Here is a 57,249-nt window from a genome sequence, read left to right as displayed (position 1 = left end):
GCGGTGGCGGGGGGCGTGAATGCGCGGACAACGGTTGCGGGCGCGATGCGGCGCAAAGGGGCTACCGAGGTTTTGCAAAATCTCGGTATTTTTATCTGGTCCTGGCCTTCAGGACCTGAAACGTTGACACAACAGCTTAGCTTACTGCGGGAAGCCGGTTTGGGACGGGTGTCTGACTGGAGCAAACCGGTTGACAGTGCTGATGATGTTGCGGGCTGGCGTGAGCGTTGGTTCCGTCAGCCGCTGCCTTTTGTAACGGATGGCGTGGTGATCCACAGTATGCCCACAGCCGGGATTTACTGGCAATCCGGAAAGAATACCTGGTCAGCGGCCTGGAAGTATTCCCCACCGACGGTCAGCGCAGAGGTACGCTCCATCAATTTCCCGATAGGTCGAACGGGGAAGATCAGTGTGGTGCTGAATTTGGTTCCGGTGAAGTTGGATGACAAGCGTATTAGTCGGGTGAGCTTTGGGCCGTTAAAGCACTGGCAGGCGATGGATATTGTGCCTGGCGATCAGGTTACCATCAGTCTGGCTGGTCAGGGGATCCCCCGGCTGGATGAGGTGGTATGGCGGGTGGCTGATCGGCGGCACCCCAGAATACCCGATACAGCGAAATTCAATACGCTGAGTTGTCTGACCTATACGCCCGATTGCCGTGAACAGCTACTCTCCCGGCTGGTCTGGTTAAGCAGTCAGACAGTATTGTCTATGCCCGGTATCAGCCGGGCGCGCTGGCAGCAGTTGATGCAGGCTGGGCAGTTGAGTCATCTCTTTTCATGGTTGTCGTTGTCACGTGAGCAGATCAGTGGTGTTGAGGGGATGACAAATGTCCGGGCGGAACAGCTTTATCATCAGTTTTCGCTTAGTCAGCAGCAGCCGTTCAAACGCTGGGTGAAAGCGTTAGGTGTACCTGTTCCGGAAAACGCGCTTAATGCCATGAGCGATGATAACTGGCAAACGCTGCTGGCCAGGAATAGTGATGCCTGGCAGCAGTTGCCCGGTATTGGAAAAAAGCTGGCTGGGCAGATAATCGTTTTCCTGCGGCATCCTCAGGTTCAGGCATTGATCGTTGAGCTACAGCACCACCAACGGGAAAAATCAATGCTCAGCATGCGGGTAATTAAAGACCGGCAGACCCAGCTTAAAGCGCAACGCCAACAGTCGGGCAATAAAACCGAACAGTAGCGTAATAATGATAACCAACTCATGTGAAAGCGGCGTTTTCAGCAGCAAGATATAGAGCCAGCCAGAGGCGAAAGCAATTCCTGCGTACAGTTCCTTCTGGAACACCAGTGGGATGCGGTTGCAAAACATATCGCGTAGGACGCCGCCGAATACGCCGGTAATCACTGCACAGATAGCGGCGATGATTGAGGCATGACCCATATCCAGTGCCACTTCAGCGCCGATTAGTGAGAATACCGCCAGGCCCAGGGCATCCAGTACCAGGAAGGCCTTACGCAGGTGAGGCATGAGCGGAGCCAGTTGGGTCGTTAGCACTGCGGCTGCGGCGACAATGACGATGTAAAATGGATGCTGGACCCAACTGAGAGGGTAGTGACCTAACAGTATATCTCGCACTGAGCCGCCGCCAATAGCGGTGACGGAGGCAATAATAATCACCCCGAACATATCCATTTTACGGCGCCCGGCAGCCAGTGCGCCGGTCATGGCTTCCGCTGTAATTCCGATGATATAGAGAACAGTGAGTAACATAGCCCGCTCCATAGAAACCGGTTGCAAGCCTGAAGGATCGGCTGCAGGTGACGGTTGATATTTTTTCACAGGTCATAATGGGATTAATTTTTCTAACCTGACTTTGTCGATAGATTACGCGAATTACGTCCAGACAGCGATAAAGGTGATAAAAGAGGCAGTCAGCCAGTGTTTGCTTATTATTGAAGTTACGCCGACTGGTGGTATTTCTTCACGGTCTGAGGTGGCAACCCTAAGCAACGGAGAAATGCCCGACGCATGGTTTCCGGGTGTGGGAATCCCACCAGGTGAGCAACGCTGGCGATGCTGTGATGAGTGCTTTCCAATAATGTACGAGCGGCTTCGACACGAAGGCGCTCGACTGCTTTAGCGGGCGATTCACCAGTTTGATGCTTGAAAAGGCGGCTGAATTGACGCGGGCTTAAACAAGCCTGACTGGCCAGGTGTTCCACCGTCAGGGATTCGGTGAGATGCTGGTGAATATAGTCCAGCGCCAGTCTGATGCGATCGGAATCAGGCTCCATCTGCAACATTGGCGAAAACTGCGATTGACCGCCAGGACGACGTTGATAGACGACCAATTCCTGTGCAACGGCTCGCGAGCGTTCCATCCCGAGATCGGCCTCGATCATTGCCAGCGCCAGATCGATTCCGCAACTGATCCCCGCTGAAGTCCAGATGTGTCCGTCACGTAAGAAGATTTTATCGCTCTCAACCCGCACATCCGGATAGCTTTTCTGTAACGCCAGCCCGTGGCGCCAGTGGGTGGTTGCGCGTCGTCCGTTCAGCAGTCCCAGTTCTGCCAGCAGGCAGGCGCCTCTGCAGACACTACCGAGACGTCTAACGTTCTCTGCCTGGGTTTTAAGCGCATGGAGATCGACGGCGCTATCAGACAAGGTATGAATACCATAACCACCACAGATGATCAGTGTATCCAGTGAAACAGCGGACAGAGGAACGGTGGTGATAACGCACCCGGCAGAGCATTTCACCGGACCGCCCTGTAAGGACAGCACACTCAAACTGTAGGGAGAGGTGGTTTGATGAAATCCCGCAATCTGAAAGGCTGCTAGCGGCCCACTGAGATCCAGCAGTTGAAAATCCGGAAAAACGAAAAAACCAATATGCATCATGATGTCCTGAACAGTGGGAATTGTGTCATTTACGACCAGATTAATTGGGTCAGAATGGTAGCGTCTATTCCACAGGAGAACATTATGCCGCAGCCATTTATTATCCTTATCCCCATTTATCAGGGGTTGACTCAGTTGGACTTCACCGGACCGTACCAGTTTTTCTGTGACCTGCCTAATGTGGACATCAAGGTTGCTTCCATTGGTGGTCAGCCCGTGACTGTTGAAGGATTCAGTTTTGCCGATCTTTCTGTTCTGGAAGAGATAACTCACTGTGACCTGTTGTGTGTCCCCGGTGGTAATTGTACTAATGCGATTGAAAATAGTGATTTTATTGCGGCGATTAAGCGTCTGGGGCAGGGGGCAAGGTATATTACTTCAGTGTGTACTGGATCGTTGATCCTCGCAGCTGCGGGATTGTTGAAAGGAAAACGCGCGGCCTGTCATTGGGCATGGCGGGAGAAGCTGGCTCTGTTCGGCGCCACGCCTGATGCGGGCAGGGTGGTTAAGGATGGCAATATCATCACTGGGGGTGGCGTGACAGCAGGAATGGATTTCGCCCTGGTGGTGATTGCCGAAATGGTCGGTGAAGATTCGGCCAGAGCGATTCAACTGAGACTGGAATATTCGCCTGAGCCACCTTTTCATTCAGGTAACCCTGAAACTGCCCCGAAGGCTGTCCGTGACAAGGTGGCGCAAAAACTCAGTCAACAGGTGACAGAAAAGTCACCTGTCCTTGAGTGCGCCGCCCGCCATCTGTCAATTGATTGAAGGAACGGCACTGATCAGGACTAATTTTTCTTTACGAACTCAGATTTCAGTTTCATCGGGCCAAAACCATCGATTTTGCAGTCAATATTGTGATCGCCCTCGACCAGACGAATGCCTTTCACCTTCGTGCCGATTTTCAGCGGCGTTGAGCTGCCTTTCACTTTCAAATCTTTAATAACTGTCACGCTATCGCCATCGGCCAACAGATTGCCGTTGGCGTCCTTCACTATCAGAACGCCCTCATCTGCGGCTTCAGTGCCCTCAGACCAGACGTGCCCGCATTCAGGACAGTTAAAGAGCGCGTCATCCTGCCAGGTATATTCAGACTGGCATTTAGGACAAGGAGGGAGAGTTTGCATAATTAAGCCTCAGATTAATCCATAAAAACAGAGAGTATTTTAGCCTGGTAGCGCCTATAAACCTACCGTAAAGCCGTTTGAGGTTAGGGCCAGAAGTGAATTTTCTGTGAAACAATTGACAGTAACCAATATTGTTCATTATAAGGAACAGAGGTGAGCGATATATAGAACGCTTGCCAACTTCGGGAGAATGCGTTGTGGAAAATCCTATGGTACTGTCGAATGAGATACGTCAGTCCGTATCATTGAGTCTTGCCAGGGTACGAAAATCACGGGGACTTTCGCTGTCAGGATTGGCAGAAGCCAGTGGCATCGGGAAAGCGACTTTGTCTGGCATTGAGGCTGGACGCGGCAATCCAACCATTGAAACGGTCTGGCGGCTGGCGCATGCTCTTGGGGTTCCGTTTGGTGAACTAATTTCTCAGGAGCAGGACCAGTTAGTAGAATCCAGCTCCACAGGTGTCAGCGTTCGACTGATCAATAAACAGTCTTCTCCTTTCGTCATTGAAACCTATGTCATGGATATGGCCCCTCATACCAAACGTACGGCTGAAGCTCATATGCCGGGGGTGGAAGAGAATGTGGTTGTACTGAAGGGACGGGCCCTTACCGGGTCTCAGGCCGAACCCGTTTTCCTGACCGCAGGTAAAAGCTGCAGTTTTGCCGCTGATATTCCTCATCTTTATCAGAGTCTGGATGAACAGACCTCTATGATGGTCAGCGTAATCTATCCAACACTGGCCGAAGCGGCGCCCGGCGAACATGATATCCATCGTGAATGGCCCAGGAGCGAGGATGACTGGTCAGGTCTTCAGCAGCAGTTCCGACGTCTGGCGCTGGAAAGTCGCCAGGGAGTCAGCGCTGTGCGACTCAGTTTCACGGACTGTGAGGATCCTCTGGGGGCAGAGCAGCAGCTCCTGCAGAATCTGCAGCCGGAAGCCCCGGGGATGCAGACCTTTTATGTTAATGAACAAGGTCCGAAACTGATTTGTCTGTCACGTGAAGGAAGCCATGCATTGCTGGATGAAGAACCGCTGGATAATTCGCGATTGCAGCAAGCCCTGGAATTGAGCAACCTGGCCGTTTCCCCCTGGCGTCAGTTGGATGAGGCAGATCGTGCAGGGTTACAAACACTGGTCCAGTCGGACAGTATCTGTTTGTCCAGTCTCGCGGCAGAAGTTCTGACTCGCAATGGCTCGCCTTGTGTGCCGCTACGTGCCGCGCCGCGTTATGAAGTGACGCCGGTAGTCCAGCGCGAAAGCGATAATGTGCTGTTTGAGGACCGGATTGATGTGGATGGCTATGCTGCCTGGGAACTGGTACATCCGGCCTATGCGAAACAATCCGTTGCTATTGCTCAGCAGTTACACCACTACCTGGCGCCAGGCGCGACGCGGATTATTGATATCGGTACAGGCCCTGGACTGCCGTTGAAAATGCTACTGGAGCTGTTGCCTGAGCTACAGGTCACTACAGTGGATCCCAGCGAGACGGCTTTTAATCATTTGCAAAAGTTGTTCAGGCACTCACCAAATGTTCATTCCTGCAAGACCAGTATTACCGATCTTCCCGCGCCAGAGAGGCCGTTCGATGCGGCTATCTCCGTTGGGGCATCTCACCATCTGGATACGCTGGCGTTTTTGAGTGCAACCCGCAGGCAGCTTTCCCGCGATGGTATTTTTGTTGTCTCCGATGAAATGATTAGCCCCTTTTCAACCATCAGGCAACGCAAAATTGGCCTGATGCAGCATCATTTGCAATATATCGCCGATACTCTGGTGCCGATATCGTTGACGGACCTCCCACAGGAAGAACATCGGCTGGTGCATATGCTGCGCCAGGATGTACCCCAGGCTTTGTTTGAAGCGCTCTCTGGCGATGAAAGCCGATCCGAATATCGCTGCCGACGTCTGCTGGAGCGTCTTCATGCTCTGACTTTATCGGAGCAGCCTGCCGATCCGCTGCAAGTCTTCTATCGTTTTCATATTCTGGAGCTGGAAGCGTTGGTGGCCGGATTGGACTACGAGGTTGAGCAGAAAACGTCGCCAGATTGTTTCAGTGATTTGGCCCGTGCCGCCGGATTTTCCGTTCAGCACCATTGTCGTTTATATGCCACCTGTGGACGAACTGACAGGGATGCGGGTACGCATTTGTTTGTATTACAAGCGTTGTGAGTCAGATGGGAAAAACGGTTAAACAGGCGTTTCTGGCCTCCTTACCCATTGTTACGGGTTACCTGCCTATCGCCTTCGCGTTTGGCATGGCGGGTGTGGTGAATGGGTTGCCGGGATCTTTAGTGGTTGCGATGTCGGCTTTTATTTTTGCCGGAGGGAGCCAGTTTGTATTACTGGCTGCGATACATGCCGGGACGGCCTGGTATCTGGTGGTGGGGCTGTGCGCGCTAATGGATATTCGCCACCTACTATATGGTGCGGTGATGGTGCGTCAGTTACCGGCTGGTTTACGCAAGCAACTGCTGGCGGCTTTCACACTGACAGATGAGGTTTTTGCCACCGCGTTGATCAGAATGCCGGAGGTGATAATGGCCTCCCGCAGCAACTGGTTAGGTTGGTTGGGTATATTCAGCTATATCTCGTGGGTTGTCGGCACGATCTTAGGTGCTGTGGCTGGAATGCAGCTCAGTAAAGCCGTGCCTCTGCTGGCGGATGCTATGCCATTTGCTCTTCCTGCCTTGTTTGTGGTGTTGGTACAGGAGAGTTTCAGGCCGGAGCACCGTATGCCTGTCATCGTGTCGGTGGTGGTGGCTGGTGTGTTGTATGTGCAGGGATTAACGGCATTAGCACTGATCGTCGGAGCGTTTTGTGGTTGTTGCGCGGTATTCGTAAAGGGGAAGTTGAATGACTATGCCCTATGACCAGGCGTGGCTGGCGGTTATTGCTATGGGAGTCGTGACCTGGTTGTTACGCTCACTCCCTTTTATGTTTAATAAATGGACTCGGACAGAGGACAAGACGGAGCAGGGATCTCCGGTTTTCTCAGCGCTGGGGCCATCCTTGCTGTCTGCCATTATGATCGTCACGTTGATCCCAGGCATTCAGCAGGCTATGGCTGCCGGTCATGGCAGGGCGCTGTGTTACTGCACAGGGATTTTAATAACGTCGTGCGCGTTACGTATTACCCGAAATCCTGGCGTTGCCGTGATTGTCGGTGTGGTGAGTTATGCCGCTGGTTTGTGGTTCTTTGCCACATAACTGCGGTCGGTGAAGTTTGCTGATTAACGTAAACCTGGGGAGCGAACAGAATGAACCAAAGCCAACAGATGTCCCATAGTGAGCCTGGCGCAACTTGCTTCAGTGAGGCCAGTAGTATGTTGTGCAGAGGAGACTACAGCCGTATCCGGCTTGACTGGGAGGTGACCACCGATGAGTTTTTTAATCTGGTGTGGGGGTGCGGAGATGTTCAGACTAAGGTTGTCAGGGAACGAGATCGCTTTTATGTGGTAACCGGTCGCCGACAGTGACCCTACCTTACAGCGAAACAAGCCCGCATAGTGCGGGCTTCAGACTGTTGATAAAGCCCTGTCCGTAAGACCGGGACTTTGATCTGATCTTGGTTGCTGGATTAACTGATTTACCTTTTATGGCATTGACGGTCTGAAATCGCTTCCTCCCGGACGCGGACGTCGCTGGCCTGTTGAGCAAATCTGATTTTATCCATGACGGCTCAACAAGATGGACATGGACTGCTATCGAATTTCTGTATTACTCAAAGGAGCTCAACCATCAGTTGGCGTGTATTTCGAAGCGCCTTGATATCCTGTTGTTCCGTGGTTTTAACCGAAACAAAGTGAATACCAGGGCGGAATGCAGTTTCACAAATTGTCAGCGCATCATTGGCATCATTCTTCTGGCTGCGGACAAAAGCTTTCACGTGTTGTGCCGGATAAGTCTGACGGAATAACCCATAGCGGCGAAGGTTCGCCCCCAGAAATGAGAAGTAGCACAGGCCTCCATCGCAATAAGTGTATAGGGTTCGAACTGTCGGATGGTATCCAGCAATTTGGAACGTGAGATTTTTTTATTCCATGACGGATCCATCAACATTCCAGATGCATACCTGAAATACAGATTTGGCGATATCGATACCAACAACTCTGATCGTGTTCATGTGATGTTACTCCCGGATTAATGCAGTCAGTAAAAGTATGGCACTGACTACCTTAGGAGGGGCGTCCATCACATCACTACACGTCAATGGGGCGGAGTTTCACGTCCTCTACCTTCATGTGACCGATAGACGGATTTATGTCCTTGTCGATGCGGCGGCGCAGAATATCGAGATGCTTCCAGCGCCCTGAAATTTGGCGCTCAAAGTGTTCGGCGGCAAGTGCTGGTACTCGAAGCGCGTGCTTTTCCTGCTCCATGTTCTCCAGAGCTTCGGCTAACGATAACTCGGCATAGGAACCGATCATCATTACTCGTGACTTTCCAGCAAATTTATACCTGAAGCGTCAGACCGGCATCTGATAGTTTTTCCGGTAGGAGAGATAAAGTCCGTTGCCGTCTGAGCGCCCTTCAAATCGCTCTCCTGCCTTTATCCATGCCCGGATCTGCTTGGCATCGTGAAGTCCTGAGTATTGAATGTTGTGGTGTACCCAATCACCTTTGCCTTAATCGTAATGGGTACACCTTTGGGGACACGATAATCATGCGCTTTGTTGCTTCTTAATGAATGATAGTTGTTGAGCACAAAAAAAGCCCGACTAAATGCGGGCTGCGTAGGTTTTTGATAGTGGGTGAATCTTATTGATTATTCACTCGATTGAATCTGCTCATTGAGTAAATGCGTTAAATCCTTTTATTTACTGGTTTGTTGATAATGCGTTTTTCGTTTGGGTACACCCTTGGGTACAACGAAAAACGAAGTGCTCAAAAATTATACTGGCTGAATGGTAAGGAACCGGGTGGGGGATAATTCAATCATCGACGGTCTACGTTTTGCTATGTGTTTTATGCACCTCAACATTTCTCAACATTTTGATACGGCAAAACGCGATCACGAATGGGGGTTTACGGTTCTCTATTTGGATGCCTTATGCAGGTCTACACACCACTAAAACTAAAAACTCTATTATACATGTAGGCTCGAAAACGCTGTTTCAGTTGTTTCGCTGTCTCGGTACCCCTCTAAGCCTTGGTACGCCTGGTTCTCATCAAAACATATAGCTGAAACGCAATTTGATTAAGCTGTTTCACAGAGAAATATTCTATTTTTTTGACAGGGTAATAGGCGTGATATGTTGTAAAAAATCACATGTTTCATAAAAAAGCCTGCAAATCGTGAGAAGTGCAGGCGTTAAGGTTAAATTTTGTCCGTTTCTGGCTGGGTTTCTGCTTCCTCTTCATCTACAATCGGAACCAGCATTAGCGCATAAGTTCGGTACTGGTGGCCGTTAATTCGGGGCGTTAAGGATTGGAAAGAGCGCTTATCCTTTTTCCATAAAACACCTTCCTCATGCATTATTTTTACAGCGTTTAGCGGTTCTTTACCCGGTATTACCTCTGTTTTGAGTATGCTGGGCAGGACGTAATAGACGTTTCGACCATCCGGCGAACTATTTGGCACCAGCCATCCAGCACGTCTATTTTTGTCTGTCGTCCACGGATAAGCGTCCGATTCACAGGCCAAATCAAAACGGTTTTCGTTCACCAGCAGGAAGTTTTCTACCATCTCTACCAGTTGAACCCGTTCACGATTTGCGGTGCCGTAAATGCCTAACCAGTTTTTAAATGTATGCTCTACCGCTGCCTGGCAATCTGTAGCCGCCCACCCTGTCAACTGAAGGGATAGCATAAGCGCCGCTTCCAGAATGGCGAAACAATCCGCAACGCGCCCGGCCTGTTCGCTTGCCTGTGCAGGAATTAGCGCTTTCCACCGTTGTTTTGCCGCCGCTACAGCCTCCTGTACCATTTTTGGACTTTCAGCCAACATACTTACCCATTTACGACCTGCTGTCCCGTAGTGACTCTGGTAGGCTGTTTTCAGTGCGTCAGCGTGTGCCTTACCATCGGGCAGGGTGTGGTAGCTGGTGGCTCTTGTCAGCGGAATATTCAGCAGGCGTACCAGTTGCCCGGCGTTGACACTGCCACCGTCCTCACGGATAAAACTCTCTAAGTCCGTTTCGCCAGTGCTGAGGACTACAGTGGTGAAACGTAATATATCCCGGTTACCGCCATCCCTGCGCCCCTGTAACTTACCTACGCCGTTAAACAGCGCATACGCCGACTCTGCTACATCACGGCGGCGGGTACTCTGGCTGATTTCATCCAGTGACATAAACCCGTCATTGTGCGCCGCTGCCTCGTTGACCATGCCTAACGCTGTTCCGTACCAGGTGAGTTTTGTTTTATCCGGCGATCCGTAAAGACTGGCGGCGGCGTTGGCCGTAGTCGTCTTACCTGCGCTGGATTGCTCATAAAAGTGAATGCCGAAACCGTCAGCACCCACCAGCGTCAGCATGGGAGCGGCGAACGCTGCCGCGATTGCTGTTACCATTGATGGATTACCGGCTATCAGCCGTGCTACGTTATCGCGCCAGCTTTCCGGGGTGCCTTTCACTGTGTAGCCCTGTGCTGTTGCGGAGTGACCGCAAAAAATAACGGGCTGGGATGGTGCGCCGATGATCTCGCTATCGGGCATGATGTACGCGCCATACTGCCAGCCTGTGGTTTTTGCCACATTCCAGCGGGTCGAATTGCCGTGCAGTTGCAGATAATCCCCCAGCACTGCCCGGATACTGGTTTTTGTCGTCACGTTTAGCCCACCAGCTTTCATTCGCCGCCAGCCATCGCGTTCGCCAATGTCACAGAGCGGGAGCGCTTCTGTCACTTTGCGCCCGTTACACGTCCACGAAAGGATCAGGTATTCTTCGGATCTATCTGTACCACGTCCGATTACATCAAGGGGAGAACACATCCACACGGCGGGTTCTTCGATCTCTCCGGTCTGCTTGTTAACTTTTGGCGTGATATGGTAAAGGCCGTTGGTTCTGGCCTCTATCCGTGGTTGCAGACGGGCAGCAGCGCGTTTGGTCGCTTCATTCTCCCAGCCCATAGCCTGCGAATCTGCAAAAATACCTCTGTAGCTGGAACGATCAGCAGTGAAACTCTCCCATTTTTCTTCGGTGTAATCTTCCCTGTATGCCGGAGAACGGGCGCTATATTCCAGCCATAACGCTTTTGCATCGTCCTCGTATTCAGTGCTTTTCAGCGAGGCTAGGCGAATACCGTTAGCTACCCATGTTTCGTAATCGTCGCTTGGGTTCTGCCATTTGGGAAAACTGAGCGCACTACGCAAATCGCATACAGTGAACTCGTCCGGCATCGCCGGGAATGGATCGGAATCGACCGCTACGGCCTCCTGAGCGTTTTTCTTCCCTTTGTTGGTGCTGGTGGGCTTTTTAGCTTCCGGCGTTGTTACGGGCAGGAGGAGCGTGTCAACGTTGATTACCTCACCATCAAACGTGGATACTTCGGCCTTTATGTCAGGGCAATAGTGATAACTTTGTGCACTGTACACACTGCGATCAAAAACAATGTAATCGCCGCCGCGTACCCATCGGGATGTATCGCCGTCAATGCTGGCAACCGTAAAGCCAGCTTTCTGCATCAGTAACGTTTCTACAGCCTCGCCAGTTGTCCGGCGTTCTTCCGGTTCCACCAGTCGGGAAAACTCCGGCACGATGCGCAGGCGTGGCTTTTCTGCGGTATGGCTTGCTGTTTGGTACACCAGCATGGAATAGTGTTTTAACACAGATATCAGCATCTGGATTGCACCGGGGGTGCTGTCGTCAATATCAGCTCCGCCAAACGCACACGCCGCCATATTTGACACAATACGCCGCTGCCCGGCTTCTTTTGTCGGTGGCGAGAACCACCATAGTTTTTCTTTCTCTTTCCGGCGCTCTGCTTTTGTCATTTCTGGTGTGATGGAAATATCTACACGGTGCGCTAAGATGGCGTTGCAAAGGCCAGAAAAGACGTTAGCAGTAAACCGGGCAGGGGTGCGTTTTTGCCCCTGCTCCATCAGGTAATTAAATCCACTCATTTTTTGCCCCTCCAGATCGCGCAGTCTTTTTGCATCAATACCGTTTTTTTTCCGCAACATGCGCCGGGTACGTCTGTTAGCGGCATATTCGCCATCAGGCATGTTGACCATCGCCGGATGATTTTCATAAACCTGAGCTTCCTCAAGTGGTACGCCCAACTGCTTTTCGATTCGTCTGAGTCTGGAAGACGTTGAGCCGTTCCCTTTGTATTTGCTTGTGAAAAAACGTTAAATAAAGTCTCTGATAATTGATTATTACCAGCAGCCGGGCAGGGGGTAGACACGGTAGCGTTAAGCATGCTCTGCCCCCTCTTTGCGCTTTTCGTTCCACTGGCGCACGTCAGCAGCATCAAAGACTGTTACGCCGTCCGTAAGCTTTCGTGGTTTGGGGAAGTCTGGGTTAAGTTTGGCGTAGCGCCATAGTGTGCTGATATGCACAGCCAGGTAACGCGCAACGCTTTTAGGACGTGCGTTCCCGTTGGTGGGAAAGGTGAATTCTTGCGAGTTCATGCGATTACTTCCTATTGATTGCTATGGAGTAATCGCAGGTTATTGAATGGCGTTCTGGAATATTCTAATGCGTCGGAATATCAGGAATATTCCAGTAAGGGTGGTTACTCGTTATCAGATCCGCTTTCCACGTCTGTTTTCTCGATGGAGGGTAAAACCTCGATAAGAATATCTTTCAGGTGTCCGGCCAACGCTTTCCCGCCCGGCGCTTTTATCTCTTTATCGGCAAAATCTTTCCGTATCTCGCTGGTGGGATCCTCAAGGTATTTACGCAGGTTCTCGGCAACATCGGCCCCGTAATGGATATGAATAAAAGCCTTTAGTGCTGTCGCCAGATAGTTGATGGTTTTCGCTGATACCGGCTTATACTCTGCAGAAGGATCACCGCTGTTAGGCTGTGTCAGAAAGCGAAAAACTTTCTCCAGTTCCTTACCGGGAATAGAAAGACCGTCTAAACCATAGGTGAGAGAAAGTACCGCGCTCAATCGCTGGCCGTGGTCATCGTAAACGGAATAATCAGGAGATATCGAAACGTACAGTTTGCGCTCCGTATAGCTATCTGTGGAGCCATACTCTTTGACGTAAAGCATCGCATAATCATTTGGGGGAAAGTCGTAATCTACCGATTCCCAAAAAACATGAAAACTTGTCGGGGTTACCGAAAGCAAAACCTGTCTGCCCGTACCGGGTGCTGGTACGTTTTCGCAGGCGATATAATCAGGCAGATAAAAACACAGCTCAATATAGGCTTCTTTCCAGAGCGTCAGCAAATCCTCGCTGGTGCAACTTGCCCCGTGCGCGCATAACATCTGTGCTGCTCTGTCCAGAGAATAGCTGGGTAATGGGGATAAAAAATTACTCATCTGCTACATTCGCCTTTTACGCAATCGCCTTACCGAAAGGAAGGGGAGGCAGGTGGCAATACGTGGCCCCTTTTCTCCCCGTCGAAATAGCCTCTCTGGCATTTTGCTACGCCTGCATGGTTGGAGCAAGCAGGGAAAGGTGGAAGGTTTTGTTGCTGTCTCTACGCGAGGGAAGCAGACTTAGTAAAGTGTTTTGACGAGTAATGTCAGCTATCAATTTTTATCTTACCTGGTAATAGCGCAGTACTCAGGTAAAAAGCTGGGCATCTGTGAAATAGTGGCCGCATCGGGCTACGTCCCTTCCAGGCAGGTCGCATCCTGACGCTGTACTGACTGGCTCAACCTGAAACGGGTGATTTGGTTTAAACTGGTATTCCTGTATTATGCGCTGGTTTTATACCCATTTCATTCATGAGGGATTATGGCGAAGGGATTTTTTCTGTATCACCTGGACAAAACTACCTGTGGTGGACGCATTCTTGCTGGCGCATCCGATGATACCTACGAAATCGGCGGCATCGAGCGGCAAAAGGTCAGGGCAGGCGATCCGGTGACCTGCGGTAAGCATGAAGGGCGGTTCCGTGTCTGTGGTGGCATGGGTGACACTTACGAGGTCGGTGGAGAGCTGAAAGAGTGGGCGGGTTCGCTGGACAGCTACAGCTCCTGCCCGTGTCGCGCCCGGTTCATTCCCGTAGTCGAGACGGACACGTACGAAAGTACCTGTAATGCCGGCAGGGTGGCAGAGCGGGAGGAGACTGCCCGCAAGAAGAAACTGGCTGACGCGAAAGAGAAAGGGCTTGAACCCATGCCCATTCCAGCCCTGATTTATCAGACAAAGAACCGGATGGATGACTATCAGGCCAAGGACATGCATCACGGCGATCTGGATATCCTGACGCTCAGGAACCGTTTCCGTATCGATGTTGATAATGTCTCAACAAAGGTTAATCCGTACACCCTAACAGCAAAGGAGCCGCTTAACCCTTATCCATTTTTGTCCCCTTATGAGCGGGCCATGCTGCCGGATGAACCTGTCAGGAGGGTGAGTAAGCAGGAAAGCGCAGGGCTGATGTTTGATGAGTTCCGGGAGCTGGCGAAGCTGTACTCCTTCCTCGGCCCGTATAAAAACATCATCACCGAGATGATTGACCACATGCAGGAGAACACTGGTACGCCATACAGCAGCCCGCTTCTGGACAGGGCGCTGAAAGAGCAGATCCTGAATGACCGTTCAGAACAAAGCTCGTTGTTGCGGATTAAAACCGTTTTGGATAAGTCTATTAACTATGATTATGGCTTCATTCCTTTGAATAAAAAGAGTGAATTGTTCGACGAGAAGGGGAACTTTAAGGACTTAAACCGGACTGTTCTCCCCAAGTTTGACAGCCTGGTTGATCGTACTAACGGGCTGGTGATTACCGTCCATGATACCTGGTCGACGCATATCACGCTGGCGTCGCTGGAGGTGAACAGCGACAGCTACCGGGCGAAGGTGCATTACCGTATTCAGGATCACTTTGGCCTCGATGATGATGATGTACTTAACCCGCTATACCGGGAATTTCGTATCTTTCGGCTGTGGTTCACGCTTCAGCGCTGGGATGAATACGGCTACAGACCGTTTATCACCGAGATGAATGCCACTGTAGAAATCAGCGGGAGGCGGGGTGAGTAAGCGACTGATTGCGGGTGTTGTGGCGGCTGCGATCGGTGGTTATCTGCTCTGGCAGTACCTGACGCCGGTTGAGATTGTAGCCGTTCACGATGGAAATACGATTTTGGTTAAGCATTTCCCTTACCTGAAAAGCCGTCAGATAGCCTGGTGGGAAGCCAATAAGGACATGATCCAGGCTAAATATGGGATTCCTCATAAATACACTGATGGCAGTTATGGCGTTGTAATTATGGACTTTGGTGAGGGATATCGTATCGACAGAGGAACGGATGAAGATTCGGATCTGCTGTGCTTTGATAAAATGCCCGTAGAGGCTCAATGTATCGAAAAGCATCCCCGTCTATGGATCGACTGGAGCCCAAATACAGGGCTGCTTTATCGTTAATCGTATCCACTTCAAAAAGGATCTTCTTGAGATCCTTTTTCTCTGCGCGTAATCTCTTGCCCTGTAAACGAAAAAACCACCCTGGCAGGTGGCTTTTTCGAAGGTTAGTTAATCCTGGCAGATCATCTAACCGTGGTAACAGTCTTGTGCGAGACATGTCACCAAATCTGTCCTTTCAGTGTAGCCGCAGTTATGGCACCACTTCAAGAACTCTTGATACATCTCTCGCACATCCTGCTTACCAATGGCTACCGCCACTGGCGATTTGTCGTGTCTTTCCGGGGTGGACTCAAGTTGATAGTTACCGGAATAGGGGTTTGAGGTCCAACCGTACGAAAACGTACTATAAGGGCTTCCCCGGCGTGTCAACGTCGGTTTTTATGGTTTCTGTCAGCTCATCAGTAAAAATAAAGGGGAGAGACTGCGGTACTATAAACGGCCATGATGAATCGTCATCGATTCGGACCCTGATGAAAGACGCTCGTGAGATTCTTGTTCGCTAAGCGGATACGTATATCCTGTACGTTTTGCAGATAATCCTCACGGGGTCTAACCCTTTATCATCAACGAGTTGCAGGTCATATGGTTATACAGATTTGTGCTTCAGTCAGCTGAGTACAGGCTGAAATCATCACCATAGTGTAGCGATGCCCAGCACAGTCTTGCATTTTTGGCGGCGATAGCCACAACCGCACGCCAGTATCCTCTTCGCTCGACCAGCGAGCAGGCCCAGCGACTGAATGAGTCGCTCTTTTTCTCTGCACCAATCAGTGCTGAACGGGCTCCCTGTACCAGAAGCGTTCGCAGATACGAATCACCGGCTTTTGTGATCCTGCCGAGTTTCGACTTTCCACCGCTGCTGTATTGTGATGGCGTCAGTCCCAGCCAGGCAGCCAGTTGACGTCCATTCTTAAAATCATGTGCATTACCGATACTGGCGACCAGCGCACAGGCCGTTGTGGGGCCAACTCCTTTCAGCTCCATCAACCGCTGACTGCGGTGATCTGTTTTGGCCATGCGGGACAAAATTCGGTCATATTCAGCAATCTTAGCTTCAATGTGATCAACGTGTTCCAGCAAATCATCAACACATTGCTGAACCTGAAGCGGTAAAGAATCCTTTTGCGCTGAAACCATGTGGCGCAGGCCGTCAGTACTTTGTGGCGCGATGACGCCGAATTCAGATATCAACCCTCGCAGGCGATTATACGTTGTTGTTTTCTCTTCGATAAATCCCTGACGAGTGCGGTGCAGGCACTGCATCGCCTGCTGGCCTTCATCTTTTACTGGCACGAATCGCATATGCGGGCGACGAACTGCTTCGCAGATGGCCTGAGCATCAGCGGCATCATTTTTCCCTGATTTACCTGCCATGCGGTAAGGGGATACGAACTTTGCTGCCATCAGACGCGGCTCATGGCCATATTGCCGAAACATTCTTGCCCAGTAATGAGCGCCCGAACATGTCTCCATCCCGATAACACAGGGTGGCAAGCCAGCAATCAGCTCGGGTAGTGCTGCACGCGATACCCTGGGTTTTACCAGAACAGTTTTTCCATTCTGGTCAACGCAGTGAACAGCGAACACATTTTTAGCAAGATCGATATCGACAGTAGTGATGGTCATAACGAATCCCTCCGGGGCTGTGTTTACCCCATGATTGCACAAGAGTTAATCAGGCGCATGATCAGGGGAAGACCCTTCCATTCGGTAAGAGATAAACATCTGTCTGAAAAATCGATTTGTAGGCAATAGTGTCCGATAAATACTATTTTTCGATTAAAAATACGCCGTTTTGCGGGCTTTTATCTGTATCTATTATGTTATTACATATCATACATTTACTTCACTAACGTACGTTTTCGTTCCATTGGCCTTCAGACCCCAGGAAGTGAAAACACCCGTTACCCTCGATAGCCTTCTTCTGACTAAACAACGCTATGGTATATCAGTTGCGGCCAGCATAATGCGTCTGCATGCCTTAAATATCATTTCAGATGAAGAGAAACAGAATCTCTATAAACGCCGTTCGGCTCGCTGGGGGGTTAAATCTGAACCAGGTGATGATTATCGAGAACCGGAAAAGCCGCGCTTGCTTAAACGTACTGTCGAACTTCTCGCATCTTCCGGGATCATTGCAGTTGATGGTTTATCGAATTTTGCGGGGCTGTCCGCTATCGATGTTGAAATGTTAGTCGGTTTACCCGAAGGGTATCTTACCAGCAAAAAAGCTGCGGTGGTGCATTTGGTTCGTTTAAAATCGATGCTGTCTGAGCGTCGCGAAGAGCATAATAATGATCAGCAAAATGGAACCTTAGTCGAGTTTCGGCGCCCTCCTAAGCGATCAACTTCTTGATTATTGACAGCCACGTTGCTGCTGTGGCGTACGTAAACGCAATGAAAGGGCTTATGGCCCTTTTTAACCTCTGAATTACGCTATTCACCATAGCAACCCTCTAAGTATCCACGCTTATTAAACTGGCCTATCAATTCTGTTTCTGACAAGTGTTTAATGTCGTGCATTTGCAACCCCTCCGTAAAATAAACATTATTTAACAATAAAATAAATTGATTACGCTGATATTTGCAAATTAATTTACGGGCAGAGGGTGAAACAACCTCTTAAAAAGTTGTTTCAGTAGTTGTTTCAGTTAATTTTCTGATTTTTATATGAAATTAGTTACTGAAACAGTGAAACAACTGAAACAGGTAAAATAAAGCTCACGTATACACGCGAGTGGATTTTACTTCCTGTTTGCTATCGATACCACGTTGTAATCTTCTCCATGTTCCAGCGCTACCAGCAGTTCAGCCCACAACATCAACGCTGCCCGGCGTTCATCAAAATACTGGTGGCGGTTATAGATACCTTCCACGCCCTTGATACGGTGATTCAGGCAGCGCTCGGCAACAATGGGATCCACCCCCAACGCCGCTAAATGGGTGCGACCAGTGCGTCGGAAGTCATGAATAGTGAAGTTGGGTACGCCTGGCATTTCACGGCGTACTTTTGCCAGAGCTACCGGCAGGGTACTTTCCTGGATATGGGGGATCATACGGTGCTGCATTTTCCGGGCAGGGAGTACCCATTTACTGTTGCCGGAAAAGCTGTGTAATTCTCTGAGCCATTCAACCGCTGGTGGTGGTAGCGGAATATCGATAGCATCGCCGTTCTTAGCGCGTTCAGCGGGTAGGTGCCATAGTGCCCCGTCTAAGTCGAATTCAGCCCATGGAGCGCCGCACAGCTCCATTTTACGGCAACACAGGCAGAGTATCAGCTTCATTGTGAGTTCGTTCTCACGGCTGAACCCTTTAGCCATGCGCATAGCCTGGAAAAACTGGATAAGTTCCTCGCGGGTTAACCAGCGCTCCCTGCTTTTCTCCTGCCCGCCAGCATCGGCAACTTCAAAAGCACCGGTGGGGTTAATCTCCAGCATATGTCGTTTGATACCGTAGTCAAAGATACGGCGAGTCCAGCGCAGTACGTCATTTGCAATGGTTGGCGCACCACGAGCGACGATCTTTTGCAGCATATCGTCGATGTGTCGGGGACGGACGTCCTCTACCTTGAGGTGGCCTATGTTGGGGTTTATGTCCTTGTCGATGCGGCGGCGCAGAATATCCGGGTGTTTCCATCGCCCCATAATCTGGCGTTCGAAATACTCGGTCGCTAATTCAGCCACACGAAGAGCATTTTTTTCCTGCTCCATCTTCTCCAGTGCGTCTGCTTTACGTTCCTGCTTCTCTCCGGCCACGTCAAAGCCCAAGGCAACACGAGCGGAAAGCTCTTTCGCTGTCTCTCTTGCTTTGGCTAATGACATTTCGCCATAAGAGCCAATCAGCATAACCCGCGACTTTCCAGCGTACTGATACCGGAAGCGCCACACAGGGACTTTATCCCCTGCCCGGTAACGCAGATAAAGCCCATGACCGTCTGAGCGCCCCTCAAACCGTTCTCCGGCCTTAATCCATGCCTTTATCTGTACGTCTGTCAGTTTTGCCATAGAGTCACCTAAACATTGAATAGAACTTTGTACCCAGAGTGATCTGTAAAAATGGTATTGGGTACAACCTTGGGTACAACGTATTTGTGCGATGTAATGCAATCATATGCGACAGTATACCAATAAAAAAGCCCGCAATGCGCGGGCTGTATTGGTTTGTGCTATTGGGTGCGACGATATGCAACGTTACTCTATGTTCTGAATCTGTTCGCGCATCTGCTCAATTAGCACCTTCAGCTCAATTGCGGAGGTGGTGATGTCTGCATTGATAGATTTTGAGGCCAGAGTGTTCGACTCGCGGTTGAACTCCTGCATCATAAAGTCGAGACGACGGCCTACGGCCTCTTTCTTCTTCAGGATGTTATAAGTCTCTTTGACGTGTGCTTCCAAACGGTCCAGCTCTTCCGCCACGTCCACGCGCTGTGCCAGCATGATCAGTTCCTGTTCAACGCGGTTGCCGTCCAACTGCACTTGCGCTTCTTCCAGTTTGGTGACCAATCGTTCACGTTGCCATTTCAGTACGTCCGGCATTTGCGCTCGTACTTTGGTGATTTCGGCGCTGACGCCTTGCAAACGCTGCTCAATCAGGGACTTCAGCGCCGCACCTTCGGTCTCCCGTGAGGCGATAAAGTCGTCAAGCGCGCTATCCAGCGACTTCAGCAACTCGGCGGAAATGGCATCCAGATCTTGCTCTTCTGCAGACATCACGCCCGGCCAGCGCAGGATATCGACCGGATTAATTTCACCTTCATCGCTCTGCATCTTCACCCAGTTTGCCGCCTGAACCAGCTGGATTGCCAGCTTTTCATTCAGTACCAGTGCACTCTGCGCACGGGGATCGGCATCAAAGCGCAGGTTGCACTCAATTTTGCCGCGCGTCAGACGATTACGAATACGTTCGCGGATAACCGGCTCCAGACCACGGAATTGCTCGGGCAGGCGGATATAAGTTTCTAAATAGCGTTGGTTGACGGAACGAAGCTCCCAGGCGGCACAGCCCCATTCGCTTTTGGTTTCACGCCGGGCGTAGGCGGTCATACTGCGGATCATTATACGTACCCGTTTTCAAAGAAAGATAAAAGGATTATAGCGGTATAAGGCAGTATTTAGCCACAAATCACTGTACTTTCCACCCAACATGGCAAATTTTTCACTGAAGTGACCAGGAGCACTACTGTTAATTTCAGAAAATGGCACTGTTTTAAATTCTATTTCTTATAGAAAAAATTAGAGGTGAATTAAAATATATTTCCTTCATACTTCAAGTTACAGACATATTGCCTGATATGGGCTCGCCCATTGATCATAACCTTAATCTCTCGGTGATATATTTACTTGCCGTCTTTTAGTGATTGGAATTATTCTGTCCATATCTGGTTAATAACAAGATGGAACAGGTGTTCTTATGGTGTTTTTGGGTTTTATGATTCCATAAGAGTTTAGATGATTCATATTAAATAAATCACTCAGTCCTCTAAAACACATTGATTTATTGAGCCAAATCAAATTATCTCAGTCAAATGTTAAATAAAATTAACGAATCTATCCTGTTCAATTTACTGTGTGATGATTATTTACGACCTGGAGTTATTATCTTTCAATGTATTGCAAAACCGCAGCGATATACATTGGGGGGATTTTGATTATATCCCTAATAAGATACTGGAAATTGTTGTTTCCAGTCATCCCATAGTGATTGATGGACTGGTTTTAATCAACATGGTTTCCAGGGTAAGAAAGAATATAAAATTTTTTGCTCATTACGTTTTGAAGGTCATGTTTCCGCAGGTCTGCGAGATGCCGATTAGCATCAAGAACATGCAAGGCAACATGGGCCACCGACAGTTGAAGATAGCGGCATCGGATACTTTGTGGAACGGTATTTTTAGTGTTATACGGCGATATCCAGATGTTAAATATTTTTCTGGTGCATTGTCTATTCCTGGCGTTTTTTCATGTGAGGCGAAAGAACTGATCCTGATTTATCAGGAGATGAACGGAATTTTTACCCGGTAAAAAAATGTCGTTAGCAGAAATGATATTACCTGCTTATTTGATGAGGGGATGATGAGAAAGACGGGAAATTGTTGAATGGAAGACTCCGTGAACTGGGTGATGAGTTTTCCTGGTCTTATAAACAGGGCACGAAATGGTATAAGGTCAGTGGTTAAAATGTGTTTTATCCTTATTAAAGATGATGATTTAAATTTTATTGCGAGGCTTAAATTGTGTGAAGTTGCGAAGCTGAAGGAAATGCATCATACCCACTATATAATCGTAGATATATTGGGAAATAACGCAAAGTGAACATATTTAATGCAATAATTCGCTTTTTATGGAGTAAAAAAAAACGCATCATTCCATTAGTTTTTCTTAATGTAATGGGGTGTGATGATGATAGGTTACTTATATTCCCTGGGTACGCCTATGGTGATTTTGTTTACCTCTCGGCGAGTGAAACGGAAAAAGTAGAACGCCTCCTGGTAAATAAAGGGGACTTTGTCGTTGAAGGACAGGAATTGGTGAAAATGGAGAGTTTCACGGTTGAAAATACCCTGCAGCGTGCTGAGAAAAGCTATCAGGCCGAACTCGCTTTATTACGTAATATGCAATCAGGGGAGCGTCCAGCTGAACTGGATGTGATCCGATCTCAGTTGGAGCAAGCCCAGTCGGCGGCCAGCATAGCGAAAAGCCAGCTGAAGCGGTATCAGCAACTCTATCACTCCCGGAACATTTCCGCTGCGGAATGGGAGAACGTTAGGGAAGACTACCGCCAGAAACGGGCACAGGTTGATGAACTGACTCATCAACTTGAAGCTAAACAACTCCCCGCTCGCCAGGAGGAAATTCATCGTCAGATGGCCCAGGCTCATGCCGCAAAGTTACAGCGGGACAAAGCAGAGTGGGATCTCAGGCAGCGGGTGATTGTGGCCCCTCAGGCTGCGCAAGTTTATGACATTATTTATCGCCCCGGTGAACGGCCGGTGGCAGGGCGCCCTGTTATCAGTTTGCTACCGAATGGCAATGTGAAAATCCGCTTTTTCATTCCGGAAAAAAGGCTGGGTATGGTAAAGACAGGGATGAAAGTCAGGCTTTATTTTGATGGTTATCCAGCGTTTGTGCCGGGGTCAATCAACTATATCAGCCCTCAGGCGGAATATACCCCTCCCGTTATCTATAGTACCCGGCGCCGTGAAAAATTAATGTTTATGGCGGAAGCGTTGCCTGTTAAGGAACAGGCCAGCCGGATAAAACCTGGTCAGCCAGTGAAGGTGGAGATGGTCGTTGATGACGCAATTTTGCATTGATGTAAAAAATCTCAATAAGTATTTCGCCAATAATCACGTTGTCAAAGATTTTTCCATACAAGTTGCGAAGGGTGAGATTTATGGTTTTCTGGGGCCAAATGGGAGTGGCAAAACCACCTCGATTCGGATGATGTGTGGGTTGATTACCCCAGATTCTGGCCATGGAGAGTGTCTGGGAATGGATATTTTTACCCAGCGGGAAAATATCAAAAAGCGTATTGGCTACATGACTCAGCACTTTTCTATGTGGGGCAATCTCAGCATCCGGGAAAATTTGTTGTTTATTGCCCGGCTTCACAACCTGGCACAACGTCAGCATCGGGTAGAGCAGACTCTTGCCGGGTTGGGACTGAGTTCACGTCAGCATCAACTGGCCCGGGAGCTTTCTGGCGGATGGAAGCAGAGAATGGCGCTGGCTGCCTGTTTGTTGCATCAGCCTGACTTATTGTTCCTGGATGAGCCTACGGCTGGGGTTGACCCGAAGGCTCGCCGGGAATTCTGGCAAACGCTTCATCGCCTGTCAGATGAAGGGATCTCTATTATGGTGAGTACTCACTATATGGATGAAGCGGAGCGTTGCCACAAAGTGGCCTATCTTTCCAACGGTCAGCTACTGGCTAACGGGACGATTGAGTCCATCATTCAGGCGCAGCATCTGACGACGGTACGGATACGCGGTAGGGAACTCAGCGTGTTAGAAAGTCGGTTACAACATTTCCCCGTGGTTGAGCAGACAGTTATTTTCGGTAATGCATTGTATGTTACGGCGCAGGATGAAAAGCAGTTGTTGACCACGCTCTCACAGGTGATTTCGGATGAGTACGAGCGCGTAAAAGTGGCGACCAATCTGGAAGATGCCTTTACCTGGTTAATGAAGAAGCATGATGATTAATTTTTGCTGGGTGCGTTGGCTTGGTGTGGTTATTAAAGAAATCCATGAATTGCGACGAGATACAATTAGTGTCTGTATGATCTTTCTGACACCACTTTTTCAACTGGTGATTCTGGGATATGCCGTGAATATGGATGCCAGGAATCTTCCTACCGCATTACTAAATTATGACACCGGTCGGCTCAGTCAGGTGTTTGTTGCGGCTGCGCAAAATACAGATTACTTCTCCATGCGACTTTTTTCTTCAGAGGATGAGGCTGAAAAAGCGTTTACTGCTGGTAAGGTTATCTTCATCGTGACCATTCCTGAAGGGTTTACGCAAAAAATGCTGCGTGGTGAAAAACCCCCGCTGTTGATCCAGGGTGATGCAATTGATCCGATGGCCATTGGCAATGCGTTAAGTGCGATCGTTCAGGCATCAAAGACCATGTATCAGTATGATCTGCCGGACCCTCTGCAGGAGCAGGAGAAAAGTGATGATTTTGACCTGATAATTCACCGGATGTTTAATCCGGAGGGGATCACGCAGTACAATACGATCCCGGGCATTATTGGTTCCATCCTGAGTACCACGATGATCTTGATGACTGCGCTGGCAATCACTCGTGAGCGTGAAAATGGTGCGATTGAAAACCTGCTCATTTCACCGGTTACCGGTCTGGAAGTTGTGGTGGGGAAAATCACGCCTTATGTCCTTATCGGGATTTTCCAGTCAGTTATAATCCTGATTTGTGCCGTCTTCCTGTTTGAAATTCCCTTGCTGGGCAATGTGTTTTTGCTGTTTTTTGTGCTGATCATGTATATTTTTCTCTGCCTGTCGATTGGTATCAGCATTTCCAGTGTGGCGCAAAATCAGCTGCAGGCGCTGCAAATGTCTTCTTTTTATTTTATTCCTTCCATCATGCTATCCGGTTTTGTCAGTCCCTTTATTAGCATGCCTGCCTGGGCTCAGGCGATAGGTTCCTGTTTACCGCTGACTTATTTTATCCGGCTGATGAAAGGGATCATGCTCAAAGGTTATCCACTGGATGCGTTATTGCCCGATTTTCTTCCTTTGCTCGGACTGACGGTGATAGTGACGGGAATTGGACTAAAAAGTTACCGCCGGACTTTGGACTGAAAGTGGTCGTGAACAGGGTGGGGGGCATCTGAATCACTGTGACTATCAGGCGGTCATAGGCATCTGGTGGCGAAATCCGTATAATGCGCAGCCAATACTGTTTTTATCAGCCGGAGAAAAACCATGCGTCCAGCAGGCCGTAGCGCACAACAGGTACGCCCCGTTACACTGACCCGCCACTACACCAAACATGCTGAAGGTTCAGTCCTGGTTGAATTCGGTGATACCAAAGTGCTATGCACTGCCACCATTGAAGAAGGCGTGCCGCGTTTTCTTAAAGGCCAGGGACAAGGGTGGGTCACCGCCGAATATGGCATGTTGCCTCGTGCCACCCACAGTCGTAATGCGCGTGAAGCGGCAAAAGGCAAGCAAGGGGGACGCACGCTGGAAATTCAGCGTCTGATCGCCCGTTCATTACGCGCCGCGCTGGATTTGAAAGCGCTGGGTGAGTTTACCATTACACTGGACTGCGATGTGCTGCAGGCTGATGGCGGTACTCGTACGGCTTCGATCACGGGTGCCTGTGTGGCGCTGGCCGACGCGTTGAATCACCTGGTTGCCACTGGTAAGTTGAAAGCCAACCCGATGAAGGGGATGGTTGCCGCGATTTCTGTCGGTATCGTCAATGGTGAAGCGTTGTGCGATCTGGAGTATGTCGAAGACTCAGTGGCAGAGACTGATATGAATGTGGTGATGACCGAAGATGGTCGCATGATTGAAGTGCAGGGAACGGCAGAAGGGGAACCTTTCAGCCATGATGAACTGCTTGAGTTGTTGGCGCTGGCGCGGGAGGGCATTGCGACCCTGATTCAGGCGCAGAAATCAGCACTACAGAACTGATGGTCAAGGCGAGCTGAAACTCGCTTTTTGCATAACTGACTGAGGATGAAGGCATGAAAGTCTGGCAGCGCCAATTTATCGAATTCGCCATCAACAAGCAGGTGCTGAAATTTGGTGAGTTCACGTTGAAATCAGGGCGTAAGAGCCCCTATTTCTTTAACGCGGGCTTGTTTAATACGGGACGTGACCTGGCTCTCCTCGGGCGTTTTTATGCTCAGGCGCTGATGGACTCTGGCATTGATTTCGATCTGTTGTTTGGCCCGGCTTACAAGGGTATTCCGATTGCTACCACCACGGCTGTGGCGTTGGCTGATCATCATAACCGTGATGTACCTTACTGCTTTAATCGTAAGGAAGCGAAAGATCACGGCGAAGGTGGTTTGCTGGTAGGGAGTCCACTCCAGGGGCGCGTTATGTTGGTGGATGATGTGATTACCGCCGGAACGGCTATCCGTGAATCGATGGAGATCATCGCCGCTAACCAGGCGACGCTGGCAGGAGTGTTGATTTCTCTTGATCGTCAGGAGCGCGGACGCGGCGAGGTCTCTGCGATTCAGGAAGTGGAACGTGACTATGGTTGTAAGGTGATTTCAATTATCACCCTGGACGCGCTGATTACTTATTTGGAAGAGCAGCCCGCACTGGCTGACTATCTGGCCCCGGTTCGCGCTTATCAGCAAGAGTACGGTATCTGATGTTTTGCGGGCCTGTTTTTACCGGCCCGTTTTCATTATGCGGTCAGACCAACTGAGTGGCCAGTAGCGGCCAGCGGTTGTCAAAATCAACGGTTGGACGATAGCGGAAATCTGAACGGACAAAACGCGACAGCATCCCTTCACAAAACGCCAGTAGCTGACTGGCCAGTAGTGTTTCATCAGTCTTAAAGCCTTCCCCATCACGCATTTTTTGTTCGCGTAATACCTGGCGGAGTTGGACCTCAATGCGTTCAAAAAGCTGGTTAATCCGCTCCTGTAAACGATCCTGTTCAAACATTAGCGCATGGCCGGTCAGAATGCGCGTTAAGCCTGGATTACGCTCCCCAAATCCCAGGATTAACTTGATTATCAGGCGCAGACGCGGCAGTGTTTCTTTTTCGTCTTTTAAAATCAGATTGATGCGCGTAATCAGGCTATCTTCAATAAACTCGATAAGACTGTCGAACATCCGGGTTTTGCTGGGAAAATGACGATAAAGCGCCGCTTCTGAGACCCCAACGTTCGCCGCCAGTTTGGCGGTAGTGATCCGCTGACTGCCATCGCTGGATTCCAGCATTTGTGCCAGAGCCTGCAGTATTTCCTCGCGACGGTTCCCTTTCGCACTCTTTTTTTCTGCCATGTCCTGAAAGACCCCTGAATATCACCTTGAACGGGCAAATGCCCACACAACATCCGTAAGCAAAATGCTCACGGCGAAAAAATGGATTGGTTAATCGCTTAAGAGCTGGAGGCCGATTATTATTGACGACCGGAGTGACCGAAGCCACCTTCGCCGCGATCGCTGGCAGCAAAATCGTTAACCAGATTGAACCTGGCCTGTACGACAGGCACAAAAACCATCTGAGCGATGCGCTCGCCGGGTTCAATGGTGAAGGCATCCTGACCACGATTCCAGACGGAAACCATCAGTTGGCCCTGGTAGTCGGAGTCAATGAGCCCCACCAGGTTACCCAGCACCACACCGTGTTTGTGACCGAGGCCTGAGCGCGGCAGGATAACCGCTGCCAGTTGCGGATCGCCGATGTGAATCGCCAGGCCGGTAGGCACCAGGGTGGTGGCGCCTGGCGCCAATTCGATAGCGTCATCAAGGCAAGCTCTCAGGTCCAGACCCGCAGAACCTGAGGTCGCATAGGCAGGGAGTGGAAAATCTTTGCCCACGCGCGGGTCTAAAATCTTAACGTCGATTTTTTTCATCATAACGGCTGACTATCTCATCTATTAACTGTTGGCCAAGGAGTGACTTATCGCTAAGCGGTAAGACTTTTTCTCCCTCCTGCCAAAAAAGATGCAGGGCATTGCTGTCACTGTTGAAACCTTGCCCGGCTTTCGAAACATCATTGGCACAGATCAAATCCAGATTTTTTCGCTCCCTTTTTTGTTGGGCATATTCTTCCACATTCTGGGTTTCTGCCGCAAATCCCACTACGTAGGGGCGCTTTTCCTGCATCGCCGCTACGCCAGCTACGATGTCGGGGTTTTTTACCATCCGGAGGATAATTTCATCCCCCTGTTTTTTGATCTTTTCTGCGGCTACTTCGGCTGCCCGATAATCAGCAACGGCAGCGGTAGCGATAAAAATGTGCTGACGATGTACGTTTTCCATCACGGCCTGCTGCATCTCTGTTGCAGTTATTACGTCAATGCGCTTAACCCATGGAGGGGTTGGCAGAGCCACCGGGCCGGCAATCAGTGTCACATTCGCTCCCCGTTTGGCGGCGGCGGCGGCGATGGCGAAGCCCATCTTACCTGAGCTGTGATTAGTGATGAAACGCACGGGATCGAGTGCTTCACGGGTGGGGCCGGCCGTAATCATAATATTGAGATGTTGCAGATCGTTGATGGGAGAAGCCCAGCTCGCGGCTTTATCAACAATTGCCAGTGGATCGAGCATCCTGCCGGGGCCGATATCTCCACAGGCCTGGCTGCCGTTGTCCGGCCCCCAAATCATCACGCCGCGTCCGGCGAGCTCCTGGATATTGTGTTGAGTAACCGGCGCTCGATACATCTGTTGGTTCATGGCAGGAACCACCGCAATAGGGGCAGGGGTAGCGAGACAGAGGGTGGTCACCAGGTCGTTAGCCATTCCTGCCGTCATACGGGCAATCAAATCCGCCGTGGCTGGGGCCAGGATAACCAGATCGGCCCATTTTCCCAGTTCGATATGCCCCATTGCGGCTTCTGCTGCCGGATCCAAAAGATCATCAGAAACCGGATAGCCAGACACCGCCTGCAGACTCAGCGGCGTGATAAACGCCTTTGCAGCTTCGGTCATGACAACCCGTACTTTTGCGCCCTTGTCACGCAGGCGTCTGACCAGTTCAGGCGCCTTATAAGCGGCGATGCCGCCGCTGACGCCCAAGACAATATGTTTACCGGCTAATCCTGTCATGTTGCTATTCGCCCCATTGAGTCAGACTGACACGCGCTCTGGCGCTATATTTGGCCATTTTATCACATTCTTTCCTTACCATCTTTTAGCACCATGTTGTCTTTGCGAAGCAGATCGAGAAGTGGATCAAAATGGTTGGATAACCACTGTATATAATGCCATGCTTTCCTGGGCTGGAACAAGGAGAGTAAACATATGGAAGAACAATGGCTGACCATCCCACCGCGTGAAAAGCTGCTACAAAATGGGGCGAATTCACTGACGGACAGGGAATTACTGGCGATTTTTTTACGTACCGGAACTAACGGTGTGCATGTGATGACACTGGCCGGACAATTGATAGATGAATTTGGTTCGTTGTATCAACTGATGACGGCGGGTAAAGCCTCATTCCGTAATATCAAAGGTGTGGGACTTGCCAAGTTCGCGCAATTGAATGCCATTGCGGAACTGGGACGACGCTTTTTTACCTGTAATGAGGTGTTGGAGCATCAGTGCGTGGAGAGCTCTGCGGATATGCTCAGCTATTTAAGAAGTACCCTGGCGCACCGCGAACGGGAAATTTTTATGGTGGTGTTCCTCGATAATCAGCACCAGATGTTGCATAAATGTGAGATGTTCGCCGGTACCATCAATAGTGTGGAGGTCCACCCGCGTGAAATCGTGCGCGAGGCGTTGAAGCATAATGCGGCGGCGCTGATCCTCGCGCATAATCATCCTTCTGGATTTTCCCGTCCCAGTAAGGCGGATAAAGATATCACCAGACATATAGTCAGTGCCTGCCAACTACTCAATATTCGGGTACTGGACCATCTGGTTATCGGACATGGCGAGTATGTTTCGTTCGCGGAGCGAGGGTGGATTTAATGCCGTAATACTGTTACTGGTGAGTGCTATTCAGTAACACGGCACGCGTTTTTCTGTGCAAATGGCGCAATTTGCACGATCCAGGGGGATCTTTCTCTGTTCCGGGCTTGAGCAGCGGCGCGGCAGGGCGTATACTACGCCACCTTTGAGAATCTCGGGTTTGGCGTTTGGGCCTGCTCAGCGGGTTCACATAGAACTCGTCTGGACAGGCTAAGAGCCTGACGAGGCGGCCAAGACCTTATTTTTAAAGCTCGAGCTGATTTGATTTTTGGAGAATAGACATGTCACGAGTCTGCCAAGTAACTGGCAAGCGTCCGGTGACGGGTAACAACCGTTCCCACGCAATGAACGCGACGAAACGCCGTTTCCTGCCGAACCTGCACTCTCACCGTTTTTGGGTTGAGAGCGAAAAGCGCTTCGTTACACTGCGTGTATCTGCCAAAGGCATGCGCGTAATCGATAAAAAGGGTATTGAGACGGTTCTGGCCGATCTGCGTACCCGCGGTGAGAAGTACTAAGGTAAGGAACTGAAACATGGCTAAAGGTATTCGTGAGAAGATCAAGCTGGTTTCTTCTGCTGGTACAGGTCACTTCTATACCACGACGAAGAACAAACGTACTAAACCGGAAAAACTGGAACTGAAGAAATTCGATCCTGTTGTCCGTCAGCACGTGATCTACAAAGAAGCTAAAATTAAGTAATTGATTTTAGCTAATGGAAAACCTCGCTTCGGCGGGGTTTTTTACGTTGTGAGCTATCCAAACAGCAGGAGGCAGAAGAATGCCAGAATTACCCGAGGTTGAAACCAGTCGACGCGGGATTGAACCGCACCTTGTGGGGGCTACTATTCTGCATGCGATTGTTCGCAATGGTTGTCTGCGCTGGCCGGTGTCTCACGAAATCTATAGCCTCAGTGATCAACCGGTGCTTAGTGTGCAGCGTCGGGCAAAATATCTGCTGCTGGAGCTACCTGAAGGCTGGATTATCATTCATTTGGGGATGTCTGGTCGTTTACGGGTCTTACCCGAAGAACTTCCTCCTGCCAAACATGACCATGTGGATCTGGTCATGAGTAACGGCAAAGTGCTGCGCTATACTGATCCGCGCCGCTTTGGCGCCTGGCTGTGGAGTCGCGACCTGGCTGACAGTAATGTGCTGGCACACCTGGGACCTGAGCCCCTTCACGGGGAGTTCAATGCCAGTTATCTGTTTGAGAAGTCTCGTGGTAAGCGTACACCGATCAAACCCTGGTTGATGGATAACAAGCTGGTGGTGGGGGTGGGCAATATTTATGCCAGTGAATCGCTTTTTGCTGCCGGGATCCATCCCGATCGTCAGGCGATGGCGCTAAGTTATGACGAAGCGGCACTGCTGGTTAATACCATCAAGGCTGTCCTGCTGCGTTCAATCGAGCAGGGCGGTACTACCCTGCGGGATTTTTTGCAGACGGATGGAAAACCGGGGTATTTTGCGCAGGAACTGCAGGTGTATGGCCGGTCGGGGGAACCCTGTCGGGTATGCGCTACGCCAATAGCGAGTGCTAAACATGCCCAGCGCAGCACCTTTTTTTGTCCCTCCTGCCAGAAGTAACCATAAAAGCCGGGGCCAGTGCCGTATAAATGCTACAACCTGGCTTGTAGCGCGGTATAAACTGGCTCAGGTAAAAATGCGCTGACATCACCCTTGTGACGTGCGACTTCCTTTACCAGTGATGAAGATATAAAGGAATACTCTTCCGACGGCATCAGAAACACGCTCTCCAGTGTGGACAGCAGATGGCGATTCATGTGCGCCAGTTGCATTTCGTACTCGAAATCAGATACAGCACGCAGTCCACGCACCAACACGTTTGCTTGCTGAGCGCGGGCAAAGTTTGCCATGAGGTCACTGAACCCCACCACTTCCACATTGGGTAAATGGGCCACGACCTGACGGGCCAGCGCCACGCGTTCATCCAGCGGGAACATCGGTTTCTTACTCGGGCTGGCGGCGATAGCCAGGACAATCTGATCAAACATCTTCGCGGCGCGGGTAACGATATCCAGATGACCGTTGGTCATAGGGTCGAAGGTTCCAGGGTAAATCGCTTTGGTACTCATAGTCTGCCCTTGCTGGAAGCGTGAGAAGAGTGATGCAGCGCCCAGAGCGCCGTGTACTTATTAAATGTGTACTGCGCATTGACCACCGCCAGCAGCCAGCCTTGTTTGCCGTCCAGAAAACCAGCACGCAGGATCAGCGTTTTAAAGAATGCGCCAAATGTATGGGAAAACACCGAGAAAACGCTGCAGCGTTTCCCCTGATGATAACGCTGTTTTGCCCAGGCTTCTGCATAGGCAAACTGTTTCCACTGGAAGGAGGAGAAATCTCGGCAGGTCAGATGCAGCAGATCGCCCTGCAATAGCGTGACCTGCGAATTGTTGGTTTCCAGCGATTCATGCACCTGGTTATCGTTGTAGCTGAGGTGACGGGGATAGAGGCGGATCACCCGATCAGGATACCAGCCGCTATGGCGCATAAAGCGTCCCAGGAACAGATTACGGCGGCTACAGCTGTAAACCTTATCTGAAAGAGGCTGCTCCAGCACCGCCAGGATGGCGTCCCGTAACGGTGGCGTGACCCGCTCGTCAGTGTCGATCATGAAAATCATTGGGTGGCGAGCGTAGCTTTGCGCCAGTTGGCGCTGTTTGCCGTAACCGTGCCATTCTGTGGACTGGAATACTCTGGCGCCATGGCGGGCGGCAATCTGTGGCGTGCTGTCACTGCTACCGGAGTCCAGCAGCACAATCTCATCGGCCCAGCTGACGGACTCCAGGCATTCTGGCAGCAGGTCGGCTGCGTCTCTGGCAATCAGTACAACTGACAGCTGTTGGCGTGAAGACATTTAGTGATTCCGCTGTGGCAGATAGGGTTCGAGTAACTGTAACAGACGCTGTAACGCCCCCTGGTTCTGATGCAGAACGTTCACGGCATGACGACCATAGTACAGACGATAGTCTTCATCTGTTAGCAAAGTACCGATCTCTTTATCTAACGAACGGGCGTCGGTGATGGTAATCAACCCGTCGGCCTGCAACAGTTTGGCACAGATGTCTTTGAAGTTGAAAGTATACGGTCCCATCAGCACCGGAATGGCATGAGCTGCCGCCTCCAGTGGATTATGACCACCACGCTCAACCAGGCTGCCGCCAACAAAGGCCAGATCAGCAATGCCGTACAGTAGCATCAGTTCGCCCATGGTATCACCAATCACCACCTGGGTACTGCTGGACGGGATCTCACCGCTGCTGCGCAGGATATAACTGAAACCGGCTTTTTGCGCCATTTCACGCGCGGTAGAAAAACGCTCCGGATGGCGCGGCACCAGGATAAGCAGCAGATTAGGAAAACGTTCCAGTAATGAGCGGTGCGCATCCAGAATGATGCTCTCTTCTCCCTCATGCGTACTGGTGGCAATCCATACAGGCCGACGCGGTGCCCACTGACGACGTAGTGTAATAGCACGAGCGGCCAGTTCAGGCGTGACGGAAATATCAAATTTCAGGCTACCGGTGACTGCCAATTGAGGGCGTTTCAGCCCCAGGCTGATAAAACGCTCACCGTCTTCTGCATTTTGCGCGGCAATTAGCGTGATTTGCTGCAACAGACGCTGCATAAATTTACCGAGTTTTTTATAGCCTCTGGCCGAACGCTCCGATAGTCGGGCGTTGGCAATCACCAGCGGAATTTTGCGTGCATGGAGCAGGGCAATCATATTGGGCCACAGCTCGGTTTCCATAACGATCACCAGGCGTGGATTAACATTATTCAAAAAGCGGTTCATTGAGCAGGGCAGATCGTAAGGGAGGTAGACGTGGTGTACATCTTTACCAAAGGCAGAGGCGGCGCGTTCAGAACCGGTTGGCGTCATTGTGGTGACGGTGATCGGCATCGTGGGATAGCGATGACGCAGTGCCCGAACCAGCGGTATCGCGGCCAGTGTTTCACCAACCGAAACCGAGTGTAGCAGAATACCGTCCGGCTTTACTTTGCCTGCACAGTAACCATAGCGTTCCGCCCAGCGCTTACGGTAGGCCGGAGCTTTACGGCCTCGTAGCCAGAGCCTGAGCCAAATCAGGGGCTGAATGAGGTACAGCAGGACGGTATAAAGTGTTGTCATCACAGTCTTTAAAAAAGTGCGGAGAGACTCGCGTTAGAGAATGCCGAAAAAGAGAAATAATACGGCATGTTAGCAGATAAGTCTGCTCCGCTCACACTACTTATCCGGCTGCTGTAACACTTGTTGATACAACGTATAGAGTTGGCTTGCTAACTGTTGTGGCGAGTACGGCAGGATGCGTTCGCGGGCGGCGTCGCCCATCCGACTGTCGGCTGTTTTCAGCGGAATGGCGGCAGCGGCAGCGGTCAGAGAGGCAATGTCCAGAGCATCGCAAACGAACCCCTGATCGCCATCCACAATGAACTCGGCTCCCCCACAAGTCATACTGGTTATCACTGGCAGGCCACAGGCCATCGCTTCAAGGATAACGTTAGGGAACGGATCATACAGTGTTGGCAGAATTAGCCCGTCGGCAGCGTGATAGAGAGGGATCACGTTATGTTGCACACCAAGGAAATGGACTCGATTTTCACATCCCAGACTGTGGGCCAGACTGACATAATGCGACTGCTGTTTGTCCTGACCGACCACCAGCAAATGTGCATTGGTCGCGGCCAGTGCATCAATGCAGGCCTTCAGTCCTTTGCGTTCAAAGCCGGAACCTACATAGATAAAGACTTTCGCTGTTACAGGCAGTTGCAGTGTTGCACGGGACAACTGCCGCTGCTCTTCGGTGGCTGGCGAAAAGCGTTGCGAGTCGATAGCATTATAAATAACCGCGAATTTATCTTCCGGGACCTGGAAGCAACGCATGATGTCGTTCTTTACCATCAGCGAATTGCAGATGATTTTTTTTAGTGCGGGAGAGCGGAACATCGTTTCTTCCGCCTTCATCACATAGCGGTGGTAGGCGCTCAGGCTGGCGAGCTTGCGTTGAAACGGGGAGATGACGCGAGCTCGCTGCTGTAACCAGACCCGGTGGACGCCATCCCCGGCCCGGAAGATATCACAACCCGCGATACGCTCATGACTCTGCACAATATCGAATTGCTCACGCTCCCAGCAGGCGCGGGCCGCGGCGGCAAAACCGCGTTCTCGAGAGATACGCCCCCACTTTTTGGGGTTACAGATATGCAGATGCCAGTTCGGTTTAGGGTCACCCTGCCAACTACGGGTGATGATATTCAGTTCCAGGCTGTTGTCGTCCAGCGCCTCCAGCGCCCGCGAGATAAACCGCTCAGCACCGCCATCGGGCCGGTATTTCTGTCGTACTATCGCCAGGCGAACTTTACTCATCCAGATATGTCCTTGCGGCTTTCACCACCTCGTCCAGTGGAATAGCCGAGAGATAGCGTTTTTCAGTCCGGGTATCGATGCTGTCCGGAGGCGGCAGCGGGGCATAATCTCCCGCCCAGATGACCCGATTATTCTCCCCCCATGGGCGCCACTGTTTCAATTTAGTCGGGCCAAACAGGGCGACGCAGGGGGTATTCAGCGCGGCAGCCATGTGCATTGGCGCGGAGTCCACGCCGATAAACAGGCGAGCATGGTCGATCAAGGCGGCCAACTGCGGCAGCGTCAGTTTACCGGCCAGAGAAATCACCCGCGGATTATGGCTGAGGGACAGGATATGCTCGATCATCGCCTGTTCTTTTTTGTCAGGCGCGCCTGTCAGGACAATGTCACAGCCTGATGTGCTCAGGGCGTCGATCAATCCGGCCACCTTGTCATCTTCCCAGCATTTAAACAGCCAACGGGAGGTTGGCTGGATGACGATATAGGGTGACGGCGATATTTGCTGTTTGTCCAGTGCCGTCCGGGTTTGCTGCCAGTCACTGTCGCTGTAATGCATTGAGGCCGGAAAGCCGGTATTCGGGATACCCAGAGGCTTGAGAGCCGCAAGATTTTGTTCAACCGTGTGCAACTCGCCATGATCCTGCGTGGACACCCGGTGAGTATGGGCATGTCGCCACAGGACATTTTTTCGCTTAAGGAAGTCAAAGCCGATGCGGATTTTTGCAGCGGATAAGCCGGTGATAATCGCACTGCGCCACTGGTCAGCCAGATTAATCACCAGGTCGTAATGCTGTCGGCGAATCGAACGCACCAGAGCAACTTCATGGCGAATGTGCTGCCAGCTCCCTTCTTTTTTCCAGTTACGATCAATAACGTGGAAATGACGAATGGCCGGGAACGCCTGCAACATCGGACGGGTCTCTTTATAGAGCAGCACATCGATGTTAGCCGCTGGATATCGCTGATGCAACGCGTTAATCACTGGCGTGGTCAGCAGCATATCGCCATGATGGCGCAGCTTTATCAGCAGAATATTTTGCGGTGCAAATGTGGCGGGGATCAATTCAGGACAGGCCATACTCGTTGGATCTCAAAGTGAAGTGGGCTGATTGTAAGGGAAAGTCAGCGTCCGGCGGAATTACTTTTGACGCCAGCGCCAAATACGGATCAGCCAGAGCAACAGTTGATACCACTGTTGGGCGCCACGTGTGTTACGCAACATGATGCCAGGCGTTTTTGTTGCGAACACATCGGCAATGATCGCCTGTCGCGCTTCAGCATCCGGTTCACGGCGAATAGAGTGGCAAACGGTTAATGCCTCTTTGGTTACCTGCCGATACACGGCGGGAGCGATGTTAACTTTATGGCGGTAGCGTTGATTAATCTCATCCAACATGCGGGCGATTTTCAGATAGTGCCGCTGATATTCGACATTACGCATACCAGTACGCTTCTGATTGCTGATTGACTGGTCATGAACGTAATAGCGATACAACACTTCTTCGGTATAGCGTACCCGCCGTGCATTCAGCATTAATTCGGTAGTCCAGGGGATATCCTGGTGGTGCAGCCCCGGTTCAAACAGCAAGTTTAGCTGTTGAATCAGTTCCCGGCGATAGATCCCCAGCCAGACCACGTGCAGATAGCGGTTGGTCGACAGCGCCTTGCCCAGCCATTCGGCACCGCTCAGTACGCCAGTGGAACGCAAGCGATCGGTTGGGATCAACGTTCGGGCGTTATCATCCCCCCAGAAAATGCGTTCGGCATTGCACTGTGCTACATCCAGATCGTCTTGCCCGGCCATCTCGACCAGTTTGCGGTACATATCCGGATAAAGGGTATCATCAGCGTCCGGGAAGGTCACATACTGGCCCCGGGCGATGGCAAGACCGGCATTACGCGCCCGTGAAACACCGCCATTTTGCTGATCGATAACCTGTATATGCGCATACTGCGCAGCATAACGATGCGCCATTTCCGCTGATTCATCAGTGGAACCATCGTTGACGATGATGATTTCCAGGGATTGCAGCGTTTGCGCCAGTGCTGACTCAATAAAGGCCTGGAAGCTTTTTCCAGCGTTATACATCGGGACAATCACGCTCAACAGCGGCGACGGAATTTCAGAATGCGGATTCATACTCAGGGTAATATCTTCTTTTCGGTAAGGCATTTCCAACTGCGCGTGTAAATAAAATCATAAATATCATCAAGCTTACGCGCATCAAGCGCGAAAAGCTGTTGGGCAGGATGATTAAATTTATACAACGCGCGAAACACATAGGACGTCGGGGCAATATGATCAGGACCTATCAGCAGGACATCTCCCAGAGGACGTTGTTCTTCCACGCAACAAGGGCCGTAAATCAGAATGACCGGTACATTTTGCGCGTCGGCGATATAAATATTACCCGAATCAGATGCCACATAAAAATCCATCTGGCTGATAGCATATGGCACCCCTTCCAGTGAGATTTTGCCAATCATATTCACGAGGTTATCGCGTTCGCCAACCACCTTATTGAGCTCAATAAAATGGGCCAGTTCATTCGGCGAACCAAAAATATAGAATAAACAAGGCAGATCGTCGAGCCTGTCGAAGAGTGTTTTCCATATTTTTGGTGGGATGGTTTTGGCCTGGTTACCTGCTGAAATGCTCAGGCCGATTTTAATCTTATCCGTTCTGAACAGCTCGTTGGGGGTGTTTTCTGGCTTCAGTAGTGGGAGTGTCGCATGTTTTGGGTAACTGTCTTTGGTCAGTGAGCGATCGGCCAGCTTCAGATAGTTTTCCAGGGTTAGCGTATGTTTCTGATGTTCAACTGTACCGGTTGCCGTGAGGTAGAAAACCCCCTGATACCACTTTCTTCTGTACATCGACAGAAACTGCTTATTGTCGGCATTACAGCAGGCCGCATAAAACAGGTTGAGGTTGTTAGGATGTAGCAGATAGACATTGTCATAGTGGTTCATCAGTTTAAAGGCGAGCTTTAATCTGGCGAGAAGATTGCTCTTGTAGTCTTCCACATAGAAAATTTCCCCGAGCGTGGCATCGTGCTTTGCCAGTGGCGCAACAGCACGGCTCAGCAAAGCATCACTGTGCTTAAGGTGTTTCAGCAAAGGGGTGATATTGATGAAATCACCAATCTTCGCCGTCTGGATCACCAGGTTACGAGGCTGTTTTTTCCGTCTCAGCTTCATCAGTAGCTTTACTGGTAGCAGAAACAGGAATATCAACACATAATTCACCCTCTATTCTCCCTGAGCGAAGTTGTCCATTTATTGCCACATTGTGAACCGGTCGATCTTGGTACTATGCGAATATATATCACAGAGTTTTGATATTCATTCCTGTTGTACGAGGGTGGAAATCTTACATTATGCAGAAATAAAAGCGTTTTTGGGCACTCAGCCCCTGAAGCCAGCTCGCACATTTGCCTGGCCTCTGATTATCTTAATCGTCTTTCTTGTAAGGTAGCGTAAATTTCAGTTATTATTGATTAAATCAATATATTGCTGGCATATCGCCTCAATACTGTACGCCTTCAGATCGCGTCCATCTACCGCTGGCGGATTCAGCCAAACATCCTGCATCGTCGCGGCCAGTGAATCGTCGTTCATCTCCGCCAGGCCACGGGCCAGGTCACCGGTCATAATACTGGTGGGTCCTCCTGGACAACGGGTGCTAACCACAGGAGTATAGCAAATCAGCGCCTCGACCAGCACATTACCAAAACCCTCGCTATCGGAACTGACAATCAGTTGTTTTGCATGGCGGATCCAGGGATAAGGATTATTGGTAAAACCTTCAAAGTAAACTCTGTCGCTGATTCCCAGTTCCATTGCCAGTTCTTTTAGTTTTGTGGTCGCTGTCGGGCTGCCCTGGCCAATCAGCACTAATGGCGCCGTAAGGCCGCTTTTGGCATAGGCGCGCAGCAGGCGATCATGTCGTTTGGTCTGATGGAAACGCCCTACATGGAGCAGGTAATCCTGACCCGCCATTTTACAGGGTTTTAACGATTGAGAGAGGATCGCTTCGAAATCAAAAGGATTAAAAATGACTTTTTCGCGAGCAGGTTTTATGTGAAAAGCCTGTTTGAGGTCGTCGAGCACATACTCCGAAACACCCAGAACATTGCGGTTTTGATAGACTCTCCGTGTTTTAACTTTTTTCAGCCATAACGAAAAACCTTTGCGGTGAGCCAGATAGGACGAAGAAAAGACACCATGCAAGCAAAACCAGGTTTTCGCGGGTTGCAGCCGTGTGCAACGTCTGACAATCCGGTCGGTTTTATGCAGGTGAGAGACCACCAGATCAAAGGCGCCACCTTCTTCCTCTGCTGCCACTATTGCATTATCCAGCATGGCCGCTCGACGATTCAGTTCGGTCAGCTTGCGCCAGGGGCGACGGCAGCTATCCTGGATGACCTGATAATGCAGGTTGGTTGGTATGGGGTAGTCACATACCGCGCGCAGAGAAAATAGCGAAACCCGGTGGCCGCGTTCAATCAATCCTTTCGCCAGCGTGAGTACGACTTTCTCGGCACCGCCACCGGGCAGGCCATCAATGATCATCAAAATTCGCTTGGACAATTTTTTACCTTTCACAGAGAAAGTCTACCGTGAGGAGATGCTCCTTCTCCTCTACTGCATAAATACGACTTACCTTTTTCATCACTTCAGGCAATCCCTCTGCCATATCCCGGTTCATTTTGACCTGTTAACCTCATGCGGACATTGATTAATACTGGTCGACGCATGAGGTTAATCTTAGAAAAATAAAAAAGATAGCGCTATAGCAAATCCGCCCGACTCCCTGATGCGCCAGCAAATCCCTTTGCGTCCCTGGAGAGGGCTGCGTAACATACTGGCTGGGTCATAATGGAGCGGCAACGGGCATGAATAAACCAGCATTTTTAATCACCATCGATACGGAAGGCGACAATCTGTGGCGTAATCGTTCAGGCCATGTTACGACCAGAAATGCAGATTTTCTTGCACGTTTCCAGCAAGTTTGTGAAAAATATGCTTTTAAACCCACCTGGCTGACCAATTATGAAATGGCGGTTGATCCGGTTTATATCGAATTTGCCCGCGATGTCATCGCCCGTAATACTGGCGAGGTAGGGATGCATCTGCATGCCTGGAATAGTCCACCGGAATATCAGTTGACGGAAAATGACTGGCATTTTCAGCCTTATCTGATCGAGTATCCGCGTGATGAAATCCGCAAAAAAGTGGCCTGGATGACCCAGTTGCTGGAAGAAACATTTCATACCAAAATGCTCAGCCATCGCGCCGGACGGTGGGCTTTCGATGAATATTATGCTCAATTGTTGATTGAGTTCGGCTACCAGGTTGACTGTTCGGTAACGCCGGGCGTGAACTGGCAATACTCACCAGGTGCTCCGCAAGGTAAGGGGGGGAGCAATTATACTCGTTTCCCCCGAACCGCTTATTATATTGATATCGATGATATTTCTCGTCCGGGAGGCTCTCCATTGCTGGAGGTACCGATGAGTATTCAGTTCAAGCATTGCCGCTTGATGAACGTGCTCAGGCAGGGTTACGATGCGTTGCGTGGCAAAAAGCGCAGCCCTTCTGTGCACTGGCTGCGTCCTGTTGGCGGCAATGTGCAACAAATGATTAATGTGGCAGAAAAAAGTCTGGCTTCCGGGGCCGATTATGTCGAGTTCATGTTGCACTCATCCGAGTTTATGCCTGACGGGAGCCCGACATTCAAAAATGAAGCGGATATTGACCGGCTTTATGACGACCTCGATACGCTATTTAGCTGGCTTCATACCCGGACTCAGGGAATGACGCTGGCGGAGTATGCCGCCTTTAAGTCAAGACAAGGAATGGCGTGATCGGATCGTGAAGGACGGTATTATCGGTTGCGTTTCCGTACCGCCAGCATTTTTCTCTTATAACTGGTCCTGATTTTTCTGTTCAGCAGAAACCGGACCAGGCTGACCCGGGCGATACGCGAGTTCACCTGATGACCTTGTGACGTGCCGCTGAGCAAAGGATGGTACCGGTTGGCGATATCCAGCCAATGGCAGGTAATCAGGTGCTCAAATTGTGCCGGCAACACCTCATCCATGTTCTGTGTCGCGGCAATCAGACAGGTAATCTTGCGTTCATCAATGGCTGTCGACAGGCTGTGCCCATGCTTACGGTATAGATAAAAACCACTGCGGGTAAACAGCGTTTTCTCACTGAGCATCAGCAGTAGCGGAAACAGCCAGGTGTCTTCGTAACAGATAAAATCCGGGAAAGCATGTTGTTGCAGTAACTGCCGTGAAAAGAACTGCCCGATAAAATGCGCCTGATAATCCCGATGTATCAGGAAACGCTCAATAGCCTCGTCCCGGGGCAGTAATTCAGGGTCGGAGGGCTGCCATTGCAACGCCGGAACGTCATGCCGCACTTCGATAATCTGACTGAGCAGAATATCCGGCGTATATTTTTGCAGTGTTTGCAGTCGATCCTGCAGGGCGCCAGGAAGTAGTTGATCGTCGCCATCGACCATCAGAATATAGTCGCCGCATGCCAGTTTAACCGCATGATTACGGACTTTACCGACGTTACGGTAATCGACATAGCTATGACGAAGCTGCGGCAGGCGCAACGCGTAATCATCAATGATGGTCTGGGTGGCGTCTGTCGAGGCATCGTTGACCACCACAATTTCGGTCCGCACCAGCGCCTTGCCCAGTGAGGCGATGATACTGTCGAGCGTTTTGGCGAGAAAATCGCCACAATTGTGTGCGGCAATCAGAATGCTCAGGATAGGGGGGGTCATCTGCGTTTAATCAGCCATGGGTGCGATAAGAGGATGGAGATGTTCTGCCACACGTTGTGCAGAGATATCTGCCATATTTTGGCTCTGAGTGGGGCGCAGGACGAACTGATTTTTACCATAACCGCCAATCAATCCCGGATCGGTTGGACCATACAGCGTGATATTGGGGCGATCCAGTGCTGCGGTTAAATGGCTGAGTCCTGTATCGACGGATACCACAGCTTTTGCGCCGGCTAAAATCTGGGCGACCTGTTCCAGTGTCAGTTTGGGCAGTACTTCTACATAGTTAAATCCTTCCGCCAGTCTCCTGGCCCGCTGCTGTTCGTGCTCCGTGCCCCAGGGCAGTTTGATCTTCAGCCCGCTGGCTTGCAGCAAACCGATCAGCTCGCGCCAGTTATTCTCTGGCCAGTGTTTCGCATCACGGGTGGTGGCATGTAAAAACACCAGATACTGAACGGCATCGACAGGAGGGTTCGCCAGGAAATGCCCTGCGATGGCATAGTCACCCAGGCTGGTCGGCAAGGGATAGTTAAGACTTTTGGCAAACAGTTCCCGTGTACGCTGTACAGCATGCTGCTGCTTATTGATTGCATGACGTCTGTCATACCACCAACTGGCAAATGGTTCGCGAGCGCTGCGACTGTCCTGGCCGTGCTTGATACCTTTGGCGATACGGGTGACCAGTGCGGCGCTTTTAATCAGTCCCTGCGCATCAATCACCAGATCGTACTGGCGTGACTGAACCTCACGCTTGAACAGAAAGCGTTCTTCACGTGCTGCACTGCCAAACCAATGTTTACGCCAGCGTCGGATCGCTACCGGGATCACCCGGTCTACCGCCGGATGCCAGGTGGGGATTTGTGCAAAACCTTCCTCCACGATCCAGTCAAAACGGATCCCTGGGATAGCGCGCATGGCATCAGTCAGGGCTGGCAGAGTATGGAGTACGTCGCCCATTGAGGAGGTTTTAACAATCAGAACCTGCATTCATTCTCCTGGCTGTCACCCAGCAGGCTCGCCAGTTCGGCACTGACCCGCTCAGGCTGAATATCGATCAGACTCTGATGATAACCTTCTTCCGCTGCCCCTTTCCGCACTTTGTGATAACCGCTGATCAGGCGGATAACACGCGCCTTGTCCGACAGCGGAGGGGTAAAGTCCGGGCTGCTGGGGCCGTACAGCGCCACCAGAGGGCGCCCCAGCGCGGCGGCGATATGCATCAGACCAGAATCGTTACTGACTACCGCCCGGCAATGGGCCAACAGGACAACCGCCTGTTCTAATGTGGTTTCGCCAGCCAGATTGCGGCAGTACTGCCGCACATCTTCCGGCAGGCTTTGTCGAATCTGCTCGCCGGTGTCTTTATCCTTCCCTGAACCAAACAGGACAATCTGATAGCCGTCATTGATCAGCTTCTGCGCCAGTGCAGCATAATGATAATGCGGCCAGCGCTTGGCAGGACCAAACTCAGCGCCAGGACAGAAACCCATTGCGGGTCGTACTGCTACAAGATCAAACTCTGCAGCCGTCGTCAGTTTTTCTTCTGCACTAACGGCAAGGGCTGGCCATAATAACGGTTGCGGCAGATCTTTCGCACTGGTTATCCGTTGTTGGTCATAAGCCAGCGCGATATAGCGCTCAACCATCAGGGGAAAGGCCGCTTTATCCAGAGGCCGGATATCGTTCAGCAGTCCATAGCGCATTTCACCACGCCAGCCGATACGGGTTTTGATATTGGCAAAAAAGGGCACCAGCGCTGATTTGAAGGAATTAGGCAGGACATAAGCGCGTTCGTACCCTTTGTTGCGTAATGTCTTACCCAGGCGACGACGTTCACCCAGTCCCAGGGTGCCATGGCCGAGCGGCATTGCCAGGGCTTCGCTGACTTCAGGCATACGTGACAGCAACGGACGGCACCACGCGGGCGCCATCACATCGATGATGGCGTCAGGATACTCAACCTTCAGCGTACGATAGAGACTCTGCGACATCATCATATCGCCAACCCAGGAAGGACCGATGACCAGAATTTTCATGACCGGAAGTACCCTGTTACGCGTCGCGGTTCAGCCAGGCCATGTATTCAGCCACGCCTTCGGCCACGGTTTTAAAGGGCTTATCGTAACCCGCCGCACGCAGTTTGGTCAGGTCCGCCTGTGTATAACCCTGGTAGCGCCCTTGCAGTTTTTCCGGGAAAGGAATGTATTCGATTTCGCCTTTCTGATGGAAATTCAGCGCGGCATCGGCCACTTCCTGGAAAGATTCGGCCCGGCCAGTACCGCAGTTGAAGATGCCGGACACGCCATTCTGCCAGAACCACAAATTAACCGCGGCCACGTCTTTCACGTAGATAAAGTCGCGCTTGAAGTTTTCACTGCCTTCGAACAGTTTTGGATTTTCACCGTTGTTCAGTTGAGTATTCAGATGGAAGGCCACGCTGGCCATACTGCCTTTATGGTTTTCACGTGGGCCGTAAACGTTGAAGTAGCGAAAACCGCACACCTGCGAGTTTGCTTCCGGCAGGATCTGACGAACGTAGTGATCGAACAGCATTTTCGAGTAGCCGTAAACATTCAGCGGCGCTTCATACTGGCGCTCCTCGATAAAGTTTTCATTGCGCCCGCCGTAGGTGGCGGCGGAAGAAGCGTACAGGAACGGGATCTGACGTTCCAGGCAGTAGTGAAGGAGTTCTTTGGAGTACTGATAGTTGTTATCCATCATATACTTGCCATCCCACTCGGTGGTGGATGAACAGGCACCCTGATGGAATACCGCCTCGATGTCGCCGAATTCTTCATCGGCCAGGAGGGCGATCAAGAAATCTTCTTTATCCATATAATCGGCAATGTTCAGATCCACCAGATTGGCGAATTTGGTGCCGTCTTTCAGGTTGTCGACCACCAGAATATTACTGTGGCCCTGGTCATTTAGCGCCTTAATGATGTTACTTCCGATAAATCCTGCGCCGCCAGTGACGATGATCATGAGCTTTAACCTTTAAAAGAGAGTGGGTGAAAAGAAGGTTTCACACGCTAATGCTGATTATCATAACATCTCATCACCTGACAGCCAGTCAGATGACGCTGTAGTCACTGTAATTATGCTTTGCTGCTGTGATTTATGTTGCAAAACACGCCTTTCGCGCCGGTGTAATAAGATGTTTCGTTATTGAGTCCAGGGGGGATCATGAACTGGTCGTTATCGTTTTATTAACCCGTTTCGCGACCGTTCACAATGTAGCAGCGGAAGAACAATTGAAGGTCGGGCGTCCACTGGCGCCCGACATCGGCGGGCTGAGGGTGAGTTGACCCCATCAGCATGATAAAGATTTACTGCTGCTGTTTTTCCGCGTCGGTAAGATAGCGGACTTTACGTGTGTAATCCTGGCCTTTGAACGATAGCGGCGTGGTTGGTGATGCGAGATATTTCCGCCATTCAGCCAGCGGGAAACCGCCGTGGGCGCCCACGACCTCTGGCGGAATGACTGCCGTGCCGCCACCGATTTTCTTCGCCACCGGCCAGTTTATCCAGTCACCCAGATTGACGGTTTTCAGATCCAGCAAATCCAGCAGTGCGGCCAGCGGCAATTGATCCGTGGGCGGCTGAGAATCATCCATCAGTGTCCAGGTATCCTGATACAGCGCCAGCCACAGCGGGTAGATCCGTTGCCAGGTTTGGCGGGTGGCAGCGAGAAATGCACTGTTAACGTGATCGACCATAAACGGACGGACGGTGTTGCGATAATAGGCTGGACGGTTTTGTTCCGGCGCATTGGTGAGTTTTGCGATCATTCTGCCCTGGCGGAAGCTGGAATAAATGTGTCCGTCCAGCATGCTAATTTCTGGCATTTTTAGCAGGTTTAAATCGGAATCGATCATCAAAATTCCCTCTGTCCGCGCTTGCAGAGGAGCCTGAAGTTTAATCAGGCGGCTGTGATAGATCTGCTTATAACGGTAATGTTCTTCGCGGAAAGGTACATCCAGCGTGACGATACGGGTTTTAGGCGGCAGCTCGCCAAATTGTTCCGCGGGTTGATCCGTGACAATAACAATCTCTTTAACCGCCTGGGCGAAGCGGAACGCAAAAAATGCACTCAACTGAGCCTCTTCGACAAAATCCGCGCCGCTGCAGGGGATCACAATCGACGTGACGGTGATCGTTCCCTGCACCTCTTTTTGCTGGTAAGGGAGGTTATGGCGGGCGCGAACGTGACGAAACTGAGAATTTAAGAATTCAAACATACGATGGGTTTCCATGAGCCGCATTCTGTCAATAGAGTTTCCACCCCCGCGACGTACTTCTCGATAGCATAACGTTCTTTAACGAGGGTGTTGGCCTGGTGCTGTAACTGTTGGCGTTTTTCCGCGTTGAGCCACAGTGTTTTCATCTGCTCAAACAAAGCCTGGGTGTCGCCATAGTTATACAGTAGTCCTGTTTTACCCTGCACAATCAGCTCGGCCGTTCCGGTCACGCGTGAACCGATCACGGCTGTTTTCAGCAGCATGGCTTCCAGCACGACACGGGGAAGGCCTTCACTCTTCGACGCGAGGATAAAAATGTCAAAAGCGGCGAGATAGTCCAGTGCATTGCTGCGAAAACCAACGAATTCAACGCGATCAGCAATCCCTGACTGTTGCGCCAGGTGCTGTAGGGCGGCATGCTCCGGGCCTTCACCGAGGATCACCATGCGCCAGTCAGCGCTGGGGAAGGCGGTGGCGAATTTTTTCAGCGCCAACAGGATATGGTGATGTGATTTTCGGGCAATCAGCGAGCCGATACTGCCAAAAACAAAGGTTTCCGGCGGGACATCCAGCAGTTGGCGCCGCATCTTCTCACGCTCTGGCAAGGGTTGCTGAATATCAATGGCGTTGAATACGGTGAAGCATTTTTCCGCACTCACGCCATGAGCCAGTAAAACCTCGCGAACCCCGTTCGATACGGCAATCACTGCACTGGCTCGCTGGTTAACCATGCGCACCAGCGCGGGTGTCAGTACCGGCTCAATCCGACAATGTTGCACAACAGCCACGGATAACCCGGAAGCGGCAAGATAACCTTCAGCGTTGGAGCCTGGCTGATTGTTCATATACAGCAGGTCAAACTGTTGCTGAACGATAAGCTGGCGGATTTTGCTGGCATTGGGTTTAATGCGCCATTGCGTATCAACCAGACGGGTGACCTGTTGACGCAGACCACGATGGAAGAATACCAGTGAACGTAGCAGTTCTTTGGCGATTTTTGCCCAACGCGGTTGTCGGCGCTGAGCAATGAATATCACCGGAATATCAAGTGATGCCAGCACCTGCTTTATTGTGTCGCCTTTACCGCGGGAATAGTTGTGATAAAAGCAGCAGTGAATATCAAACTGACGGCGATCAACACGTTTCAGCAACTCAAGCATGCTGTTGGTACCACCACCCCATTCGTTACCGGTATCCAGTAACAGTATTTTCTTCCGCTGTTGCTCCATGACACCGTATCCGTATCCATATGGTTCCATATCCGTGTAGCTTGTGTCCTGCGTAAGGACACAGGACACAGCAGTAAAATTTAAGGCGTATTTCCGAGGGTAAACGTCAGTCCTGAGAAATTCGTTTTAATATAACGTACGCCCGCGCTGTCAGTAATGCTGTCCGCGACCACCCCCAGAGCATGAATAGCCGGTACCGGCAACACTTTAACGGGGCAGATCTGCACTCCCCGGAACGGATTGCGTGCTCGGGTGGGTTTGCTTTCCGGTGGCAGCGGCTTATTGCTGATGATCTGAGGTTCATTCAGCAATTGACTTGGTCGAACCAGAATAATATCTGCAGGGAGTGTCGGCAACATTTGTTGTAGCACCTTTACCGTGGTCGGATGGGGGTGACCAATAGCGATGGCGGAACCATCCCGTTGGGCAAGGCGCACGGCACGGATAAACTGTTTGCGGATGTCGGCTTCGTTTTGCGTATCGTCGAGGAAGACCCGACGCTTGAGAATTTTAACGCTGGTTCCCTGCGCTGCGCGGGTAGACTGACTGTTGCCGATGGTCATGCTGTCGAGGAAGTAGAAATTATAGTGATTTAGCACCTGCATCACTTTCTGCATTCCGGGCAGGCTGGACGTCATGGCGCTGCCCATATGATTGTTCAGCCCGACGGCATAGGGCACCCTGGCAACGGCTTCACGGATAATTCTTTCGATTTCGCTGCTGGGCATATCCGGGGTCAGCGTGTCCTTTTCCAGCGGCTGCTTGCTGATTGGGGCCATAGGCAGGTGGATCAGCACTTCATGACCGCGTTGGTGTGCTTTAGTCGCCATTTCGCGGGCATGAGGAGCGTTAGGTAATACCGCGACGGAAATGGCCGGTGGCATCTGTAATACCTGATTTTCCTGTGTCGGACGGTAGCCAAAATCATCAATAACGATAGACAGTTTGCCCGCATACGCCGAGCAAGCTATGAGCAGGCCTGTCAGCATGCCGCTGATTTTACGGAGATGTGACAAAAGTTATCTTCCTAACCACGGTAGTGGATTGACAGCCTGTCCCTGGCGTCGGATTTCGAAATACAGTGAAGGCGTGCCCTGGCCGCCGCTGGTACCAACCAACGCGATAGGCTGTCCTGCCTTAACCTGGGTTCCCACGCTCACCAGCGCACTCTGGTTATAGCCGTAGAGGCTCATATCCCCTTTACCATGCTCGATAACCACGACCAGACCATAGCCCTGCAACCAGTCAGCCATTAGTACGCGCCCGTCGGCAATAGCTTTGACTTCGCTACCTTCCGGGGCACTGATAACCAGCCCTTTCCAGCGTAGCTCGCCCTGCAACTGTTCACCAAAGCGATGTTCAATCGTTCCTCTTACCGGCCACATAGCCTGACCCGAAGGACGCCCGAGACCACCGGTACGCGCCATCAGTGAGCGCTCACTTTCCGTCGGTTTATATGTGGTACCTTTGCTTTTTGCCTGGGTTTCCCGGTCGCGGATGCGTTGAGCATCCCTGGCCTCTTTTTCAGCACGGGCCTGGGCTTCCCGCTCGGCTTTGACAATTTTATCTTGCAGGCGGCTTTCGTTTTGCCGCATCTCCACCAATTGGGCCTGAGCTTGCTCCAGTGAGGATTCCAGCGTCGTCAGGGTTTTCTTCCGGGCGACCCGGGCAACTTCCAGCTTTTGCTGTTGGCTCTGTTGCTGCGCTAATAATGATTTCTGTTGTGTTTGCTTGCTCACCAGAGCGGCTTTCTGTGCTGAGAGTTCACTGCGCGTTTTTTTCAGGTCGTCGATAGATTTCTGGCGGGCGTCATTGAGATAGCCGAAGTAGGCCAGGATACGTTCGCTACGTTGGCTTTCTTCACCGCTGAGGAGCATTTGTAATCCGTTATGCTGGCCCTGGCGAAAAGCGGCATCAAGTTGCTCCGCCAACTGTTTTTCCTGCTGATCCTGCTGAGTTTGCAGTTTGCTGATTGATGTGGTCAGGGCGGAGATGTCTTTGTTCAGGCTGGCGAGAGACGTTTGCGTTGTATGCAATTGCCGGCTGGCCTGAGCAATAATTTTTTCCTGACTTTGTAACTGAGCGAGCAATTTGCTGCGTTGCTGTTTTTGCAATTGTACGCTTTTTTCTTTCGCCGCTATATTCTGCTGAATATTCTTCAGTTCAGACTTATTATCCGCCGCCATCAGGCTGGCGACAGGCAACAACAGGATGCCAGCGCAGAGTACGCTGGCGGAGAGGCCGAACACGGCAGATCGTAACGGAACGCCTCTGGCTGTTCCATTACCCTGGGTTCGTAGAATTGAAATTGTCGCTTTTTCCCTCATAAGACAAGGATTATTCCACGATGAACAGCAGCTTACCAGTCATCTGTGTGGGCTTTTGCGTTTCTATCGGTGACAAACCGTGAGTTGATTCGTGAGGGGGCCTGGGAGAAAGTACGGGCAGAAGCATTAAGTTGCGCAACAATTAGCCGCTGAAATCCGAAGGTTGTCACACGTTGGCGGCGTGATTTGTACTGGGGGCGATTTTTTTTGCAAATCAGCCTCAGAAAAACGTCACTCTGGCCGCTTCACGACTGTACATGACCGTACTGGCAGGTATACTCAGAAGCCTTGTTTTAGCTTATTAACCCTTTCGGGAGTTGTTACCCCTCATGCAAGATATTATGCAGTTTGCAGGCAGCCACACCATTCTCAGTTTGGCGTGGGTTGTTCTGCTGGTTCTGGTGATCGTGACCACCGTTAAGGGCATGTTCTCCAAGATAAAAACAATTAGTCGCAGTGAAGCGACCCATTTAATTAATAAAGAAGAAGCTGTGGTAGTCGATGTGCGTTCCCGTGATGACTTCCGTAAAGGCCATATCTCGAATGCGATCAACGTGCTGGCTGCCGACATCAAAAAAGGCAGTTTTGGCGAACTGGAAAAACACAAAGCTCAGCCGGTTATCGTGGTCTGTGCGAACGGCATGTCTGCAGCAGAGCCTGCTGCGCAGCTGAATGTTGCTGGTTTCGAACAGGTTTACATCTTGAAAGAGGGCATTACCGGCTGGAGCGGTGAGAACCTTCCGCTGGTACGCGGTAAATAATATTTGGAGGTACGACATGGCAAACGTTGAGATCTATACCAAAGCAACCTGTCCTTTCTGTCATCGTGCCAAGGCATTGCTGAGCCAGAAAGGGGTTAATTATCAGGAAATCGCCATTGACGGGGATGTCGATAAGCGTGAAGAGATGATTAAGCGAAGCGGTCGTACCACTGTCCCGCAGATTTTTATTGATGCGCAGCATATTGGTGGCTGTGACGACTTGTATGCGCTTGATGGTCAGCAAGGCCTCGACCCGTTATTAAAATAAAATGGGCGAGTGGCGCAAGAACGGATTATTTAACCCATAGGATTACGTAACATGTCAGAACAAAATAACACCGAGATGACTTTCCAGATTCAACGTATCTACACGAAAGATATCTCTTTTGAAGCACCTAACGCACCTCAGGTTTTCCAGAAAGAGTGGGAACCAGAAGTGAAACTGGATCTGGATACAGCCTCCAGCCAACTGGCAGATGATGTGTTTGAAGTGGTTCTGCGTGTCACCGTGACCGCAACCGTAGGCGAAGATACTGCGTTTCTGTGTGAAGTACAGCAGGCAGGGATCTTCTCCATCTCCGGAATCGAAGGCAACCAGATGGCGCATTGCCTGGGTGCATATTGTCCAAATATTCTTTTTCCGTATGCACGCGAATGCATTACCAACCTGGTTTCCCGCGGTACTTTCCCGCAGTTGAATCTGGCCCCGGTTAATTTTGACGCGCTGTTTATGAATTATCTTCAGCAGTCAAACGAAGGCGCCACACCGCAACAGGATGCCTGATGCTGAAAGCTAATGCTTCAATGAGCGTCATCGGTGCCGGCTCGTACGGCACCGCTTTGGCCATTACGTTGGCACGTAACGGCCACAATGTAGTGATGTGGGGTCATAATCCACAACATCAGGCGCAACTCCAGGCTGACCGTTGTAATGTGGCTTTTCTGCCCGATGCCCCTTTTCCTGATTCTCTCCGCCTTGAAACTGATTTGGCGACCGCTATTGCGGCCAGTCGCGATCTGCTGGTGGTCGTACCCAGTCATGTGTTTGGCGATGTGTTACAGCAAATCAAACCGCATCTGCGTGCTGACTCACGCATTGTCTGGGCTACCAAAGGCCTGGAGAAAGAGACGGGACGATTATTGCAGGAAGTCGCCCGTGAGATCCTCGGCGAAGCGATCCCGCTGGCGGTCATTTCCGGCCCAACTTTTGCTAAAGAACTGGCAGCGGGATTGCCTACAGCCATTGCCCTGGCCGCGACCGATGCGGTGTTCGCCGATGATCTGCAAACGCTGCTGCACTGTGGTAAAAGCTTTCGGGTTTATAACAATCCTGATTTCATCGGCGTCCAGTTGGGTGGAGCAGTAAAAAACGTCATCGCTATTGGTGCGGGGATTTCCGACGGTATTGGTTTTGGCGCCAATGCGCGTACGGCGCTGATTACCCGAGGCCTGGCGGAAATGACCCGTCTGGGTATCGCGCTGGGTGCCGATCCAACCACCTTTATGGGGATGGCGGGTCTTGGCGATTTGGTGCTGACCTGCACCGATAACCAGTCACGCAATCGCCGTTTTGGCATGATGCTGGGGCAGGGGATGGATGTTGAGACGGCACAGACCACCATTGGCCAGGTGGTGGAGGGTTTCAGAAATACCAAAGAAGTTAAGGCTCTGGCCGCGCGTTGTGGTGTGGAAATGCCAATAACTGAGCAAATTTATCAGGTATTGTATTGCGAAAAAAATGCGCGAGAGGCAGCATTAAGTTTGCTTGGGCGCAGCAGAAAAGACGAAAACAGCGCCAACTGAAACAGGGAAGCCCTGCGTCTTAGCGTACCGGCGTCCACCGGACGCTATATTTGATGGGGAGAGAGTAATGCCGTGTGTAGAACCTGAGCTGGTCTGGGATTATATTAAAGCGGAAGCATGGGCCCTGGTGGACTGCGAACCGATGTTGGCCAGTTTTTACCACGCTACACTGTTAAAACATGACAATCTGGGCAGTGCGCTGAGCTACATGCTGGCGAATAAACTGGCTAACCCCATTATGCCCGCTATTGCTATTCGTGAGATCGTACAGGAAGCGTATCAGCAAGATCCTTCGATGATCCAATCGGCCGCCTGCGATATTGAAGCTGTGCGTCAGCGTGATCCCGCCATTGATAAATACTCTACGCCGTTGCTGTACCTGAAGGGGTTTCATGCTTTGCAGGCTTATCGTATAGGCCACTGGCTATGGAATGAGGGGCGGCGGGCGTTGGCTGTCTACCTACAGAACGAAGTATCGGTATCTTTTGCTGTGGATATTCATCCTGCCGCCAAAATAGGGCGTGGCATTATGCTTGATCATGCTACCGGTATTGTGGTGGGTGAAACGGCTGTTATCGAAGATGATGTGTCAATTTTGCAGTCGGTTACGTTAGGTGGTACTGGTAAAACCACGGGCGATCGCCATCCTAAAATTCGTGAAGGGGTGATGATTGGTGCGGGCGCCAAGATCCTCGGCAATATCGAGGTGGGGTGTGGTGCGAAAATTGGCGCGGGTTCCGTCGTGCTGCAACCCGTTCCGCCACATACCACCGCGGCTGGCGTACCGGCACGTATCGTCGGTAAGCCGAACAGCGATAAGCCGTCAATGGATATGGATCAGCATTTTAACGGCATGGTGCCGGGCTTTGAGTTTGGCGACGGCATTTAACTATTCTTTGCGCAGTGCGCCAGCATAATCCAGTTGGCGCCACGCCTCATAAACCACCACTGAAACCGCATTCGACAGATTCATGCTGCGGCTATTTGGCTGCATCGGGATACGTATTTTCTGCTGTGCAGGCAGAGTGTCAAGTATCCCGGCGGGCAAGCCGCGGGTCTCCGGTCCAAACAGTAGATAATCGCCTGCCTGATAATTCACTGCGCTATGTTCTGGCGTCCCTTTGGTGGTCAGGGCAAACAGTCTCTGTGGCGTTTCGGCATTCAGAAACGCGCTATAGTCAGCATGATGCTGGATGGCGGTAAATTCGTGGTAATCCAGTCCGGCACGGCGCAGACGTTTATCGTCCCAGGCAAAGCCAAGCGGTTCAATCAGGTGCAGCCGGAAACCAGTGTTGGCGCACAGGCGGATGATATTGCCGGTATTGGGCGGAATTTCAGGTTCAAATAAAACGATATTCAGCATCAGCGTCGACCCTCGTTTATGAGGGCCGAAGCATAGCAAAGATCAGTTGTTGCTGGTATAGAGCGGTAACCAAAGTGTCAGACGCAATCCACCCAGTGGACTGTCATCGGCTTTCACCCAACCGCGGTGCTGCTGGATAGCCGTTTCGACAATCGCCAGCCCTAAACCCGTTCCGCCGGACTCTCGGTCACGAGCCTCATCAGTGCGGTAGAATGGTCGGAAAATTTGTTCGCGATCTTCAGCGCTGACACCTGGACCATCATCATCGACATGAATGGTAATGCCCTGTTTATCAACAGAGAAGCTGACCATGATTTTTGAGTATGAGTAGCGCAGCGCATTGCGAACAATATTTTCCAGCGTGCTTTCCAGCGCACTTGGGTTGCCATATAGCGGCCATGGGCCTGGCGGATAAGGCACTTCCAGTGTTTTGCCCATCTGTTCGGCCTCAAAGCGGGCATCATCCAGTACGCCTGACCACAGATGACTGGCTTTAACCGCCTCACTGACCAGGGCGTTTTTATGCTGTGTACGCGAGAGCACCAGCAGGTCGTTAATCATGCCATCCAGTCGCTGAGCTTCCATCTCAATACGCTGCAACTCTTTCCCTTCCCCCTGGCGGCGACGCATCAGTGCCGCTGCCAGCTGTAAACGGGTTAGCGGGGTACGTAATTCATGAGAGATATCAGACAGTAATCGTTGTTGTGCGGTCATCATCCGCTCCAGAGCACTGACCATTTGATTAAAACTGGAACCAGCGGCCAGAAACTCCTGTGGCCCGGATTCTAACTCAGGACGTTGGCGTAAATTGCCCGCAGCCACGTCATCCGCCGCATGTTTCAGCTTACGTGCTGGTTTCGCCAGGCTCCATGCCAGCCACAACAGCAATGGCGAACTGATTAACATGGTGACCACCAGCAACAGCAGCGGACGATCAAATAACAGGTTGATAAAGTCCAACTGTGAGCTGCCTGCCGGGCGGATCAGGTAAAGTTGGTAATTGTCTTCGCCGTCACGTACTGAGAAAGGGCCGATCATCTCGACCCGGCCATATTTTTTTTTCTGCGGATGATCGGCGTTATCGGACTGACCGATGAAATTACGGATCACCTGCATTTCGCTACGTTGTGCGCCAATAACACGTCCTTCACTGGTCACCAGCAGCAGACGCTGGCCTGGGGGGGCCCATTTCTCAATGGCGCGAAACAGTCTGCGCCACCACATCAAGTCATTGGGCGGCTCCCGCATCAGCTCGGCCTCAACATGCTGTTCAATCATGATGCCCTGGCGCTGTTCACTATCCAGCAATGGCGTCATCTGGCGAGTATCCAGCTTGGGGACCATCAAAACCAACATCAGCACCAGTGCCAGCGTTAGCCAGAAGATAGCGAAAATGCGGGTGGTCAGACTCGAAATCATGTAGCGGAAACCATCAGATAGCCCCGACCACGTAACGTTTTAAACCATGGGTGACCGTCCTTGCGTGCAGGCAGTTTACGGCGCAGATTGGAAATATGCATGTCAATGGCGCGGTCAAACGGCGTCAGGCGTTTACCCAGCACTTCCTGGCTGAGATGCTCACGGGAAACCACCTGCCCCAGATGCTGTGCCAGCAGGTATAGCAAGGTGAATTCCGTTCCGGTCAGATCCAGGGTCAGATCATCGAAACTGGCCTCCTGACGACCCGGGTTCAGACGCAAATGATCGACTTCCAGCGTCGGAGAACTGTTATCGTGCTGTTGCTGCTGTTCACTCCAGTTAGAACGGCGCAAAATAGCGCGTATACGGGCAACCAATTCGCGATCATTAAATGGTTTAGGCAGGTAGTCATCGGCGCCTAATTCCAGTCCCAGAACGCGATCCAGCTCACTGCCGCGGGCGGTTAGCATAATCACCGGTGTCTGGTGCTGCTGACGCAGCTCTTTCAGGGTATCAATGCCGTTTTTCTTCGGCATCATCACGTCAAGCAGCAGGAGATCTATCGAGCTGTCCAGCAGAGCCAGAGCCTGCTCGCCGTCACCCGCGACCAGTACGTCGAACCCTTCCATTTCAAGTAATTCTTTCAGCAGCGAAGTCAATTCGCGGTCATCGTCAACTAACAGGATTTTATTCATTTTTATTGCCCTCCGCAGGCAAAATACCGTGAACGAATGCTGTCATTCCATGACTTTACGTAGTTTTACACCGCCTGACGCATGTTTGCAGCTGATTCCGTAGACTCATTCTTGTTGAATCGGAATACGGAAACCAAACTGGGAGTTAACGATGCGCAAAGTTACCGCCGTCGTTGTGGTGCCAACGTTGATACTAAGTTTTTCTACTGCGTGGGCCACAGAAGTGACGACGACTGACGAGATGCATCAGGACAACGCGGTGCCACGCAGTATGGCGCAAATTCCGCAGAGTCACATGTTTGACGGCATCAGTCTCACTGAACAGCAGCGCCAACAAATGCGAGATCTGATGCAGCAGGCGCGTCATGAGCGTTCTCCCATAAGTATTAGCGATTTAGAGCAACTGCACGACATGATTATTGCAGATAAATTTGACGAAACGGCCTACAGAGCCCGGTTGGATAAAATTGCACAGGCGGAAGTCGCCCGTCAGGTCGAAATAGCCCACGTACGCAACCAGATGTACCACCTGTTAACGCCAGCTCAGCAGGACGTTTTGAACCAGAAGCATCAGCAGCGCATGGATGAAATGCGCAAGCTGGCGAGTATGCCGCAGGCATCATCGCTGCAGGCAGTAAGTAGTACCCAACAGTAACCAGTAACATAGTATCCCCGTTTTTCCTTGCCATAGACACCATCCCTGTCTTCCCCACCCACAAGGTGGGGTTTTTTTTATCAATCAATTAGAATTAACCCATTATAAATCAATCTGTTATTTAACCGCTATCAGCCGTTACAGGATGCATTTAGCGTTGTGGGTGTAGGCAACATTGTTATACCGCCAACCCGCCGATCATCTCTGGCGGTGCTTCGTTCAGTGGTTCCAGACTTTTTCAGGGTTTTTCCTTCCTGGGCTCCCCCGGCTGTATCAGTGTGCTAAACATACTGGAAAATCGTTAAATATCCTGGTTGATCGTTGCCGCGCGGATCCCATCTTCCAAACGTTGGCTTCAGTACTGTGCAATCATTCGTTTGTTCAGCCGGTTATCTCCCGTGCCCGGTTCACCGACTAACGATGCTCGCATGAAATGAGCAGTGACGGGGGTTATTAGTTTGATGTCTCACTTTTGTACGATGGTATCTTGCACGAACGGATTCTATACTACGCTATGTTATGTATTGGTGGATCTAATGTAATTGTAATGTGACGCGGTTGGGTGCGGCGAGCATCTGACATAATGCAGACATTGGTGGAGAGCTGAATGTTATGGCGACAGAAAATGACAGTACGGTGAATGCGTTGTACAAGATCTTTCTGCGAGTGAATGAAAACCTGGCAGATCTGGAGGACGTGGACACCGCTAAAAAGAACCTCGGTCTTGGGGACCTTGCTACAAAAGATAGTCTTACGGCATCTGATGTGGGTGCTTATCCAATTACAGGCGGTACGCTGAATGGCCCGGTAGTGGCGAATACTACAGATCCCGGGCTTCAGAAAGTTGCAGCAGCATGGAATACTGACGCGAGCGCTAATATAATATTTAGAGCTCAAGGTGCGGATACAGCATATACCGTGACTTCAGATCTTTATTTGA

The 57,249-nt window shown here is 50.9% G+C and carries 58 protein-coding genes and 3 pseudogenes (2 of these 61 running past the window's edge); 28 read left to right on the top strand and 33 right to left on the bottom strand.

Going from position 1 to position 57,249, the window contains the following annotated elements:
* Nucleotides 1–1,188, top strand: the 3' portion of a protein-coding gene (gene ligB / locus EH228_RS10630) for an NAD-dependent DNA ligase LigB (RefSeq protein ID WP_152321644.1). The gene continues 564 nt to the left of window position 1, outside the view; the window shows 1,188 of its 1,752 coding nt (coding positions 565–1,752); the start codon falls outside the window, past its left edge; it ends in the stop codon at nt 1,186–1,188.
* On the opposite strand, the gene EH228_RS10625 is transcribed toward ligB, so the two are convergent.
* Nucleotides 1,102–1,719, bottom strand: a complete 618-nt coding sequence (locus EH228_RS10625) for a trimeric intracellular cation channel family protein (protein ID WP_152321643.1) — start codon at nt 1,717–1,719, stop codon at nt 1,102–1,104. The genes ligB and EH228_RS10625 overlap by 87 nt on opposite strands.
* Nucleotides 1,720–1,907: 188 nt before the next feature.
* Nucleotides 1,908–2,852 (bottom strand): GlxA family transcriptional regulator, encoded by a 945-nt coding sequence (locus EH228_RS10620; protein WP_152321642.1) that lies wholly within the window; start codon nt 2,850–2,852, stop codon nt 1,908–1,910.
* A gap of 84 nt (nt 2,853–2,936) precedes the next feature.
* On the opposite strand from EH228_RS10620, the gene EH228_RS10615 reads away from it, so the two are divergent.
* Complete coding sequence (locus tag EH228_RS10615) at nt 2,937–3,623, top strand: DJ-1/PfpI family protein (protein WP_152321641.1); 687 nt, start codon at nt 2,937–2,939, stop codon at nt 3,621–3,623.
* A gap of 20 nt (nt 3,624–3,643) precedes the next feature.
* Here the strand turns inward: EH228_RS10615 and EH228_RS10610 are convergent, their stop codons facing one another.
* Nucleotides 3,644–3,982 (bottom strand): zinc ribbon domain-containing protein YjdM, encoded by a 339-nt coding sequence (locus EH228_RS10610; RefSeq protein WP_152321640.1) that lies wholly within the window; start codon nt 3,980–3,982, stop codon nt 3,644–3,646.
* Nucleotides 3,983–4,179: 197 nt separating this feature from the next.
* Between EH228_RS10610 and EH228_RS10605 the strand changes: the two genes are divergently transcribed.
* The 5 genes and pseudogenes from EH228_RS10605 to EH228_RS20525 all read left to right on the top strand — a co-directional run.
* Complete coding sequence (locus tag EH228_RS10605; protein WP_152321639.1) at nt 4,180–6,156, top strand: helix-turn-helix domain-containing protein; 1,977 nt, start codon at nt 4,180–4,182, stop codon at nt 6,154–6,156.
* A gap of 5 nt (nt 6,157–6,161) precedes the next feature.
* Nucleotides 6,162–6,857, top strand: coding sequence for an AzlC family ABC transporter permease (locus EH228_RS10600; RefSeq protein WP_152321638.1), 696 nt, complete (start codon nt 6,162–6,164; stop codon nt 6,855–6,857).
* The gene (locus EH228_RS10595) at nt 6,841–7,194 is read left to right on the top strand and encodes an AzlD domain-containing protein (protein WP_152321637.1); all 354 of its coding nucleotides are present in this window, start codon (nt 6,841–6,843) and stop codon (nt 7,192–7,194) included. The genes EH228_RS10600 and EH228_RS10595 overlap by 17 nt, the downstream gene beginning before the upstream one ends.
* Before the next feature lie 50 nt (nt 7,195–7,244).
* Complete coding sequence (locus EH228_RS10590) at nt 7,245–7,463, top strand: hypothetical protein (protein WP_152321636.1); 219 nt, start codon at nt 7,245–7,247, stop codon at nt 7,461–7,463.
* 82 nt (nt 7,464–7,545) lie between these two features.
* Nucleotides 7,546–7,647: pseudogene (locus tag EH228_RS20525) on the top strand (IS630 family transposase); the annotation flags it as partial.
* A 70-nt stretch (nt 7,648–7,717) separates the two neighbouring features.
* On the opposite strand, the pseudogene EH228_RS10580 reads toward EH228_RS20525, so the two are convergent.
* From EH228_RS10580 to EH228_RS10560, 5 genes and pseudogenes are all read right to left on the bottom strand, one after another.
* A pseudogene (locus EH228_RS10580) lies at nt 7,718–8,110 on the bottom strand (IS110 family transposase); the annotation flags it as partial.
* A gap of 82 nt (nt 8,111–8,192) precedes the next feature.
* A pseudogene (locus tag EH228_RS10575) lies at nt 8,193–8,585 on the bottom strand (Arm DNA-binding domain-containing protein); the annotation flags it as partial.
* Between the two features lie 719 nt (nt 8,586–9,304).
* Nucleotides 9,305–12,208, bottom strand: a complete 2,904-nt coding sequence (locus EH228_RS10570) for a DUF927 domain-containing protein (protein ID WP_152321635.1) — start codon at nt 12,206–12,208, stop codon at nt 9,305–9,307.
* Between the two features lie 132 nt (nt 12,209–12,340).
* Nucleotides 12,341–12,559, bottom strand: a complete 219-nt coding sequence (locus EH228_RS10565) for a helix-turn-helix transcriptional regulator (protein ID WP_152321634.1) — start codon at nt 12,557–12,559, stop codon at nt 12,341–12,343.
* A gap of 104 nt (nt 12,560–12,663) precedes the next feature.
* The gene (locus tag EH228_RS10560; RefSeq protein WP_152321633.1) at nt 12,664–13,422 is read right to left on the bottom strand and encodes a hypothetical protein; all 759 of its coding nucleotides are present in this window, start codon (nt 13,420–13,422) and stop codon (nt 12,664–12,666) included.
* A gap of 421 nt (nt 13,423–13,843) precedes the next feature.
* Between EH228_RS10560 and EH228_RS10555 the strand changes: the two genes are divergently transcribed.
* Nucleotides 13,844–15,097 (top strand): PAAR domain-containing protein, encoded by a 1,254-nt coding sequence (locus EH228_RS10555; protein ID WP_240116273.1) that lies wholly within the window; start codon nt 13,844–13,846, stop codon nt 15,095–15,097.
* Complete coding sequence (locus EH228_RS10550) at nt 15,090–15,482, top strand: DUF943 family protein (RefSeq protein WP_152321631.1); 393 nt, start codon at nt 15,090–15,092, stop codon at nt 15,480–15,482. Before EH228_RS10555 ends, EH228_RS10550 begins: the two co-directional genes overlap by 8 nt.
* Before the next feature lie 603 nt (nt 15,483–16,085).
* Here the strand turns inward: EH228_RS10550 and EH228_RS10540 are convergent.
* Entirely contained in the window at nt 16,086–17,108 is a 1,023-nt protein-coding gene (locus EH228_RS10540) for an IS110 family RNA-guided transposase (protein ID WP_152321629.1), read from the bottom strand.
* Between the two features lie 265 nt (nt 17,109–17,373).
* Between EH228_RS10540 and EH228_RS10535 the strand changes: the two genes are divergently transcribed.
* Nucleotides 17,374–17,838, top strand: a complete 465-nt coding sequence (locus EH228_RS10535) for a hypothetical protein (RefSeq protein WP_240116272.1) — start codon at nt 17,374–17,376, stop codon at nt 17,836–17,838.
* 388 nt (nt 17,839–18,226) lie between these two features.
* Here EH228_RS10535 and EH228_RS10530 read toward each other — a convergent pair whose 3' ends face one another.
* On the bottom strand, nt 18,227–19,486 hold the full coding sequence (locus EH228_RS10530; protein WP_152321627.1) for a tyrosine-type recombinase/integrase: 1,260 nt from the start codon (nt 19,484–19,486) through the stop codon (nt 18,227–18,229).
* A gap of 186 nt (nt 19,487–19,672) precedes the next feature.
* On the bottom strand, nt 19,673–20,536 hold the full coding sequence (locus EH228_RS10525) for a YicC/YloC family endoribonuclease (protein ID WP_152321626.1): 864 nt from the start codon (nt 20,534–20,536) through the stop codon (nt 19,673–19,675).
* A gap of 513 nt (nt 20,537–21,049) precedes the next feature.
* On the opposite strand from EH228_RS10525, the gene EH228_RS10520 reads away from it, so the two are divergent.
* From EH228_RS10520 to pyrE, 6 genes are all read left to right on the top strand, one after another.
* Complete coding sequence (locus tag EH228_RS10520; RefSeq protein ID WP_152321625.1) at nt 21,050–21,502, top strand: lysophospholipid acyltransferase family protein; 453 nt, start codon at nt 21,050–21,052, stop codon at nt 21,500–21,502.
* A gap of 512 nt (nt 21,503–22,014) precedes the next feature.
* Nucleotides 22,015–22,794 carry an HlyD family secretion protein gene (locus tag EH228_RS10515; RefSeq protein ID WP_240116271.1) on the top strand — a complete coding sequence of 260 codons (780 nt, stop codon included), beginning with the start codon at nt 22,015–22,017 and terminating at the stop codon, nt 22,792–22,794.
* Nucleotides 22,775–23,686 (top strand): ABC transporter ATP-binding protein, encoded by a 912-nt coding sequence (locus tag EH228_RS10510; protein WP_152321623.1) that lies wholly within the window; start codon nt 22,775–22,777, stop codon nt 23,684–23,686. Before EH228_RS10515 ends, EH228_RS10510 begins: the two co-directional genes overlap by 20 nt.
* Nucleotides 23,679–24,806, top strand: a complete 1,128-nt coding sequence (locus EH228_RS10505; RefSeq protein WP_152321672.1) for an ABC transporter permease — start codon at nt 23,679–23,681, stop codon at nt 24,804–24,806. The genes EH228_RS10510 and EH228_RS10505 overlap by 8 nt, the downstream gene beginning before the upstream one ends.
* A gap of 123 nt (nt 24,807–24,929) precedes the next feature.
* Entirely contained in the window at nt 24,930–25,646 is a 717-nt protein-coding gene (gene rph / locus EH228_RS10500; protein ID WP_152321622.1) for a ribonuclease PH, read from the top strand.
* 53 nt (nt 25,647–25,699) lie between these two features.
* On the top strand, nt 25,700–26,341 hold the full coding sequence (gene pyrE, locus EH228_RS10495; RefSeq protein WP_152321621.1) for an orotate phosphoribosyltransferase: 642 nt from the start codon (nt 25,700–25,702) through the stop codon (nt 26,339–26,341).
* Nucleotides 26,342–26,384: 43 nt separating this feature from the next.
* Here the strand turns inward: pyrE and slmA are convergent, their stop codons facing one another.
* The 3 genes from slmA to coaBC all read right to left on the bottom strand — a co-directional run bounded on the left by slmA (nt 26,385) and on the right by coaBC (nt 28,751).
* A complete protein-coding gene (slmA, locus tag EH228_RS10490; RefSeq protein ID WP_152321620.1) occupies nt 26,385–26,981 on the bottom strand; it encodes a nucleoid occlusion factor SlmA in 597 nt (198 codons plus the stop codon).
* 119 nt (nt 26,982–27,100) lie between these two features.
* Nucleotides 27,101–27,559, bottom strand: a complete 459-nt coding sequence (dut, locus tag EH228_RS10485) for a dUTP diphosphatase (protein ID WP_152321619.1) — start codon at nt 27,557–27,559, stop codon at nt 27,101–27,103.
* Nucleotides 27,537–28,751, bottom strand: coding sequence for a bifunctional phosphopantothenoylcysteine decarboxylase/phosphopantothenate--cysteine ligase CoaBC (gene coaBC, locus EH228_RS10480; protein ID WP_152321618.1), 1,215 nt, complete (start codon nt 28,749–28,751; stop codon nt 27,537–27,539). The genes dut and coaBC overlap by 23 nt, the downstream gene beginning before the upstream one ends.
* Before the next feature lie 168 nt (nt 28,752–28,919).
* On the opposite strand from coaBC, the gene radC reads away from it, so the two are divergent.
* From radC to mutM, 4 genes are all read left to right on the top strand, one after another.
* Complete coding sequence (gene radC, locus EH228_RS10475) at nt 28,920–29,618, top strand: RadC family protein (protein WP_420841458.1); 699 nt, start codon at nt 28,920–28,922, stop codon at nt 29,616–29,618.
* A gap of 281 nt (nt 29,619–29,899) precedes the next feature.
* Entirely contained in the window at nt 29,900–30,136 is a 237-nt protein-coding gene (rpmB, locus tag EH228_RS10470; protein WP_004154798.1) for a 50S ribosomal protein L28, read from the top strand.
* A gap of 16 nt (nt 30,137–30,152) precedes the next feature.
* Nucleotides 30,153–30,320 carry a 50S ribosomal protein L33 gene (gene rpmG, locus EH228_RS10465; RefSeq protein ID WP_001051798.1) on the top strand — a complete coding sequence of 56 codons (168 nt, stop codon included), beginning with the start codon at nt 30,153–30,155 and terminating at the stop codon, nt 30,318–30,320.
* Between the two features lie 79 nt (nt 30,321–30,399).
* Nucleotides 30,400–31,209 carry a bifunctional DNA-formamidopyrimidine glycosylase/DNA-(apurinic or apyrimidinic site) lyase gene (mutM, locus tag EH228_RS10460; RefSeq protein ID WP_152321616.1) on the top strand — a complete coding sequence of 270 codons (810 nt, stop codon included), beginning with the start codon at nt 30,400–30,402 and terminating at the stop codon, nt 31,207–31,209.
* A 32-nt stretch (nt 31,210–31,241) separates the two neighbouring features.
* Here the strand turns inward: mutM and coaD are convergent, their stop codons facing one another.
* The 8 genes from coaD to EH228_RS10420 all read right to left on the bottom strand — a co-directional run bounded on the left by coaD (nt 31,242) and on the right by EH228_RS10420 (nt 39,583).
* On the bottom strand, nt 31,242–31,718 hold the full coding sequence (coaD, locus tag EH228_RS10455; protein ID WP_152321615.1) for a pantetheine-phosphate adenylyltransferase: 477 nt from the start codon (nt 31,716–31,718) through the stop codon (nt 31,242–31,244).
* Nucleotides 31,715–32,500, bottom strand: coding sequence for a glycosyltransferase family 2 protein (locus EH228_RS10450; RefSeq protein WP_152321614.1), 786 nt, complete (start codon nt 32,498–32,500; stop codon nt 31,715–31,717). The genes coaD and EH228_RS10450 overlap by 4 nt, the downstream gene beginning before the upstream one ends.
* A complete protein-coding gene (gene waaA, locus EH228_RS10445; protein ID WP_152321613.1) occupies nt 32,501–33,775 on the bottom strand; it encodes a lipid IV(A) 3-deoxy-D-manno-octulosonic acid transferase in 1,275 nt (424 codons plus the stop codon). It abuts the gene before it with no gap.
* Between the two features lie 96 nt (nt 33,776–33,871).
* Entirely contained in the window at nt 33,872–35,011 is a 1,140-nt protein-coding gene (locus tag EH228_RS10440) for a glycosyltransferase family 4 protein (RefSeq protein ID WP_152321612.1), read from the bottom strand.
* Nucleotides 35,004–36,089: a putative lipopolysaccharide heptosyltransferase III gene (gene rfaQ / locus EH228_RS10435; protein WP_152321611.1), complete on the bottom strand. Its 1,086-nt coding sequence runs from the start codon at nt 36,087–36,089 to the stop codon at nt 35,004–35,006. The genes EH228_RS10440 and rfaQ overlap by 8 nt, the downstream gene beginning before the upstream one ends.
* Nucleotides 36,090–36,149: 60 nt before the next feature.
* The gene (locus EH228_RS10430) at nt 36,150–37,151 is read right to left on the bottom strand and encodes a glycosyltransferase (RefSeq protein WP_152321610.1); all 1,002 of its coding nucleotides are present in this window, start codon (nt 37,149–37,151) and stop codon (nt 36,150–36,152) included.
* Between the two features lie 2 nt (nt 37,152–37,153).
* Nucleotides 37,154–38,257, bottom strand: coding sequence for a glycosyltransferase family 9 protein (locus tag EH228_RS10425; RefSeq protein ID WP_152321609.1), 1,104 nt, complete (start codon nt 38,255–38,257; stop codon nt 37,154–37,156).
* A gap of 237 nt (nt 38,258–38,494) precedes the next feature.
* A complete protein-coding gene (locus EH228_RS10420) occupies nt 38,495–39,583 on the bottom strand; it encodes a glycosyltransferase (protein ID WP_152321671.1) in 1,089 nt (362 codons plus the stop codon).
* 323 nt (nt 39,584–39,906) lie between these two features.
* Here EH228_RS10420 and EH228_RS10415 point away from each other — a divergent pair, with 323 nt between their 5' ends.
* Nucleotides 39,907–40,878 (top strand): polysaccharide deacetylase family protein, encoded by a 972-nt coding sequence (locus tag EH228_RS10415; protein ID WP_152321608.1) that lies wholly within the window; start codon nt 39,907–39,909, stop codon nt 40,876–40,878.
* Nucleotides 40,879–40,898: 20 nt separating this feature from the next.
* Here EH228_RS10415 and EH228_RS10410 read toward each other — a convergent pair whose 3' ends face one another.
* The 8 genes from EH228_RS10410 to envC form a co-directional block, all read right to left on the bottom strand.
* A complete protein-coding gene (locus EH228_RS10410) occupies nt 40,899–41,816 on the bottom strand; it encodes a glycosyltransferase family 2 protein (protein ID WP_152321607.1) in 918 nt (305 codons plus the stop codon).
* A 6-nt stretch (nt 41,817–41,822) separates the two neighbouring features.
* Nucleotides 41,823–42,803 carry a lipopolysaccharide heptosyltransferase RfaC gene (gene rfaC / locus EH228_RS10405; RefSeq protein WP_152321606.1) on the bottom strand — a complete coding sequence of 327 codons (981 nt, stop codon included), beginning with the start codon at nt 42,801–42,803 and terminating at the stop codon, nt 41,823–41,825.
* Nucleotides 42,791–43,852, bottom strand: coding sequence for an ADP-heptose--LPS heptosyltransferase RfaF (rfaF, locus tag EH228_RS10400; RefSeq protein WP_152321605.1), 1,062 nt, complete (start codon nt 43,850–43,852; stop codon nt 42,791–42,793). Before rfaF ends, rfaC begins: the two co-directional genes overlap by 13 nt.
* A 16-nt stretch (nt 43,853–43,868) precedes the next feature.
* Nucleotides 43,869–44,801 (bottom strand): ADP-glyceromanno-heptose 6-epimerase, encoded by a 933-nt coding sequence (rfaD, locus tag EH228_RS10395; protein WP_152321604.1) that lies wholly within the window; start codon nt 44,799–44,801, stop codon nt 43,869–43,871.
* A gap of 344 nt (nt 44,802–45,145) precedes the next feature.
* Nucleotides 45,146–46,057: a hypothetical protein gene (locus EH228_RS10390; protein ID WP_152321603.1), complete on the bottom strand. Its 912-nt coding sequence runs from the start codon at nt 46,055–46,057 to the stop codon at nt 45,146–45,148.
* Nucleotides 46,042–47,286: a glycosyltransferase gene (locus EH228_RS10385; RefSeq protein ID WP_152321602.1), complete on the bottom strand. Its 1,245-nt coding sequence runs from the start codon at nt 47,284–47,286 to the stop codon at nt 46,042–46,044. Before EH228_RS10385 ends, EH228_RS10390 begins: the two co-directional genes overlap by 16 nt.
* Nucleotides 47,287–47,366: 80 nt before the next feature.
* On the bottom strand, nt 47,367–48,302 hold the full coding sequence (locus EH228_RS10380; RefSeq protein WP_152321601.1) for a divergent polysaccharide deacetylase family protein: 936 nt from the start codon (nt 48,300–48,302) through the stop codon (nt 47,367–47,369).
* Nucleotides 48,303–48,305: 3 nt separating this feature from the next.
* Nucleotides 48,306–49,613: a murein hydrolase activator EnvC gene (gene envC, locus EH228_RS10375; RefSeq protein WP_152321600.1), complete on the bottom strand. Its 1,308-nt coding sequence runs from the start codon at nt 49,611–49,613 to the stop codon at nt 48,306–48,308.
* Nucleotides 49,614–49,942: 329 nt separating this feature from the next.
* Here envC and EH228_RS10370 point away from each other — a divergent pair, with 329 nt between their 5' ends.
* The 5 genes from EH228_RS10370 to cysE all read left to right on the top strand — a co-directional run bounded on the left by EH228_RS10370 (nt 49,943) and on the right by cysE (nt 53,066).
* Entirely contained in the window at nt 49,943–50,374 is a 432-nt protein-coding gene (locus EH228_RS10370; RefSeq protein WP_152321599.1) for a rhodanese-like domain-containing protein, read from the top strand.
* A gap of 16 nt (nt 50,375–50,390) precedes the next feature.
* The gene (gene grxC, locus EH228_RS10365; RefSeq protein WP_152321598.1) at nt 50,391–50,642 is read left to right on the top strand and encodes a glutaredoxin 3; all 252 of its coding nucleotides are present in this window, start codon (nt 50,391–50,393) and stop codon (nt 50,640–50,642) included.
* Between the two features lie 51 nt (nt 50,643–50,693).
* Nucleotides 50,694–51,158, top strand: a complete 465-nt coding sequence (gene secB, locus EH228_RS10360) for a protein-export chaperone SecB (RefSeq protein ID WP_152321597.1) — start codon at nt 50,694–50,696, stop codon at nt 51,156–51,158.
* Nucleotides 51,158–52,177: an NAD(P)H-dependent glycerol-3-phosphate dehydrogenase gene (gpsA, locus tag EH228_RS10355; RefSeq protein WP_152321596.1), complete on the top strand. Its 1,020-nt coding sequence runs from the start codon at nt 51,158–51,160 to the stop codon at nt 52,175–52,177. Before secB ends, gpsA begins: the two co-directional genes overlap by 1 nt.
* Nucleotides 52,178–52,244: 67 nt before the next feature.
* Entirely contained in the window at nt 52,245–53,066 is an 822-nt protein-coding gene (cysE, locus tag EH228_RS10350) for a serine O-acetyltransferase (protein WP_152321595.1), read from the top strand.
* Here the strand turns inward: cysE and trmL are convergent, their stop codons facing one another.
* Genes trmL through cpxR form a run of 3 tightly spaced genes read right to left on the bottom strand, consistent with a single transcriptional unit; the run spans nt 53,067 to nt 55,654 of the window.
* A complete protein-coding gene (gene trmL, locus EH228_RS10345) occupies nt 53,067–53,540 on the bottom strand; it encodes a tRNA (uridine(34)/cytosine(34)/5-carboxymethylaminomethyluridine(34)-2'-O)-methyltransferase TrmL (RefSeq protein WP_152321594.1) in 474 nt (157 codons plus the stop codon).
* Nucleotides 53,541–53,582: 42 nt separating this feature from the next.
* On the bottom strand, nt 53,583–54,959 hold the full coding sequence (gene cpxA, locus EH228_RS10340; protein ID WP_152321593.1) for an envelope stress sensor histidine kinase CpxA: 1,377 nt from the start codon (nt 54,957–54,959) through the stop codon (nt 53,583–53,585).
* The gene (gene cpxR / locus EH228_RS10335; RefSeq protein ID WP_152321592.1) at nt 54,956–55,654 is read right to left on the bottom strand and encodes an envelope stress response regulator transcription factor CpxR; all 699 of its coding nucleotides are present in this window, start codon (nt 55,652–55,654) and stop codon (nt 54,956–54,958) included. The genes cpxA and cpxR overlap by 4 nt, the downstream gene beginning before the upstream one ends.
* Before the next feature lie 151 nt (nt 55,655–55,805).
* On the opposite strand from cpxR, the gene cpxP reads away from it, so the two are divergent.
* The gene (gene cpxP / locus EH228_RS10330) at nt 55,806–56,309 is read left to right on the top strand and encodes a cell-envelope stress modulator CpxP (RefSeq protein ID WP_152321591.1); all 504 of its coding nucleotides are present in this window, start codon (nt 55,806–55,808) and stop codon (nt 56,307–56,309) included.
* A gap of 612 nt (nt 56,310–56,921) precedes the next feature.
* Nucleotides 56,922–57,249 carry the 5' end (the start) of a gp53-like domain-containing protein gene (locus EH228_RS10325; RefSeq protein WP_152321590.1) on the top strand. 464 nt of this gene lie beyond the right edge of the window, so only the first 328 of its 792 coding nucleotides appear in the window; its start codon is at nt 56,922–56,924; its stop codon lies beyond the right edge, outside the window.

Origin of the sequence: Erwinia endophytica (assembly GCF_009295515.1) — a bacterium.
GTDB lineage: Bacteria > Pseudomonadota > Gammaproteobacteria > Enterobacterales > Enterobacteriaceae > Erwinia > Erwinia endophytica.
This window is presented reverse-complemented; position numbering and strand designations above follow the sequence as displayed.

Coding starts and splice junctions, on each gene's coding strand:
- EH228_RS10625 (WP_152321643.1), bottom strand. CDS start 1,719: ATGTTACTCACTGTTCTCTATATCATCGGAATTACAGCGGAAGCCATG.
- EH228_RS10620 (WP_152321642.1), bottom strand. CDS start 2,852: ATGATGCATATTGGTTTTTTCGTTTTTCCGGATTTTCAACTGCTGGAT.
- EH228_RS10615 (WP_152321641.1), top strand. CDS start 2,937: ATGCCGCAGCCATTTATTATCCTTATCCCCATTTATCAGGGGTTGACT.
- EH228_RS10610 (WP_152321640.1), bottom strand. CDS start 3,982: ATGCAAACTCTCCCTCCTTGTCCTAAATGCCAGTCTGAATATACCTGG.
- EH228_RS10600 (WP_152321638.1), top strand. CDS start 6,162: ATGGGAAAAACGGTTAAACAGGCGTTTCTGGCCTCCTTACCCATTGTT.
- EH228_RS10595 (WP_152321637.1), top strand. CDS start 6,841: ATGACTATGCCCTATGACCAGGCGTGGCTGGCGGTTATTGCTATGGGA.
- EH228_RS10590 (WP_152321636.1), top strand. CDS start 7,245: ATGAACCAAAGCCAACAGATGTCCCATAGTGAGCCTGGCGCAACTTGC.
- EH228_RS10565 (WP_152321634.1), bottom strand. CDS start 12,559: ATGAACTCGCAAGAATTCACCTTTCCCACCAACGGGAACGCACGTCCT.
- EH228_RS10560 (WP_152321633.1), bottom strand. CDS start 13,422: ATGAGTAATTTTTTATCCCCATTACCCAGCTATTCTCTGGACAGAGCA.
- EH228_RS10555 (WP_240116273.1), top strand. CDS start 13,844: ATGGCGAAGGGATTTTTTCTGTATCACCTGGACAAAACTACCTGTGGT.
- EH228_RS10540 (WP_152321629.1), bottom strand. CDS start 17,108: ATGACCATCACTACTGTCGATATCGATCTTGCTAAAAATGTGTTCGCT.
- EH228_RS10530 (WP_152321627.1), bottom strand. CDS start 19,486: ATGGCAAAACTGACAGACGTACAGATAAAGGCATGGATTAAGGCCGGA.
- EH228_RS10525 (WP_152321626.1), bottom strand. CDS start 20,536: ATGATCCGCAGTATGACCGCCTACGCCCGGCGTGAAACCAAAAGCGAA.
- EH228_RS10515 (WP_240116271.1), top strand. CDS start 22,015: ATGGAGAGTTTCACGGTTGAAAATACCCTGCAGCGTGCTGAGAAAAGC.
- EH228_RS10510 (WP_152321623.1), top strand. CDS start 22,775: ATGACGCAATTTTGCATTGATGTAAAAAATCTCAATAAGTATTTCGCC.
- EH228_RS10505 (WP_152321672.1), top strand. CDS start 23,679: ATGATTAATTTTTGCTGGGTGCGTTGGCTTGGTGTGGTTATTAAAGAA.
- rph (WP_152321622.1), top strand. CDS start 24,930: ATGCGTCCAGCAGGCCGTAGCGCACAACAGGTACGCCCCGTTACACTG.
- pyrE (WP_152321621.1), top strand. CDS start 25,700: ATGAAAGTCTGGCAGCGCCAATTTATCGAATTCGCCATCAACAAGCAG.
- slmA (WP_152321620.1), bottom strand. CDS start 26,981: ATGGCAGAAAAAAAGAGTGCGAAAGGGAACCGTCGCGAGGAAATACTG.
- dut (WP_152321619.1), bottom strand. CDS start 27,559: ATGATGAAAAAAATCGACGTTAAGATTTTAGACCCGCGCGTGGGCAAA.
- coaBC (WP_152321618.1), bottom strand. CDS start 28,751: ATGACAGGATTAGCCGGTAAACATATTGTCTTGGGCGTCAGCGGCGGC.
- rpmB (WP_004154798.1), top strand. CDS start 29,900: ATGTCACGAGTCTGCCAAGTAACTGGCAAGCGTCCGGTGACGGGTAAC.
- rpmG (WP_001051798.1), top strand. CDS start 30,153: ATGGCTAAAGGTATTCGTGAGAAGATCAAGCTGGTTTCTTCTGCTGGT.
- mutM (WP_152321616.1), top strand. CDS start 30,400: ATGCCAGAATTACCCGAGGTTGAAACCAGTCGACGCGGGATTGAACCG.
- coaD (WP_152321615.1), bottom strand. CDS start 31,718: ATGAGTACCAAAGCGATTTACCCTGGAACCTTCGACCCTATGACCAAC.
- EH228_RS10450 (WP_152321614.1), bottom strand. CDS start 32,500: ATGTCTTCACGCCAACAGCTGTCAGTTGTACTGATTGCCAGAGACGCA.
- waaA (WP_152321613.1), bottom strand. CDS start 33,775: ATGACAACACTTTATACCGTCCTGCTGTACCTCATTCAGCCCCTGATT.
- EH228_RS10440 (WP_152321612.1), bottom strand. CDS start 35,011: ATGAGTAAAGTTCGCCTGGCGATAGTACGACAGAAATACCGGCCCGAT.
- rfaQ (WP_152321611.1), bottom strand. CDS start 36,089: ATGGCCTGTCCTGAATTGATCCCCGCCACATTTGCACCGCAAAATATT.
- EH228_RS10430 (WP_152321610.1), bottom strand. CDS start 37,151: ATGAATCCGCATTCTGAAATTCCGTCGCCGCTGTTGAGCGTGATTGTC.
- EH228_RS10420 (WP_152321671.1), bottom strand. CDS start 39,583: ATGATCATTGATGGCCTGCCCGGTGGCGGTGCCGAGAAAGTCGTACTC.
- EH228_RS10415 (WP_152321608.1), top strand. CDS start 39,907: ATGAATAAACCAGCATTTTTAATCACCATCGATACGGAAGGCGACAAT.
- EH228_RS10410 (WP_152321607.1), bottom strand. CDS start 41,816: ATGACCCCCCCTATCCTGAGCATTCTGATTGCCGCACACAATTGTGGC.
- rfaC (WP_152321606.1), bottom strand. CDS start 42,803: ATGCAGGTTCTGATTGTTAAAACCTCCTCAATGGGCGACGTACTCCAT.
- rfaF (WP_152321605.1), bottom strand. CDS start 43,852: ATGAAAATTCTGGTCATCGGTCCTTCCTGGGTTGGCGATATGATGATG.
- rfaD (WP_152321604.1), bottom strand. CDS start 44,801: ATGATCATCGTCACTGGCGGCGCAGGATTTATCGGAAGTAACATCATT.
- EH228_RS10390 (WP_152321603.1), bottom strand. CDS start 46,057: ATGTTTGAATTCTTAAATTCTCAGTTTCGTCACGTTCGCGCCCGCCAT.
- EH228_RS10385 (WP_152321602.1), bottom strand. CDS start 47,286: ATGGAGCAACAGCGGAAGAAAATACTGTTACTGGATACCGGTAACGAA.
- envC (WP_152321600.1), bottom strand. CDS start 49,613: ATGAGGGAAAAAGCGACAATTTCAATTCTACGAACCCAGGGTAATGGA.
- EH228_RS10370 (WP_152321599.1), top strand. CDS start 49,943: ATGCAAGATATTATGCAGTTTGCAGGCAGCCACACCATTCTCAGTTTG.
- grxC (WP_152321598.1), top strand. CDS start 50,391: ATGGCAAACGTTGAGATCTATACCAAAGCAACCTGTCCTTTCTGTCAT.
- secB (WP_152321597.1), top strand. CDS start 50,694: ATGTCAGAACAAAATAACACCGAGATGACTTTCCAGATTCAACGTATC.
- gpsA (WP_152321596.1), top strand. CDS start 51,158: ATGCTGAAAGCTAATGCTTCAATGAGCGTCATCGGTGCCGGCTCGTAC.
- cysE (WP_152321595.1), top strand. CDS start 52,245: ATGCCGTGTGTAGAACCTGAGCTGGTCTGGGATTATATTAAAGCGGAA.
- trmL (WP_152321594.1), bottom strand. CDS start 53,540: ATGCTGAATATCGTTTTATTTGAACCTGAAATTCCGCCCAATACCGGC.
- cpxA (WP_152321593.1), bottom strand. CDS start 54,959: ATGATTTCGAGTCTGACCACCCGCATTTTCGCTATCTTCTGGCTAACG.
- cpxR (WP_152321592.1), bottom strand. CDS start 55,654: ATGAATAAAATCCTGTTAGTTGACGATGACCGCGAATTGACTTCGCTG.
- cpxP (WP_152321591.1), top strand. CDS start 55,806: ATGCGCAAAGTTACCGCCGTCGTTGTGGTGCCAACGTTGATACTAAGT.